Origin of the sequence: Serratia bockelmannii, assembly GCF_051803255.1 — a bacterium.
GTDB classification, from domain to species: domain Bacteria; phylum Pseudomonadota; class Gammaproteobacteria; order Enterobacterales; family Enterobacteriaceae; genus Serratia; species Serratia bockelmannii.
In genome coordinates this window covers 2,951,295-3,008,965 of sequence record NZ_CP196512.1, presented here as the reverse complement: position 1 = coordinate 3,008,965, position 57,671 = coordinate 2,951,295, and the positions used below count along the sequence as shown (strand labels likewise).

Genomic DNA, 57,671 nt, shown 5'->3' with positions numbered 1-57,671 from the left:
GCCAACGTGGCGGGCATATCCATCTTGGTAATAAATAAAGCAATTTATCGTCGTTCTTCTGTTAATTCTTACCCTCTACACTCGTCAAACAGCGCAACCGCGTGATTGTGGAGAGTGTATCGATGAAACGGTTAATCCCAACCTTGTTGTATGGCGCGCTGGCGGCCGCTTTCGGTGCGCAGGCCGCCACCCCGCAGGATACCTTGGTGGTGGTCAGTTCGCTGGAGGGCATTATCAGCCTCGATCCGGCGGAGAGCTTTGAAACCGTCAGCTCGGCCAATCTGGTCAACCTCTATCAGCGCCTGGTGGCGCCGGATCGCGCCGCGCCGCAAAAGCTGGCGCCGGACGCCGCAGGCAGTTGGCAGGCGGGCGCCGATGGCCACAGCCTGACCTTTACCCTGAAACCGCAGCAACGTTTTGCTTCCGGCAATCCGCTGCGGCCTGAAGACGTGATTTTCTCGCTGGTGCGTGCGGTAAAGCTGAACAAGGCGCCGTCGTTTATTCTCGGTGAGTTTGGCTGGACGCCGGATAACGTTGAGCAGCAGCTGAAGAAGGTGGGGGATAACCAGGTGCAACTCACTTGGCCCGCCAACATCGGCAGCGAGCTGGCGCTGCGGCTGCTGACGGCGAACGTGGCTTCGATCGTGGATGAGAAGCTGCTGAACGAGCACGCGCAGCAGGGGGACTACGGTAACGCCTGGCTGCGCAGCCATTCCGCCGGCGGCGGCCCGTATCGGGTAAATAACTATGTGCCGCATGAGGCGCTGCTGTTTGGCCGCAACGATTACGCGCCGTCGCCGGCAAGGTTGAAAACGGTGCTATTCAAGAACGTCAGCGACGCCGGCACCCGCCGTTTGCTGTTGCTGAAGGAGGATGCCGACGTGGCCTACGATCTGGGCGCCGACCAGTTCGACTCGCTGCGCAACGCGCCGGGCGTGCGCATCGAACAGGCCGATGCGCCCCGGATCTATTACCTCGGTTTCAACACCGGCAGCAAAGACAATCCGGCGCTGGGCAATCCGGCGTTGTGGCAGGCCGCGCGCTGGCTGGTGGATTATCAGAGCATCGCCGAGCAGCTGCTGAAAGGGCAATATCGCGTGCATCAGGCCTTCTTGCCGCAGGGATTGGACGGCGCGCTCGACGATCGGCCATTTAAGCTCGACGTAGACAAAGCCAAACAGATCCTGCGCGATGCCGGCATCGCTGAAGGTACGCGCATCGATCTTATCGTCATCAACCAACCGCCGTATACCGACATCGCGCAGGCGCTGCAGGCCAGTTTTGCGCAGGCCGGACTGCGGTTGGATATCCATCCGGTGGTGGAAAGCGATCTGTGGGGCAAGATGCGCGGCCGCGATTTTCAGGCGATCTTCACCTACTGGGGCGCCGACTACCTGGATCCGAACACCAACGCCAGTGCCTTTGCTTACAACGTGTCAGGCGGGCCGAAAACCTTGGCCTGGCGCACCCAGTGGGGCATTCCCGCCATCAGCGCGGAAACGCGTGCCGCGGCTGCGGAAGGGAATAGCGCGGCGCGCAGCGCACGCTACGTCACGTTGCAACGGGAATTACAGGCCAGTTCGCCCTATGTGGTGGCGCTGCAGGGGCAAACGCTGGTGGCATTGCGGGACAATGTCGAAGGTGCCCGGCTGGATATCGCCAACAGCATGTTGTATCTGGATCGGGTCAGTAAGTGACGGCAACGCCGTGCGCCTGGCCGAGCTTTCTGTCGCGCCATAGGCCGACAGCGCGTGAAATCGCTTGCTGTTGCCACCACGAATCGTGAAATGTTGTGTCAGGGTGAAATAAAATGAAATTTCATAACGTGCTCATATGACGGTGATAGATTGGCTTCGAAAGGCGGCGTTGTTTACGCCTTTCACCGCGGTCGTCCGCAATGATGCGGACACATCACGTCAGGAGAGATTATGGACAATAACGAAAAGGCTTCAACAGCGCGCGCAGCAACCTTGCTTGCCACCGGTGAGGTGGTTACGCCGGAACAGTTTTATCAGGACAGCGACGGAAGCAACTGGGGGCCGGCGATCAACAAAGCGGCGGCGGCGGCGCTGCAAGCCGGCGGTACGTTGTCCCTGGGGAAGCGGGTGTATACGGTCGCCGGACACGTACTCATTCAGACGACAACGGACATCTACGGCGGCATCGGTTTACGGGTGGTCGGATTGGGGCGGGCGACCAAAATTGTCAAGACGGCAGACAGCAGTTACACCAACGAACAGGGCGAAACGAAGAAAGCGGTGATCGTGGTGAAAGGCTTCGCCAATCTGACGCTGCACGGCTTGACGTTGCGGGATGATACCGGCGTAGACGACACCCACGGCGTGTGGTTCAGCGACCGCAATATGACGAAGTTTGATATTCGCGACATTTACACCAAGGTCGGCGGTTATTCGCTGTTTGTCTCGGGCGACATGTTCATCAACTGGCTGGTGAACGTGCAGATGGAGGCAAACGCCAATCGCCCGGGCGATGGGGTGCTGTGGATGGACAAGTCTGGCACCACCAATTTTATAGACGGCCTCTACGCCGCTCGCGCGAAGGGTACGGCGTTCAGAATTTCAGGGTTTTACTCTACTATCGGCTCGTTGGCTGCGGATGACTGCATCGGCGATATCTACTCTTTCAAAGATTTTAACGGCACGATCAATTCGTTGGGTTGCGAGAACCGCAACACGCAGCGCGCCGCCAATGTCAGCGTGCTGTCCACCAACTTTGCCCAAGGCACGATAGGCAATATCAATATCCAGGACGCGCAGAATGTGGAGAGCGGGGGCGTGTTGTGCCGATTCATCAACGAATCTCGTTGGGATATCGGTCAGTTGACTCTTTACAGCGGTTCTAAGACGCCTTTCCCGGTGGCGATCGCCGCCTGCAGCAACAATACCGAGGTAACCTTCAGTAACGTATACAACGGCGGCGTCCCGGTGGCCGGCAAAAGCACCGTCGATGTGACGTCGTTTTTAAGCGGGGTTGAAGCGATGTACAGTCTGGGCGAGCGGGGTATTGCCCCTTCCGCCTCCAGCAACCATTTGCCGCGCAATATATCGAAACAGCCATCGTGGACTTTTTTAGGCACCCTGACTGCGCCGGATCGGCAACCTACAACGCGCATTACTCTTCAACAGGGCGTAAGCACCAAGGTGCTGGCGTGCGATTTATATATCACGTTCGATCTGACCTCGCAGGCGACCGCCTTTGTCGTCAATAAAGGCAGCTATAGCGCGAAAGGCGCCTTTATGTTGCGTCGCACTGGGCCGTTGAGCTGCGAAATATATTACCGTGTCGAGAAAGATTTCGGCTTTGGCAGTTATCAGGTGCAGACTACACGCGGCAGCTACTGGCGGCCGGACGGCGTTTCGTTGAGCACGCCGCCCTCCGATGCGTTGGAAATCCGCAGCGATGAGGTGTTATCCACGACCAGACTCGCGGTGATCCAACCACTGGCCAATCCGACAACGGCCAGCACGGCGGAAGTGGCCGGATTGCTCAATCGGCTGATCGAGACACTGAAGAATTAACCGAATAACGCCGGCGCGTTCTGGCCGGCGTCCAGCAAGAGCAGCAACCAGCCGGCGGCCGCCAAGGCGATGCCGAAAGGCTGCGGCGTTCGCCAGGCGCGACGGTTGCGTCTGCCGCGCGCCAATGCCATGCCTAATCCGAACATTGCCGCCAGGCAGACCAGCAGCGGCAATATTGTCCAACCGAGCCAGGCGCCCAGCGCGGCCAACAGTTTGAAATCGCCCTGTCCGATGCCGTTACGCCGCCGCACCTGCCGATAAAGCGCGTTGAGCAGCCACAATGCCCCGTAACCGGCCACGGCGCCGAGAACCGCGTCGTCAAGCGTTGCCCAGCGAGCGTCAAGATTGCACAGCAGCCCGCCCCACAGCAGCGGCTGGGTTAGCCGGTCCGGCAGCCACCGGTGACGCCCGTCTAGCCAGGCCAGGGCGATCAGCAGTGCCGCGGCCGGCGGTAACCACAGCCGGTGTGCTGCCGGCAGGTCGAAGGGCAACGCCGTCAACGCCAAACCCAGGGCCGTTAGCAGCAGGCTGCGGCGGCGCAATCTCGGCGGGCTGGCGCGCACGGCCGCCGTTCGCTCCAAGCGGGTGATGAGCGCGAAGGCGACCAGACCCGCCGACAGCAGCGCGGTGAAAAACAGCGCGTGCCACAGTGAGGAAATAAACATCAAGGCTCCGCCAGTCGTGAAACAGATGTTTAAAATAACGGCAAAATGCATATTTCATCGGGGTGAAATGCGGTGGATTGTGAGGAATGCGCAGTCGTACGCATCGCCACTTTACGTATTGCAGAGTGATACAATGCCTTGCGCGGTGGCGCTCAGCAGTGGTGTGCTGTGCTTTTTATCGGCAAAATCGACGCTAAAATACGGTGAATTCATTTGGCGGCGGGAATGGATCGGTAAATGGTGCAAGTGACGCTGTCACTGAAGCGCGATTGGGGTTTATCCTATTGTTTCTGCTCGTCAAGCCGTTAGGCTTTAAGAGAGAGGCGTCCCCGCCAGGCCGGGACGTAAGGTTTTTCAGATCTGCCGTGGGAAAGGCGGCAGCAAAGCAGTGAGTTGGCATGCTCCAGGAGGGAGGGAGGCCAACGGTGTCATGAAAGACGTGATTCAGGCAATACTTATCAAGACCAAAAAACGATTCTGGCGCCGACGCCAGACGGCGTGGCTGGCCGGGCCACTGGTGTGGCTGGCCGGCGCAGCGGCCGCGTGCGCCGAATCCCCGCCGGCGCCGGACAGCGTCATCTCTTCTGAACAGGCCGCCGCGGACCCGGCCGCGAATTTGCCGGAGTTGGGCGGTGCGCCCGACGATGCCGCGCGCGAGAAGCAGTGGGCCGAGATGGCCAAGCAACTCGGCGAAAAAGAGTTGAACAACGTTTCACGTCAACAGATGCGCAGCCGCGCCGAAGATTATTTGCTGGGCCAGGCGACCGGTGCGCTGCAGCAACAGGCGCAGGAGCTGTTGTCGCCGTTGGGTACCGCCAGGCTATCGCTGAAGATGAGCGGCGAGGGGGACTTTACCGGCAGCAACGGGCAGTTATTCAGCCCGCTGTACGACGTCGATGGATTGTTGACCTACAGCCAGATCGGCTGGCTGCAGCAAAGCGCCGGGGCGCTTGGCAATTTCGCGCTGGGGCAACGCTGGATCGCCGGCGACTGGCTGCTGGGGTACAACACGGCGCTCGACAGCGATTTTGCTCGGCAGCGCAATAGAGGCAGCGTCGGTGCGGAAGCCTGGGGGGATTATCTGCGTTTCTCCACCAACTATTACTACCCGCTGTCGACGTTGTCGCAACAGCCCGGCGATGGGGTATTTTTCAGCCGTCCGGCGCGCGGTTACGACATCACGACGCAAGGTTATCTGCCGTTTTATCGCCAGATCGGCGGTTCGCTCAGTTATGAGCAGTATCTGGGCGATAATGTCGATCTGTTCGGCAGCGGCAAAAAACAAAACGATCCGCGCGCGATGCAGCTGGGGCTCAATTACACTCCGGTGCCGCTGGTGACGATGAAGGCACTGCATAAGATTGGCGCGGGCGGGCAGAGCCAGGATCAGGTCGAACTGGCGCTGAGCTATCGGCTCGGGGTACCGCTGGTGAAGCAGATTTCGCCGGAGTATGTGGCGCAGGCCAAGTCGCTGCGCGGCAGCCGCTACGATCCTATCGAACGCAAGAACGTGCCGGTGCTGGAGTTCCGTCAGCGCAAGTCGCTGCAGGTGTTCCTGGCTACGCCGCCGTGGAGCCTGCAGGCGGGGGAAACCGTGCCGCTGGTGCTGGAAATCAAGGCGCTGAACGGCATCACTCACGTCAGTTGGCAGGGGGATACGCAGGCGCTGAGCCTGACGCCGCCGCACAACGCCAACGATCCGCAGGGCTGGACAGCGATCGTGCCGCCGTGGGACGACGCGCCGGGCGCCGCCAACAGCTACCGGCTATCGGTCACGCTGGAGGATGATAAACAGCAGCGCGTGACGTCCAACTGGATAGAGCTGAAAGTGGCGCCGCCGCTGACGGCAACCGCCGGCGATGACGCGGGCCTGCCGCCGATCAAAACCCTGACGCCACCGCCGATCCCGGCGCAAACCGGGCCGCTGTACGGCGGCGATTAACCGTTTTTGCCCTGCAGCACCCATACGGCGGCCTCGACGCGGGATTTTAGCTTCATCTTTTTCAGCAGGTGTTTGACGTGTACCTTGACGGTGCTTTCAGTGATGGTCAGGCGACGGGCGATCAGCTTGTTTGGCAGCCCTTGGGCGATCAGCTTCAGGATATCTCGTTCCCGCGGCGTCAGTTGCTGAATATCACGATCGGCGCTGGGGCGGTTTTCCCGCAGGCTGGCGGCGAGGATCGGCGTCAGCGCTTCGCTCAGTACCATCTGCCCGGCTGCCGCCTGATGCAGCGCCTTCAGCAGATCCTCCGGCTCCATGTCTTTCAACAGATAGCCGTCGGCGCCGCGTTTGAGCGCGCTGACGACGTCATCTTCATGGTTGGACACGCTGAACACCACGATGCGCCCTGACAGGTCGGTTTGGCGCAGACGATCCAGCGTTTCCAGCCCGTTGATGCCGGGCATGTTCAGGTCGAGCAGGATCAGATCCGGATCGTGCTGCTCCGCCAGCGTGACCCCTTGTTCACCGTTGCTGGCTTCGGCAATGACCTGCAGACGAGCGTCCATGCCAATCAGCTGTTTTACGCCGTTGCGCAGCATCGGGTGGTCGTCGATCAGTAAGATGGTGGCGGCGGTTTCTGTCGTCATGGTGTCTCCGTTAGTCGATGGCGTGGTTATCTGGCGTGAAGCTGACCCGCACCTCAGTGCCGCCGCCGCTGCGCGGTAAAATGTCGCAGCGGCCGTGCAGGCTCTTGGCGCGATCGCGCATGATGATCAAGCCGTAATGGTCGGGGCGAGACGTCTCGGCCGGCAGGCCGCGTCCGTTGTCGCAGACGCTTAGGGTCACTTCGCCCCGTTTATTGATGACCTGAATGCTCACCTCACTGGCGGCGGCATGCTTAAGGATGTTGCTGAGCGCCTCGCGGGCGATCTGCAGCAGGTGAATGGCCTGATAGGCCGGAACCGTGCGTGGCCCCAGCTGGTAATCGAGGCTGATGGTCAGGCCCAGCTTGGGATTGAACTCCGCCACCGTCGATTGCAGCGCCGCCAGCAGGCCCGGTTCGGTCAGCTGCAGGCGGAAGGTGGTCAACAACTCGCGCAGCTGGCGATAGGCGCCGTTCAGCTCTTCACGCATCTGTTGCACCAGCGCCTGGCTGGCCGAAGAGAGCGTTTCGCCCTGCATCTGCAGACAGGCGATCTGCATTTTCAGGCAGGAGAGCGATTGGGCGATGGAGTCGTGCAGCTCGCGGGCGATCGCCGCCCGCTCCTCCATCAGCATCAGCTGCTGTTGGTGGTCGACCTGACGCTCGATGGCCAGCACGCTGGTCAGCTGTTCCACCAGGGTATTGATCAGTTGGCGATGTTCATCGTTCAGCGGTTGCTGCGGCGCATGCTGTGCCACGATCACGCCGTAGTCGCCGAGCTTGTCGCTCAGGCTCCAGCTCAGCGACGGATTGTCGGGATGCTGGCGGTGGCTGTCGTTCAGGCAGGCGCTGCACACCGGGTTATGGCAATGCTCCGGCCTTAGCGGTTGGTTGCCGCTCAGCTGCAGCAGCGGTTCCCGGCTGTCGTTTTCATACAGCCGCACCTGAATGGCGCGCAACGGCGTCAGGGTTTGCAGTTGGTTGAGCAGCGGCGTCAGGCGGCTGCACAACGGCTCGCTGGCGTGCAGCTGGCGGCTGGCGCGGTAGAGGAAGCTCAGCACCTGATTTTTCTGCTGCAGGTCGGCGGTCTTCTCGGCCACGCGCTGCTCCAGCCCACTGTAGGTCGCCGACAGCTCGTCGGACATGGTGTTCAATGCGCCGCCAAGCGACGCCATTTCATCCTGGTGGCCGCGTTGTGCATAGCGGCGGCTAAAATCGCCGCGGCCTACCGCCAAGGCCATCTCCACCAGTTGCCGCCACGGATGCAGCAACCGGCGCCGCAGGTAGCAGGTGGTGCCGATCAACAGCAGCAGGGTCAGCGCGATGAAGCCGGCCTGCACCAGCGTCACCATCAGCAGGCGGCGCTCGGTTTGCCTGTCGATATCCGAGACCAGCTTGTCCAGCAGCTGCACGAAGTGCGCCACCTGCGGGGCGGCATCGGCCGGGCGCTGCGCGCTGCGCAGGCGAGGTTGCAGAGTCTGTTGCCAGTAATCACGCAAGGCGTCGAACGGTTGCGTCAACCCTTCCTGCTCCACCGAACGCTGCAGGTCGGGGCTGTTTTCGTCGCGCTCCAGTTCGCGGATCAACGTTTCATGCCGTTCATCCAGCGGTACCTGCGCCAGCAGTCGGTAGCTTTGCATACGCAGCGAGCCGGCTTTGTTGATGGCATGCGCGTTGCCCTGAATGCTTTGCGACATCCAGGCGGAAATCCCCATGCCGGCCACGCCCAGAATGCCCGACAGCAACATCAGCAGGGCGACCTGATTCACGATCGAAAGCGGGGTCAACAGGCGTTTCATAAGCGCGGGTTCCTGGCATTTGGCACCGCTGAAGCTCAGGGGCGAAGGCGGCGACGAGGTAAACAAGTAACGATTCAGCCGTATTTTTGATTATCCCTGAGCATAACCCCATACCTCGAATGAAGTACCCATTAGTTTCCAGCAGGACGGTGAAGCGGTAAAAATGACGGAGTGATGCTTTCTAATGCATTGATTAAAAGTGATTTAATTTTTATTCGGGGTGTACCCCTAAGGGGATGAAGGCGCTATTTGTGCCGCCAACTACTTGCATTCGGGTTGATATACATCAACTTTGCCGCCGGGGCCGCCCCCTAGGGTGTGCGGAATGATCCCCCGTGTCTGAGGTTTTTATGTCGCAACTTGCAACGCCTTCATCAAAGAAAACCGGTGCGCTGATTCAGGACTGGCGTCCTGAAGACAGCGCCTTTTGGCAGCAGCGTGGCCATCGCATCGCCACCCGCAACCTGTGGATTTCCATTCCCTGCCTGCTGCTGGCCTTCTGCGTCTGGATGCTGTTCAGCGCCGTTGCGGTCAACCTGAACAAGGTCGGTTTCAACTTCACCACCGACCAACTGTTCCTGTTGACCGCGCTGCCGTCGGTCTCGGGCGCTATTTTACGCGTGCCGTATTCCTTCGTGATCCCGCTGTTTGGTGGCCGTCGCTGGACCGCCATCAGCACCTGCTTCCTGCTGGTGCCGTGCCTGTGGCTGGGGTTCGCGGTGCAGGACAGCAGCACGCCGTACAGCGTGTTCGTCATTATTTCCCTGCTGTGCGGTTTCGCCGGCGCGAACTTTGCCTCCAGCATGGCCAATATCAGCTTCTTCTTCCCGAAAGCGCGTCAGGGCGGTGCGTTGGGGCTCAACGGCGGTCTGGGAAATCTGGGCGTCAGCGTCATGCAACTGGTCGCGCCGCTGGCGATTTCTTTCAGCCTGTTTGGCCTGTTTGGCGGCACGGCGCAAAATCAGGCAGAGGGGGGGCAGCTGTGGCTGGAAAACGCCGCCTGGATCTGGGTACCGTTCCTGCTGGTTGCCACCCTGGCGGCCTGGTTCGGCATGAACGATCTGGCCGCGGCCAAGGCATCGCTGCGCCAGCAACTGCCGGTGCTCAAGCGTGGGCATTTATGGATGCTGAGTTTGCTGTACCTCGCGACCTTTGGTTCTTTCATCGGTTTCTCCGCCGGTTTCGCCATGCTGTCGAAGACGCAATTTCCGGACGTAGTGATCCTGCATTACGCCTTCTTTGGGCCATTCCTCGGTGCGCTGGCACGGCCAGTCGGCGGCGCGCTGTCTGACCGTTTCGGCGGCGTGCGGGTGACGTTGATCAACTTTGTAGTGATGGCCGTGTTCGCCGCGCTGTTGTTCCTGACCTTGCCGATGGCGGGTGAGGGCGGTTCGTTCATCGCCTTCTACGGTATCTTTATGGTGCTGTTTCTCACGGCGGGGCTGGGCAGCGGGTCGACTTTCCAAATGATCGCCGTCATTTTCCGTAAAATCACTGTCGATCGCGTGAAAGCGGCCGGCGGCAGCGACGAGAGCGCGCAGCGTGAAGCGGTGACGGACTCCGCCGCCGCATTGGGTTTTATCTCGGCGATCGGTGCCGCAGGCGGCTTCTTCATTCCCCAGGCATTCGGCACTTCGCTGGCGCTGACCGGTTCCCCGGCGGGGGCAATGAAAGTATTCCTGGTGTTCTATATCTTGTGTGTGGTCATCACTTGGGCGGTGTATGGCCGCAAGAAAAAGGCCTGAGTATCAAACGATTTTCTCAATCCCTCCCGACAGGGGAGGGATATTTCGCTCATTCCGAGTCATCTCTCCTCGCTCTCTCAGTGAAATTTTCTGCCTTTAGGTAAAATTCTCATCTCCGTTTGCCGTTTTTTTCTTTTTTTATAGTTATATCTCTCAATATGGGAATGTCTTCTCCCAAGCGTATTATATTATTTGCACGGTTTTTTCGTTTTGTTGAGAGTATTCTTACATTAAAAGATTAATGTCTTTCCCGCAGGTTAAATGAAATTTCTGGGAGGGTAAGGCATAATTAGTGCGATTGTTATAAAATCAGCAATAGGGTTTTGTCTTAGATGCTGCACGCGCCGTGTGGAATGTGTGACAGGGTTAAATCAGATAACTCTCATTCTGTTTTTTCCGGCTTTTTGTAGTCTATCTGACAATCCGATTAGGTGGAAAAACACAATGAACTCACGGAGAAGAATGAAATTTCACAATTTCATTCGGTTAACAACTGAACAGGGTTGTTATTTTTTTCTTTTTAAATCAATGAGGTGATCATTTGAACTTTACGGTAGTCATGAAGGAAATCCATGTTGCCAACAGGGAAAAAGAGTCATTTGGATAAACGGAACATCCTTAATAAGGCCTAATGTAAAAAATGAAATCAGAAAATTTTTATAAAGGCCAATATCCGATGAATGCAACCTGTTGAGTTTACATTTAATTTCTTGAACATTTTTTGATATTTCTATACAAAGTGTGCAGGACAGGCACGCTAAGGAAATTAAAAGTGAATCTTGATAGAAGAATAAAGATTAGGAATCTCGATGTTCTGACTCCTGCCGGGGAGAAATTTCGTCTGCGTTGGAAGGAGTATCAAATTCTTTCGCTGCTTGTCGCCAGATCACCAGAACTGGTAACCCGAACGGAAATTATAGAAAATATCTGGAAAGGAACTTACTGCTCAGATTCAACGATAAATCAAACAATTAAATCTATTCGCCAAAAAATCAGCGACTCGGAACATACGCTTATCAGAACCATTCCTCGGCTGGGTTACAAGGTGGAAAATCAAGCGGCTTTTCACTTTATATCCGAGGATGAAGACTACGCTGATGATGATATATTAAATGGCGGTGAGGATATTGGCGTTAATATTCAAGCGGAACTTTCTGAAAGTGAAAGTGAGTCCCCTGAGGCACACGATGAAAAAATAGATAAGCCGCGTAAAACGACGCTTGTTGCAGCGCCTGTTGCAACGGTAGAACCCTCCCAGGAACCCACTCGTGATAAAAAGTCGGCGACGGTGCGCCGATTTTTCAGCATGCCCGCCAGTCGCGTAGTGAAATACCTGACGGCATTTGCTTCTTTACTGGTTATTTCACATTTTTCATATGTGCTCGGCAACCAAACTCGCCCGCCGGTGATCAATGATATTCAGAACAATACGCGCGTCGTGTTGACGCTGACGTTGAATAACCCCCATACCAACAGCCCACAAACCCTGTTCTGCCTGTACCAGGGGGAGAGCATGGAGCAGGCGACCATCGAATGTGTCGACCCTAAGCAGGGGCAGCTTAAATTACCGGTAAAATATGAGACCTCTTCTACGCCGGGTAAAGGTCGGATTAATCTCATATTGCCGAATAAAACCTTGCAATATCAAGTTGCTTACGATGTTAAAAATTAGTGCTAAATGAGGTTTTATCTTTAGCGATAATTTTACATTTGATGAAATATTTTATTTCATTATTTGTTATTTGAAAGCCGGGTTCGATTTGTCCAGTCTGGAACTCATTACCTAACGCATATTAGCGTCCTGTTTCCATCGAGGTGACAGGAATAATGAGAACCTGCTGAGTGACAAATTATGGATAAGCGTAAAGTAGCTATTATCGGGGGTTCCGGTTTTATCGGAACACGCCTGGCGAAACGTCTCAGTGTGCGCGATGATCTGACGTTGGTCATCGTTGATAAACAACCTAGCGCACATTTTCCGGCGCTCTATCAGTATGGCGACGTGACGCAACCCGAGACCCTGCAAGAGCCGCTGGCGGGCTGCGACGCCATCATTAATCTGGCGGCGGAACATCAGGACAACGTCGATCCCATTTCGCTCTATTATCAGGTCAATGTAGAAGGTGCACGGCATGTCTGCATGACCGCCTCCGCGTTGAATATCCACCAAGTCATTTTCACTTCCTCGGTTGCCGTTTATGGGTTCGTCGAGCAGGAAACCGATGAAGGAGGGCGTTTCGATCCTTTCAATCATTACGGCAAATCCAAGCTCGAAGCGGAATACGTTTATGAAGCGTGGCGCAAGGCGGATAGCGCCAACAAATTGACCATCATTCGCCCGACGGTGGTATTCGGTGAAGGCAACCGCGGCAATGTGTATAACCTGTTCCGCCAGATCGCCAGCGGCCGATTCGTGATGATTGGCAGTGGCAATAATATGAAGTCGATGGCTTACGTTGAAAATATTGCCGCGCGGCTGGAGCATGCGTTGGACCAGCAGTCAAGTTATCAGGTCAGCAACTACGTCGATAAACCGGACTTTACGATGAATCAATTGGTCGACGTTATTTCCTCCTCGCTGGGCAGAGAAAATAAGACGATTCGCATTCCTTATGTGGTGGGAATATGCGGGGCGACCGCATTGGATGTCGTGAGTAAAATAAGTCGTAAAAAATTCCCAATCAGTCGCGTCAGAGTGCAGAAATTCTGCGCCAGAACGCAATTTAAAAGTAATGTGCAAAATAATTTCGTGGCGCCGGTTGAACTTGATTCGGCAATCGAAAGAACCATTAAACATGAGTTTTCTGATAGATAACTTAACCGCACGCTGACGTTATTTACTTATTTCCGCCGACAAGCGGATAAATCTGTATTTTTCAGGATTAATTCATGCTGACTTATATCCTGGCAGGATCAATTTTGTTTTTGTTAATAGCGCATTGGGAGCTGTAACTCAAGGGCGGTAGCGTGCTTATTCGCTGGAGGAACGATGTTATATCAACTGAGCGTGATATTTGTGCTGGCGGTAGCGTGGGTCCTTATTGCCCGCCGGGCCGCCTTAACGGTGGGATTAGTGGATAAGCCCAATGCGCGTAAGCAACATCTGGGACACATTCCGCTGGTCGGCGGTATCGCCGTGTACCTGACGCTGATGCTGATGACGCTGTGGCAACCCGCCTGGCTGCCTGACAGCACCGTCTATCTGCTGTGCATTACGGCGCTGGTGGTGTTGGGCGTGCTGGATGACCGCTTTGATCTGCCCGTGGCGCCACGCGTCATGGTGCAGGGAGGGATCGCGCTGGCGATGATGCTGGCGGCAGGGATGCAGCTTTCCTCATTGGGCTATGTTTGGGGGCATCAGGAAGTGATGCTCGGTTATGGCGCGTTGCTGCTCACGCCGCTGGCGGTATGGGGAGCGATCAACGCCTACAACATGGTGGATGGCATCGATGGGCAACTGGGCGCCTTGTCCTGCGTGACCTTCGTCGCGTTGGCTATCGTGTTCGGATTGGGCGGCAGGGAAGATCTGGCGCTGTGGTGCCTGGGCCTGATCGTCGCGCTGGCGGCCTATCTGTTGTTCAACCTGAGCCTGTTCGGCGCGCGCAACAAGATCTTTATGGGGGACGCCGGCAGCATGGTGATCGGCTTCAGCGTGCTGTGGCTGGTGTTGCTGGCGACGCAGGGGCCACAGGCGGTAATGCGTCCGGTCACCGCGCTGTGGCTGATCGCCATTCCTCTGATGGACATGGTGACTGTGATGGTGCGTCGCCTGTTGCGTCGCCAAAGCCCCTTCAAAGCGGGCCGCGATCATTTGCACCATATTCTGATGCGTCGTGGGCTCAATGCGCGTCAGGCGCTGGCGATGAGCACCATGCTGGCGGTGACGTTGGCCTGCATTGGCATTTGCAGTGAAGTGTTGCAGCTGCAGGAAAGCCAAATGTTGGTGGCGTTTCTGTTCTGTTTTTGCGGTTATTTCGTCATGTTGCGCGAACCGCGTCAGGCGACGGTGTTCAGCGATAATCCGACCGTCGGCCGTTAATCCCCTCACGGGCTGCGGCAGCAGCCCGTTTATCACGGTACTTCCATGAATTTTCATTTGCCTCTTTTGATGCCATTGGCCTTCACCTCCGCGCTGTTGAGTGGATGTACGGTGGTTCCCGGTTCACATTTACCGACCAGCGGAAAAGCCATCGTCGTGCAACAGGACGACGATTTCGATTTGAATGACCAGGTACAGGTTTATCGCATGTCGCCGATGCTGCTGCAGAAAATGCGGCGCGTAGAACCGGTCGCCCGGCCGAACCCGGCGCTGGATCAGCGATTGCAGAGCTATCAATACCGCATCGGCGTCGGCGACGTGTTGAACGTCACCGTCTGGGATCACCCCGAGTTGACCACGCCGGCCGGGCAATACCGCAGCGCCAGCGACACCGGCAACTGGGTGCATGCGGATGGCACGATTTTTTATCCCTATATCGGGCGAGTGGCGGTGGTGGGCAAGACCGTCACCGAAGTGCGCAGCCTGATCGCCGGCCGTCTGGCGCAGTATGTGGAAAGCCCTCAGGTAGACGTCAGTATTGCCGCTTTCCGTTCGCAGAAGGCTTACGTGACCGGCGAAGTGAAAACCTCCGGCCAACAGGCGATCACCAACGTGCCGTTGACCATTCTGGATGCGATTAACGCCGCCGGCGGCCTGACGGACAACGCCGATTGGCGCAACGTCGTGCTGACCCATCAGGGCAAAGAGCGGGCTATCTCGCTGCAGGCGCTGATGCAGCGCGGCGACATCAGCCAGAACGCGCTGCTGCAGCCGGGCGACATCCTCTACATCCCGCGCAATGACGAATTGAAAGTGTTCGTGATGGGCGAGGTGGGCAAGCAAGCGACGCTGAAGATGGATCGCAGCGGCATGACCCTGACCGAGGCCCTCGGATCTTCCGAAGGGATCAGCCAGACGGTGGCGGATGCGACCGGGGTGTTCGTGATCCGGCCGAGCGGCGGTAAAACACCGCAGCGACTGGCGACGCTGTATCAGTTCGATCTCTCCGACGCCAGCGCGCTGGCGATGGGCGCTGAATTTCAGCTGCAACCTTACGACGTCGTGTACGTCACTGCGGCGCCGGTCGCGCGCTGGAACCGTTTGATCAGCCAGCTGGTGCCGACCATCAGCAGCTTTAACGATCTCAGCGAGGCGACCTTGCGCGTGCGCAACTGGTAACTCCGCAGGGTGAATAAGGAACAGAAGATGAAAAATAATGCGCTGTCCGTGATGGTGGCCGAACAAGACGAAAAGCTGGAGTGGGAACGCCTGATTGGGCCGCTGTGGGATAACCGCTGGCGGATCGCCGTCGTGACCGGCGTGGCTGGCATGTTGGGCGTCGCCTACGCCCTGTTGGCCACCCCGGTGTACCAGGCTACGGCGGTGGTGCAGGTGGAGAAGCAGCTGTCCGGCGATTCGCTGCTGCGTGAAACGTTGGACAGTTCAATGATGGGGCAAAATTCGGCGACACAGGATGAGGTGACGCTGGCTAAGTCGCGCTACGTGCTGGGAAAAACGGTGGACACCCTCGGGCTGACGGTGCGCGTCAGCCCGGACTATTTCCCGGTGTTCGGCAAAGGCTTTGCCCGCTTGAGCGGTGAAAAGCCGCCGGTGCTGAGCATTGCCACGCTGACGACGCCAGCGGACATGGAGGGCGAAGCGCTGACGCTGACGGTGCGCGATGGGCAGCATTACGAGCTGAGTTATGACGGCAGCAAACTGTTCAGCGGCGTGGTCGGGCAGCCGGTGGCGCAAGGCGGTTGGAACATGACCGTCTCGGCGCTGGACGCTTCGCCGGGCGCCAGCTTTACCGTGGTCAAAGTCGCGCGTCAAGAAGCGGTGGACGATCTGCGTAAATACCTGGACGTGGTGCCGGGTGGCAAGGATAGCGGCATCATGACCTTTACGCTGCCGAGCGAAGATCCGCAGAGCGCCGAGGCAATGCTGAAGAACATCACCGACAACTACCTGCAGCAGAACGTGGACCGCAAAACGGAAGAAGCTCAGCGAATGCTGGCGTTCCTGCAAGAGCAGCTGCCGCAAACGCAAACCTCGTTGAACAACGCCGAAACCCAACTTAATCAGTTCCGCCAGCAAAATGACTCGGTGGATCTGTCGCTTGAAGCCAAATCGGTGCTGGATACTCAAGTGCAGCTCGAGGCCCAGCTCAACGAGCTGACCTTCAAGGAAGCGGAAATCTCCAAACTCTACACCCGCGCGCACCCGGCTTACCGGGCGCTGCTGGAGAAGCGCGCCACGCTGGAGGCGGAAAAGGCACGGCTGGGTAAACAGGTGCAGACGTTGCCGAAAATGCAGCAGGAGATCCTGCGTCTTACCCGCGACGTGCAGGTGGATCAGCAGGTTTACATGCAGCTGATGAACAAGCAGCAGGAACTGAGCATCAGCAAGGCCGGCACGGTGGGCAATGTGCGCATCATCGACGAAGCGGAAACCGCGCTGCGGCCGATTAAGCCGCAAAAGATGCTGATCGTATTGTTGGCGCTGCTGCTTGGCGCCGGGGGCGGCGCCATCGTAGTGCTGCTGCGTGCGGCCTTCCATCGCGGCATCAATGACATCGATACCCTGGAGAAGCGGGGCATCAACGTCTACGCCACCGTGCCGCTGTCGCCGTGGCAGGTGAAGCGCAACCGCGAGCAACGTCAGCTGCTGCCAAGGTCCGGGGGGCGGCGCTTGCCGATCCTGGCGGTGGCCGAACCGACGGACCTGTCGGTGGAAGCGATCCGCAGCCTGCGCACCAGCCTGCATTTCGCCATGATGGAGGCCAAGAACAACATTCTGATGGTCTCCGGCGCCAGCCCGGAAAGCGGCAAGAGCTTTACCAGCACCAACCTGGCGGTGGTGGTGGCGCAGGCCGGGCAGCGGGTGCTGTTGATCGACGCCGATATGCGCAAAGGCTTCCTGCACCGCTGGCTGGCGGATGATGGGCATCAGGGGCTGTCCGACATGCTGGTGGGCAACGTGATGGCGGAACAGGCGGTGCGGAAAACCGCCATCGCCAATCTGGACTTCGTGCCGCGCGGTCAGGTGCCGCCGAACCCGTCCGAACTGCTGATGCACCGCCGCTTCGCCGATTTCCTGCGCTGGGCCGGGCAGAACTACGATCTGGTGCTGATCGACACGCCGCCGATTCTGGCGGTGACGGACGCGGCGATCGTCGGCAATCACGCGGGTACCTCACTGCTGGTGGTGCGCTTTGAGGTGAATACCGTCAAGCAGATCGAAACCAGCATGCGTCGTTTCGAACAGAATGGCGTGGCGATCAAGGGCGTGATCCTCAACGGGATGGTGAAGAAGGCGGCAACCGACATGAGCTATTACAACTTCGCCTACCCAAGCCATCGGGAAGATCACCCGCAGGCAGGGGAATAAACGGGTGAAGGCCATTATCACCAATGCCCTGTGGCTGATGCTTGAACGCGTTTCGCTCAGCCTGTCCGGCATCTTCGTCTCCATTTACGTTGCGCGCTATCTGGGGCCCGCGCAGTTTGGCACCCTCAACTATCTGTTGGCGACGATCGCCATCGTAGTGCCACTGGTGCAGTTGGGCGCCGACAGCATCATTTTCAACCGCGTCGCCCGCCGACAGCCGAGCGGCATTCGCCTGATGCTGGCGTCAATACGCCTGCGTCGTTGGCTGTTCCTGGTGGTGGCGCTGCCGATGCTGATATGGAGCTATTTCAGCCAATCGCCCGCCAGCCAACTGATGACGCTGTTGCTGCTTATCAGCGCCTATTTCTCGATTCAGGACGTGTACAAAATTTATTACGATGCCCGCCTGCAGTCGAAACGCAATACGCTGATCAACAACCTGGCGCTGCTGCTGTCGATCGGGCTGCGGCTGGCGCTGGTGAGCGCGGCGCTGCCGCTGGTGTGGTTCGCGGTACCCTACATCCTCAGCAGCGCCGTACCTTACCTGGCGCGCCTCTGGTTATTCCGTGCGGAAGCGGCGGCCTCGCCGCGGGTTACGCCGCGCCAGGCCAGGCGCTATGGCCGTTATTTGCTAAAGGTGGGCCTGCCGTTGGCCATCTCCAGCCTGTCGATAGTGATCTATACCCGCATCGATCAAATCATGCTGGGCAATCTGGTCGGCGAGCAGGCGGTAGGCTGGTTCAGTGCCGCCACCACCCTCAGCCAAGGCTGGGTTTTCGTGCCGATGGCGCTGATCACTTCGTTGATGCCGGGCATTGCCAGCTGTCGCGATCCGTTGGAGCAGGAGTACCGTATTCGGGTGCTTTATCTGGTGGTCTTGGGCCTGTCGTTGCCGGTGTTGCTGGGCCTATGGTGGTTCGCCCACCCGGCGATTGCGCTGCTGTACGGCGCCGCTTTCCAACCGGCCGCCAATATCCTGGCTATTTGCACGCTGACCTCGCTGTTCTCGGTAATGGGGACGGTTTCGTACCGCAGCATCGTGCTGTTCGCCGGCTATCGTTTTATCGCCATCAAGATGCCGTTGGTGGCGGTGGCGAACGTGGTGATGAATCTGCTGCTGATCCCGCGCTACGGCCTGATCGGTGCGGCGGTATCTACGCTGTTGGCGGAGTTCATTTCGTTCTTCGTGCTGAACAGTTTATTCCGTGGCGGAAAAATTACCCGACTGCAGCTGACCTGTTTTTACTGCCTGCCGCGTCTTGTCAGCAAATTAAGGAGAGAGCATGTTAAACATCCTGGTTAAAAATATTTCCAAGCGCCTGCCCGATGCCTGGCACCATCAGGTTAAATACGCGCTCTATTTCAAGAAGCTGCCGCACCTGTCAAAACCGACCGGCTTCAGCGAAAAGATCATGCGCCGCAAAATTTATCCGCGCAGCATCTACACCACTTTGTCGGACAAGTTCAAGGTGCGTGAATTTATCGCCGGCCTGTGGGGCGAGGAGTATCTGGTGGAGCTGTATACGCATGGCACTGAACTTAGCTACGACATGTTCAGGCAATTGCCTAACGCCTTTGTGCTGAAGGCCAACCACGGCAGCGGCTATAACCGCTTGGTGTTCGACAAGCAGCAGATTAGCTACGCGGAGTTGTACGATCTCAGCAACGCGTGGATGCGCAGCAACTTTTATGAGCAGAGCCGCGAAAAGCATTATCTGGATATCGAACCCTGCATCATGGTGGAGCGCCTGTTGCTGGATGGCGAACAGGTGCCGAACGATATCAAGTTTCATTGTTTCAACGACAATCATGAAATTCGTATGTTCATCCAGGTGGATTACCAGCGTTTCGGCACCCATCGGCGCGATATTTTTGATATCGACTGGAACCGCACCGAAATTCGTATCAACTTGCCGAATGCAGACGAACCGATGCCGCGTCCTACACGGCTGGAGGAAATGATACGTTTGGCTCGCCAGACCGCGCAGCAGTTCTCTTATGTCCGTGTGGATTTCTACCAGGTCGGTGAGAAGGTGTATTTCGGTGAGTTGACGTTTACGCCTGGCGCGGGGTTAAGCAAGCTGATGCCGAAAAACATTGAGCAGGAATGGGGCAGTTATTTTACTGAGTAAACGCTTATGCAAAGAGTCGCCTCCAATTTTCAAATGCATGCTAATGCGGGTTATAATCAGTCGCGAGATTTAGTCAATCAATCAATTGTATTGACCTTCCTGCTGATGTTTTTCGTGAAAACGTTCCTGACCTCGGGATCGTTCAATAGCGAGCTGATTAATAAAGCGGTCATGGGGCTTAATGGCTTGATGTTGCTCTATGTTGGCTATGCATTTTTTATCGCTACGCTGGCGGAAAAGGCGGTTGCGGGTTTTTTGGTTCTGCTGTTTCTTGTTAATATTGCCACCGGTCATGGTGATTATCTGTTTGGTGCGGTATTCAGCACGGCGGTAATCATTTTATTTCGCCGCATAGACATGGGGCGTGGCGCTGAAATGTTTGCCATCACCTTTGTGGTGGCAGGGTTACTGGTGGTTATTCCCTATATCTTTTACACCGATGGGTTTGTTTACCTTGATGAGCGTTACGGCAATCGATTAACGCTGGGGTTCGATAATCCGAATACCCTGGCGTATTATTCTTTTGCCTTGTTCGCCACATTGCTGAGCCTGATCGACCATGCGAAATTAACGCGAGGAGTGAAAAATATCGCTTCGCTGGCGGTATCGGCGTTAATTCTCCCGGTGCTGATGTATTCCTATTCTCGCACCTGTTTTATGTTGGCGCTGTTGATGTTGTTGCTGTTTTGGCTGGCGCCGCTGCTGCGTGTCGCGCCGAACAGAAAAGTCTGCATCGCGCTGACGTTGGCCATTGTAGGCTTTCAATTCGCCAGCGTTATACGCTGGGGGAGTAATCCGGCCTTGGACGTCCTCTTGAACCAGGCGTTGACCGGGCGAATCTGGTTCTCCTGGCAGATGTTTCAGGCGGTGGGGCTACCCAATCCGCTGTTCGGCATGAATATAGAGCCTTATAAGCCCGTCGATTTCTTCTTCATCGCCATGTTTTATTCGGCCGGTGGCATCGCTTCTGTTGTCATGCTTTTTTGTTATTTTCACCTGTTGGGCAATATGCGCAGGCTGAGTCGGTTCATGCGCTGGGTGGTGGTTGTTTTCCTGCTGACAACCTTTACGGAAACCTATTTTTTGGTCCCGGTATTTAACGTGTCGTTATTGTTGCTTTGCCGTGGAAAAGAAATGATAAATTCTAAGTTGGAGGGTTAAGAAATGGATTTCTCGATCGTTATCCCTATTTATAATAGTGCACGCTACCTGCCGAAAACGCTGAAGCGGATTTTCAACGCTTGCCAAGGATTCGACTATCAGGTGATTTTGGTTGATGATTGCTCTGACGAGGATGATATCAAATATATTCGTCAGATAGCGGCGACGAATAGCAATGTGATGCTGCATGAGAAAAAACAGAAGAGCAATGCGGCGGTGTCGCGCAACTTAGGTACCAAGTTAGCGCAATCGGAGATCGTGTTTTTCCTCGACTCTGATGATTACTTCACGACCAACTATATTATTCGTCGCATGAATAAACATGAGGATCGCCATATTGATATTATCTTCGGCAACTATGCGGAGGTGAGCGGCGATTCGGTGCGTGATTTCAACTTCCATTATAAATCCGGTTCCTCCGGCGAGGATTTTCTTTTTCTGGAAATGGGCGATATTCGTTCATCCACCATCAGCATCCGTAAAAAAAGCGATCGCCGCTTTTTATTTCCCGAGTTCCTCAATAAGCATCAGGACTGGGGTTTTTTGGTCAATGCCACCAATTTGGGCGCGCATGTGGCGCACGACGCCGGCGGAGGGGTGTTTCTCGACGTAGGGCGCTATGGGCGCATGACGGCGAAGCTCAATCTGGAGGCCAGCGACCGGTTTATCAATACCTTCCTCAGCCCCAGCGATCGCCATATCAGCGGATTCGCCTGCAAGCATCTGCTGGCCTCGCTGTATTCGGAAAACGCCCAGGCGTTCAATTATTACTCGTCGCGCATCGTGCGGCACAGCCTGAGCGGCAAGTTCAAGGTGATCAAATGGTATGGCGATTGTCTGGCGCGGTTGGGGTTGTTCTCGGTTGGCGGCCGGCTGCTGCGCAATGTGCGCCAGGGATTCAGGAGATGATATGCAAGCACGCAAGGTAATCATCGTTATCGAAAATATCGCGGGCAAGGGCGGTACTGAACGGGTCGCCAGCGGTTTGGCCAACGCGCTGGCGCGTCTGCCGGGTTATGAGGTGGCGGTGTTTTCGCTGTTTGGCGAGTGGAGCTTCTTTCCGCTGGCGAGTGACGTCCGGTTGCGCTGCGGCGGTGGCGATTCGCTGTTCTGGCCATGGCGGCTGGCATTGGCGCTGCGGCGTGAACGCGCGGACGTGATCATTACCGTTTCTATGGGAAAACTGTCGGTGGTGATGACGCCTTTTCTGCGTTTGTTCTGTGCCCGCAGCCGGTTGCTATTAAGTGAGCACGTCAGCTTTCACCAGTATCCGCGCGTATTTAAGTGGCTGAAGTTGCTGGTTTACCGGCTGAGCGATCGCGTGATTTTCCTGACGCGGCAAGATAGCGACGCCATCGCTCGCTGGGTGGGGGCCGGAAAATGTCGGGTGATCGAGAACGTTTCGCCATTCGGCGCACAGGCGCCGACGCCGGCGCTGCAAAAAAAGGTGGCGCTGGCGGTGGGGCGATTGAGCAATCAGAAAGGCTTCGATCGACTGATCGCACTGTGGCGAGGGGTGGTGGCGCAGGCGCCGGATTGGCGTCTGCTGATTATTGGCGACGGTCCGGAGCGCGACGCATTGCGGCGACAGATTGAAGACGCCGGGCTGGAGCGGCAGGTGAGTCTGCTGCCGGCCACCGCTAACGTGGCGGACTATTATCGCCAGGCCAGCCTGTATTTGATGACCTCTCGCTATGAGGGATTGCCGATGGTGCTGATCGAAGCCATGAGTTTCGGTCTGCCGCTGGTGGCCTACGACTGCAAGACCGGCCCGGCCGAGTTGATAGACGATGGCGTCAACGGCTATCTGGTGCCCGATGACGACGCCGCCGCCTTCAGCGAAGGGGTGATCAAACTGATGCTCGATCCGGGTTTGCGCGAGCACTTCTCTATCGCCGCGTTAGAGAAGTCTCGTCGTTTTTCTCCCGAACGTATTTATCCCCAGTGGCAACAGCTCACCGAGTGAGGACAGAATGGAAAAGATATCCGTGATAATGCCGGCCTACAATGCTGCGAACTCTATTAAAGAGTCGATTCTAGGCGTGCTGAATCAGCGATTTACCGATTATCACCTGTATGTGATCGATGATGCGTCTACCGACGATACTGCCGAGGTGGTACGGCCGTTCATCCACGATCGCCTCACCTATATCCGTAATGAGCATAACCAGGGCGTGGCGGAAACGCGCAACATCGGCATTGAGGCGGCGAAAGGCGACTATATCGCCTTCTGCGACAGTGATGACGTATGGCTGCCCAACAAGCTGTCGCGCCAGGCGAGCATTTTGCAAACCCGCCGCTACGACGTGGTGTGCTCCCATTATTACACCTTCGAAGACGACCTGAAATTGATCAAAAACACCCGTGGTGCGGATGAGCTTATTGGCTATCAGGATATGTTGAAAAGCAACTGGATTGGCAATCTCACCGGCATCTACAACCAGAAGCGCATCGGTAAGGTGTATCAGCAAAAAGTGGGCCATGAGGACTATTTGATGTGGCTGGCGGTGCTGCAGAAGGCGCGTAACGGCCTGGCCTACTGCATTCCCGAACCGCTGGCCTGTTACCGATTGTCTACCCATTCGCTGTCGGGCAACAAAATCCGCGCCGCGGACTGGCAATGGCGGATTTACCGTCAGCATTTGGGGCTGTCTTACCAGAAATCCTGCTATCTGTTCGCCACCTATCTGTTCAATGCCGTGGTGAAAAGGAAGTGACCATGAGGGGAATGTATCAGAGGGTGGCTCTGGGCTGTTGCGCCTTGTGGAGCGCTTCGGCTCTGGCGCAGAGCTGCCAACCCAATCTGTTGGCCAATCCCGGCTTTGAGCAGGGGCTCAGCGGCTGGCGCGCGCAGGGCGCACAGGGCGACGGCGATACGCACAGCGGCCGTGGCAGTTTGCGTTATGACAATGCAGATGCAGCGCAGTACCGTACCTTCAACCAGGCGCTGCAGGTTGTACCCGGGCAGACGATCGATTTCGGCGTCTGGCTCAAGACCCGCGGCGTACGCGGGCAAAGCCGCGACGGCGGCGCCGGGGTTTATCTGCAAAGCTTTGATGCGCAGGGGCGCTTTCTGGAAGGCAGCTATCCGGCTGGCGTGACCGGCGACAGCGGTTGGCGGCAGGTGAACGCCAGCTATACCGTGCCGCCGCAGGCGGCGCGAATCACTTTTGGCGTTTACCTGCGTAAGGGGAGCACCGGTACCGTCTGGTTTGACGACGCCTATGCGTGTACTCGAGCGCCTAAGCCGGCATTGTATCAGCTCGGCGCGTCGGCGCAGGGAAAGGTCGACACGCTGATAGTCACTGCGCAGCCGCAGCATTTGCAGGTCGATAGCGAATTGCTTAATGCCGAGGGGCAGGTTGTTCACCGTAGCCGCGACCGTTATCAAGTTGAAGGGCAGCGCCGTATCGAATACCCACTGCCGACCGGCCTGGCCCAGGGAGAGTACCGCCTGCGTCAGCAGGTCACCGGTCAGCAATCCCAGCCGGCACAGGGCAGCGAGCTGTCTTTTCGCGTTGGCCAGCCTGAGGCCAAAGTGGCGATCGACAGCAAAGGCTTTACCCTGCGCGATGGTCAACGGCTTTTCCCGTTGGGCATTTACGCCAACGTGGCTACCGATGAACATTTGGCGCGCATCGCCTCGGCGGGATTCAACACGGTGCTGAACTATGATTATGGGGAAAAGAAAGATCCTTACGACTTTTTCCGCAACGCACGCAAGCGCGGGCTGCTGGTCATTTACTCCGTCAAAGATCAGTACCGCGGCAGCCGTTTCGCGCCGGCCGTGCGCGGTGGCGACTACGCGGCGATGACGGCCTGGTACGTGCAGCGCTTGCGCTCTCAGCCCAACCTGCTCGCCTGGTACATCAACGATGAACTGGGGCCGGAATATCTCGATAAGATCGAGGAAAAAAACCTGCAAATAAAGCGGCTTGACGGCGATCACCCCACCTTCCAGGTGTTGAACAAAACCGGGGAGTTGGACGCCTACTTTAACAGCAGCGACATTTTGGCGACCGACCCTTACCCGGTGGGGAACGATCGCGATCTGACGCGCACTACGCGTTATACCGAACTGACGGTGCAGGCCGCCCGCCAGGCACGCGGGGCCTGGGTGGTGATGCAAATCATGGATCACGCCGCTTATGACGCCCGCCGCAAGCCACATCCGCCGTCAGAGGCGGAAATCCGCAACCAGGCCTGGCAGGCGCTGATCGGCGGCGCTAAGGGGCTGTTGTTTTATTCTTATACCGATCTGTTTTACAAGCGTAAAACCGGCCGCTTCGACCAACGGGAGTTTGACGCCACCTGGCGTGGCGTGGCTGCCGTGTCGCAGCAAATTGCCGCTTTCACCCCTTATCTGCTGACGGGAAAATCGACGCCGCTGGCGGGAAGCGACCCGCAAATGCCGGCGCGGATGTTTATTCTGGGCGATCGCGCCTTGCTGCTGGTAGCCAACCCCTACTATCGAGAGGGAAGCACCCGCTTGCGCCTTCCGGCGGGCTGGCGGCAGCAGGGAGAGGGCACGGAGGTCAAGCTGGCGTTGCCCGCAGTGGGCACCGCGACGCTGTGGCTTCAACGCTGAAAGCGACGAGTTAGCATCACGCGGGAGGTTTCTCCCGCGTCCTACCCCCAAATACCCCACCTTGCCCCCCGCCCGTCAGTCTCTGTCATGAATTCCTGATTTATTCATTCAAATTCAATTAATTAAAGTTAAGTCTCGCACCTATACTTTGGTGGTATTTCATCCCCGACGCGCGCGTCGCCTCCCGCTTTCTCTTGATCGCAATCAATTTGCCGCCGGTTGGCCGTCAGTAGGCTGGCGGCAGATTGAGCATGTCTTCTTATAACGACAAGAGCCTTCAGGAGCATTCCGGATGAGCAAATTTTTAGACCGTTTCCGCTATTTCAAGCAGTTGGCGGAGCCTTTTTCTGGCGATCACGGCCAGACCTTGAACACCAACCGCGACTGGGAAGACGGCTACCGCAGCCGTTGGCAACACGACAAAGTGGTGCGTTCCACCCACGGCGTGAACTGCACCGGTTCCTGCAGTTGGAAGATCTATGTGAAGAATGGTCTGGTGACCTGGGAAACCCAGCAAACCGATTATCCGCGCACCCGTCCCGATCTGCCTAACCATGAACCGCGCGGCTGCCCGCGCGGCGCCAGCTACTCCTGGTACCTGTACAGCGCCAACCGGCTGAAATACCCGCTGATGCGCAAGCGTCTGCTCAAACTGTGGCGCGAAGCGAAAGCGCAGCACAGCGATCCGGTCGCGGCCTGGGGCTCTATCGTCGGCGATGCGGAAAAAGCCAAAAGCTACAAGGTGGCGCGCGGCCGCGGCGGTTTCGTCCGCTCCAGCTGGCAAGAGGTCAATGAACTGATCGCCGCCGCCAACGTCTATACCGCCAAAACCTTCGGCCCGGACCGCATTATCGGCTTCTCGCCGATCCCGGCGATGTCGATGGTGTCCTACGCCGCCGGCGCCCGCTACCTGTCGCTGATCGGCGGCGCCTGCCTGAGCTTCTACGATTGGTACTGCGATCTGCCGCCGGCCTCGCCGATGACCTGGGGCGAGCAGACCGACGTGCCGGAATCCGCCGACTGGTACAACTCCTCCTACATTATCGCCTGGGGCTCCAACGTGCCGCAGACGCGTACCCCGGACGCCCACTTCTTTACCGAAGTGCGTTACAAGGGCACCAAAACCGTGGCGGTGACGCCGGACTATGCCGAAGTCGCCAAGCTGTGCGACCACTGGCTGAATCCGAAGCAGGGCACCGACAGCGCGATGGCGCTGGCGATGGGCCACGTAATGCTGAAAGAGTTCCATCTCGACCGCGAAGTTGGCTACTTCCGCGACTATGTACGCCGCTATACCGACATGCCGATGCTGGTGCTGCTGGAGCCGCGTGAAGGCGGCCACTACGCCGCCGGCCGCCTGCTGCGCGCCGCCGATCTGGTGGACGGATTGGGCCAGGAAAACAACCCCGAGTGGAAAACCGTCGCCATCGACAGCCACAGCGGCGATCTGGTGGCGCCGCAGGGTTCCATCGGTTTCCGCTGGGGCGAGAAGGGCAAGTGGAACCTGGAACAGCGCGAGGGCAAATCGCAACAGGAAGTCGAGCTGCAGCTCAGCCTGTTGGGCATGCATGACGACGTCGCCGAGGTGGGCTTCCCGTACTTCGGCGGAGCCGACAGCGAGCATTTCAACAGCGTGGCACTGGACGAGATCCTGCTGCACAAGCTGCCGGTGAAACGCCTGCGGCTGGCGGACGGCAGCGAAGCGCTGGTGACCAGCGTGTATGACCTGACGCTGGCCAATTACGGCCTGGAACGCGGGCTGGACGACGCCAACTGCGCCGCCGACTATGACGAGGTCAAGGCCTACAGCCCGGCCTGGGCCGAACAGATCACCGGCGTGTCGCGCCACAACATCATCCGCATTGCCCGCGAGTTCGCGGAAAACGCCGAGAAGACCCACGGCCGTTCGATGATCATCGTCGGTGCCGGCGTCAACCACTGGTATCACATGGACATGACCTACCGCGGCCTGATCAACATGCTGATCTTCTGCGGTTGCGTCGGCCAGAGCGGCGGCGGCTGGGCGCACTACGTCGGCCAGGAAAAACTGCGGCCGCAAACCGGCTGGCTGCCGCTGGCGTTTGGCCTCGACTGGCAGCGCCCGCCGCGCCACATGAACAGCACCTCGTTCTTCTACAACCATTCCAGCCAATGGCGCTATGAAACTGTCGGCACCGACGAGTTGCTGTCGCCGCTGGCGGACAAGACGCGCTTCGGCGGCAGCCTGATCGACTTCAACGTGCGCGCCGAGCGCATGGGCTGGCTGCCGTCGGCGCCGCAGTTGGGCACCAACCCGCTGCGCCTGGCGGAGCAGGCCCGCGCCGCCGGCCAGTCACCGGTCGAGTTCACCGTCGACGGCCTGAAAAACGGCACGCTGGGCTTCGCCGCCGAGCAGCCGGACAATCCGCAGAACTTCCCGCGCAACCTGTTCGTCTGGCGCTCCAACCTGCTGGGGTCTTCCGGCAAGGGCCATGAGTACATGCTCAAATACCTGTTGGGCACCGAAAACGGCATCCAGGGGAAAGATCTCGGCCAGCAGGGCGGCGTGAAGCCACAGGAAGTGGAATGGCGCGAGCAGGGCGGCGAAGGCAAGCTGGATCTGGTGGTGACGCTCGATTTCCGCATGTCGAGCACCTGCCTGTACTCCGACGTGGTGCTGCCGACCGCCACCTGGTACGAAAAAGACGATATGAACACCTCCGACATGCACCCGTTCATCCATCCGCTGTCGGCGGCGGTCGATCCGGCCTGGGATTCGAAGAGCGACTGGGAGATTTACAAGGGCATCGCCAAGGCCTTCTCCGAAGTGTGCGTCGGCCATCTGGGCCAGGAAACCGACGTGGTGACCTTGCCTATCCAGCACGACTCCGCCGCCGAACTGGCACAGCCTTACGGCGTGCAGGACTGGAAGAAAGGCGAATGCGATCTGATCCCCGGCAAAACCGCGCCGCACATCATCGCGGTGGAACGCGATTACCCGGCCACCTACGAGCGCTTCACCTCGCTGGGGCCGCTGCTGGACAAACTGGGCAACGGCGGCAAGGGCATCAGCTGGAACACCCAAACCGAGGTCGACTTCCTCAAGCAGCTTAACTACGTCAAGGCCGACGGCCCGGCGGTAGGGCGGCCGAAGATCGAGAGCGCGATTGACGCGGCGGAAGTGATCCTGTCGCTGGCGCCGGAAACCAACGGCCAGGTGGCGGTAAAAGCCTGGGAGGCCCTGAGCAACGTCACCGGCCGCGATCACCGGCATCTGGCGCTGAACAAGGAAGACGAGAAAATTCGCTTCCGCGACATTCAGGCGCAGCCGCGCAAAATTATCTCCAGCCCGACCTGGTCCGGTCTGGAGGATGAACATGTTTCCTATAACGCCTGCTACACCAACGTGCACGAGTTGATCCCGTGGCGCACCCTCAGCGGCCGTCAACAGCTGTATCAGGACCATGAGTGGATGCGCGCCTTCGGTGAAAGCCTGCTGGTATACCGGCCGCCGATCGACACCCGTGCCGCGCAGCCGCTGCTGAACAGCAAGCCGAACGGCAACAAGGAGAAGGCGCTGAACTTCCTGACGCCGCACCAGAAGTGGGGCATTCACTCCACCTACAGCGACAACCTGTTGATGCTGACGCTGTCGCGCGGCGGCCCGATCGTCTGGCTGAGCGAAGACGACGCCAAAGATCTGGGCATCGCGGACAACGACTGGATCGAGGCCTTCAACGCCAACGGCGCGCTGACGGCGCGCGCGGTGGTCAGCCAGCGTATCCCGGCCGGCATGACCATGATGTACCACGCGCAGGAGCGCATCGTGAACCTGCCGGGCTCGGAGATCACCAGCCAACGCGGCGGCATCCACAACTCGGTGACCCGCGCCTGTCCGAAGCCGACCCACATGATCGGCGGCTATGCGCAGTTGGCCTACGGCTTCAACTACTACGGCACCGTCGGCTCCAACCGCGACGAGTTCGTGGTGGTGCGCAAGATGAACCGCATTGATTGGTTGGACGACGAAGGCAACGACTACGCGCAGGGCAGTCAGCAGGAGAACAGCAAATGAAAATTCGTTCGCAAGTCGGCATGGTGCTGAATCTGGACAAGTGCATCGGTTGCCACACCTGTTCGGTCACCTGCAAAAACGTCTGGACCAGCCGTGAAGGTATGGAATACGCCTGGTTCAACAACGTGGAAAGCAAGCCTGGCGTCGGGTATCCGCACGCCTGGGAAGATCAGGAAAAATGGAAGGGCGGCTGGATCCGCAAAATCAACGGCAAGCTGGAGCCGCGCATGGGCAGCCGCGTCGGCGTGTTGGCGAAAATCTTCGCCAACCCGGACGTGCCGGCGCTGGACGACTACTACGAGCCGTTCGATTACGACTACCAGCATCTGCACACCGCCAAACAGGGCAAGCACCAGCCGGTGGCCCGCCCGCGCTCGCTGATTACCGGCCAGCGCATGAACAAGATCGAAAGCGGCCCGAACTGGGAGGAGATCCTCGGCGGGGAATTCGAAAAACGCTCGCAGGACAAGAACTTCGATAACCTGCAGAAGGCGATGTACGGCCAGTTCGAAAACACCTTCATGATGTACCTGCCGCGCCTGTGCGAGCACTGCCTCAACCCGGCCTGCGTCGCCACCTGCCCGAGCGGGGCGATCTACAAACGCGGCGAAGATGGCATCGTGCTGATCGACCAGGACAAGTGCCGCGGCTGGCGCATGTGCCTGACCGGCTGCCCGTACAAGAAAATCTATTTCAACTGGAAAAGCGGCAAGTCCGAGAAGTGCATCTTCTGTTACCCGCGTATCGAAGCCGGGCAGCCGACGGTCTGTTCGGAGACCTGCGTGGGCCGCATCCGCTATCTCGGCGTGCTGCTGTACGACGCCGATCGCATCGAGCAGGCGGCGGCGGTGGAGAACGACAAAGATCTGTATCAGAGCCAGCTCGATATCTTCCTCGATCCGCATGATCCTAAGGTGATTGCTCAGGCGCTGGCGGACGGCGTGCCGCAGGGCGTCATTGAAGCCGCCCAGCAGTCGCCGGTGTATAAAATGGCGATGGACTGGAAGCTGGCGCTGCCGCTGCACCCGGAATACCGCACGCTGCCGATGGTGTGGTACGTGCCGCCGTTGTCGCCGATTCAGTCCGCCGCCGACGCCGGCGAGCTGGCGCACAACGGCGTATTACCGGACGTCGAGAGCCTGCGCATTCCGGTGCAGTATCTGGCGAATCTGCTGACCGCCGGCGATACCGAACCGGTACTGCTGGCGCTGAAGCGCATGCTGGCGATGCGCCACTACAAACGGGCGGAAACCGTCGACGGCGTGGTGGACACCAGCGCGCTGGAGCAGGTTGGCCTGAGCGAAGCGCAGGCGCAGGAGATGTATCGCTACCTGGCGATCGCCAACTATGAAGATCGCTTTGTGGTGCCGTCGAGCCACCGCGAACTGGCGCGCGAAGCCTTCCCGGAAAGCAAGGGGTGCGGCTTCAGCTTCGGCGACGGCTGCCACGGCAGCGATGGCAAGTTCAATCTGTTCAACAGCCGCCGTATCGACGCCATCGACGTGACCGCGAAAACCGCGCGGCCGGAGGATGCCTCATGATCAGCCTGAAAGTGATCGCCCGCCTGCTGGATTATCCGGAGCAGGTGCTGTTTGACCATCAGCAGGCGCTGATCGAAGCGCTGGAGCCGGCCAGCGAGCTGGATCTGCACCACAGCGCGCAGCTGATTCTGTTTATCCGCCGCCTGTGCGCGCGCCCGTTGCTGGATGCTCAGGCTGACTATTGCGAGCTGTTCGATCGCGGCCGCGCCACTTCGCTGTTGCTGTTTGAGCACGTGCACGGTGAGTCGCGCGATCGCGGCCAGGCGATGGTTGACCTGATGGCGCAGTACCGCGCCGCCGGGCTGGAGATCGACAGCCGCGAGCTGCCGGACTTCCTGCCGCTGTACCTGGAGTATTTGGCCAGCCGCAGCGCGGCGCAGGCGCGGGAAGGGCTGCAGGACATCGCGCCGATCCTGGCGCTGCTGGGCGCGCGCCTGCAACAACGCGAAAGCCCCTACGCGGTGCTGTTCGATCTGCTGCTGGCGCTGTCCGGCAGCGAGGTGCAGGCCCAGGCGCTGGAGACCCAGGTGGCGCAAGAGGCGCGCGACGATACGCCGCAGGCGCTGGATGCGGTGTGGGAAGAGGAGCAGGTCAAGTTTCTCGGCGAACAGGGCTGCGCCTCCGCCCAGCAGACGGCGCACCAGCGGCGCTTCGCCGGCGCGGTGGCGCCACAGTATCTGGATCTGACGGATGCGTTAACCGGAACCAAAGGACGCTAATCATGCAATTTTTGAATCAGTTCTTCTTCGATATCTACCCTTATCTGGCCGGCGCGGTATTCCTGATCGGCAGCTGGTTGCGTTACGACTACGGGCAGTACAGCTGGCGCGCCGGCTCCAGCCAGATGCTGGATAAAAAGGGCATGCGGCTGGCGTCCAACCTGTTCCACATCGGGATTATCGGCATCTTCGCGGGCCACTTCCTCGGCATGCTGACGCCGCACTGGATGTATGAGGCCTTCCTGCCGATCGACGTGAAGCAGAAGCTGGCGATGATCGCCGGCGGCGCCTGCGGCCTGATGACGCTGATCGGCGGCGCGCTGTTGCTGAAGCGCCGGTTGACCAACCCACGGGTGCGCGCCACCAGCAGCTTCGCCGACATCATGATCCTGACGTTGCTGGTGGTGCAGGTGTGTCTGGGGCTGCTGACCATTCCGTTCTCCGCCCAGCATATGGACGGCAGCGAAATGATGAAGCTGGTGGCCTGGGCGCAGGCGGTAGTGACCTTCCACGCCGGCGCCTCTGCGCACCTGGAAGGGGTGGCGATTATCTTCAAACTGCACATGGTGCTGGGCATGACGCTGTTCGTGCTGTTCCCGTTCTGCCGCCTGGTGCATATCTGGAGTGCGCCGGTAGAGTACCTGACCCGCCATTATCAGCTGGTGCGCAACCGCCGCTGAGCCTGACCCCGCCGCCGCCGATCGCCAGCGGCGGCGCTATTCCGATAATTCCCCCGCCGTCTGCCCATTCTCGCCGCCTTGTCGTAAACTAATTATCTCAGTCATGTTACGCTTATGCTTCCGCCGACGGACGTCGGCCCGTGGTAGCCGATAACAAGAGATACCGCCTTGATGAAAGGCATTTTGGGACATAAAAACCGGGGATGATCCGCGTGGCCTTCGTGCCGTGCGGGAGAATCGCTTTATGGATAGTCAGGTTAATCAATAACAATAATGACCACACAATGTCGCTCACCCGAGCTGTTGCCTCTGAAAATCATTGCCACCGGGGCCGCGTTGCCGCCCAACCGCGTGGCGTCTTCTACGCTCGACGCTCGCCTGGGGAAACCGGCCGGCTACGTTGAAAAACGCTCGGGTATCGTTTGCCGCTATCACGCCGCCGACGATGCCAGCCAGGCCGAACTCGCTGCCGCTGCGCTGCAAGATGCGCTGGCTCGCCACGCCATCCCGGCAGCTTCCATTGACCTGCTGATCTCCGCCTCGGCGATATCGGTGCAGGCGCTGCCATGCACCGCCGCGCATATTCTCAAGGTGGCGGGGCTGGCGGCGGGCACGCCGGGCTTCGACATCAACAGCAGCTGCGTCAGCTTTATCTCTGCGCTACAGGTGGCGGCGGGGCTGTTGAACGCCGGGACGTATCGGCGTATCGCCATCGTTTCGGCGGATCTCGCTTCACGCGGCATCGACTGGCAGCACGAAGAATCGTCGCTGATTTTCGGCGATGGTGCCGCCTGTGCCATTGTGGAGCGCGGCGACGGCGCCAGCGGTATCCTCGCCAGCCTGGTGGAAACCTATCCCGCCGGGAGCGAACTGTGCGAGATCCGCGCCGGCGGTACGCGTCGTAACCCGCGCGCCGGCATGTGTGAGCAAGACTTCCTGTTTCATATGCAGGGCAAGCCGCTGTTCCGTCAGGCGTCGGCGCTGATTGAGGGCTACCTCGACCGGCTGCTGAACGCCAGCGGCCTGACCCTGGCCCAGATCGCCACCGTGGTGCCGCATCAGGCCAGCCATCTGTCGCTCGAACATATGCGCAAGCGGCTGCACGTCTCCAGCGAGGCGCTGGTCGACATCTACCGCCATCATGGCAATCAGGTGGCGGCGTCCATCCCGACGGCGCTGCATGCCGCTGCGACCACCGGGCGCTTCAATCCCGGTCAGCCGGTGATGCTGATCGGCACCGCCGCCGGGCTGGCGCTGGCCGGCATGGTGTTGCTGCCATGAGGGTGCTGGTCACCGGGGCGACCAGCGGGCTGGGACGCAACGCGGCGCAGTGGTTGCTGGAGGCCGGACATCAGGTGCGCGCCACCGGCCGCGATGAACGGGCCGGCGCAACGCTGCGTCAGCTGGGCGCCGAGTTTTGTGCGCTCGATCTGGCGCAGGCCACGCCGCAGCAATGTCGGGAGCTGGTGACCGACTGCGAGTGGGTGTGGCACTGTGCGGCCAAGTCTTCGCCCTGGGGCAGCAAGGCGGAATTTCACCTCATCAACGCCGCGGCGACGGAGAAGCTGGCGGAGGCGGCGGGGCGCTGTGGCGTGCGGCGCTTCGTGCATATCTCCACGCCGGCAATCTACTTCGATTTTCAGCCGCATTACGATCTTGACGAGGGTTACCGCGCCCGGCGCTTCGCCAATCACTATGCCGCCAGCAAGTATGCGGCCGAACAGCGCCTGTTGGCGCAGGCGAAGATCTATCCGCAAACCACCTACATTATGCTGCGGCCGCGCGGCCTGTTTGGCCCGCACGATCGGGTGATCGTGCCGCGGCTGTTGCAGCAGCTCGAACGCGATCGCGGCGTATTGCGATTGCCCGGCGGCGGACAGGCATTGCTGGATCTGACCTTTGCCCCCAATGTGGTGCACGCCATGGAGCTGGCCAGCCGGCAGCGCGGATTGCCGTCCGGCGCCGTGTACAACATCACCAATCACCAACCGCAGCGGCTGGCGGACATGCTGGATGCGCTGCTGCGTCAGGCGCTGGGGCTGAGTTACCGGCTGCAGGCCGTGCCCTATCCGCTGCTGCATTCGCTGGCCGGCGGCATGGAGCTGTGGGCAAGCCTGAGCGGCAAGGAACCGATGCTGACGCGCTACAGCGTGGCGGCGGTGCACTTCGACATGACCCTGAGCCAGACCCGCGCGATCGAAGAACTGGGCTATCGGCCGCGTTACTCGATGGAAGAGGGGATCCGCCTGACCGGCGAGTGGCTGCGGCAGCAAGGAGGCGGACAACATGGCTAAAGTCACCGTTTTTGAAGTGGGCTATTGCACGCATATCGGCTGCATGGCGCTGCGCGGTGCCGGGTTCCGGGTGTGCAAATTCCCGGCGCGCGCCTATCTGCTGGAGGTAGGGGAGCGCCGCTGGCTGTGGGATACCGGCTACGCGCATTATTTTCAGCAGCACACGCAGTCGGGGCTGTTCAGCCTTTACCGCCGCATGACGCCGGTCTATTTCGATCCCGCCGAGTCGTTGGCGCACCAGCTGCGCGAAGCCGGTTACACCGAAGGTGACATCCAGGCGCTGATCGTCTCGCATTTTCACGCGGATCACATCGCCGGGCTGCAGGATTTCAGCCAACTCGACTTTATTTGCTCTGGCGAAGGCTGGCAGCAAACCCGTGGGCTGCGCGGTTTTGCGGCGCTGAAGCGCGCCTTTATTCCCGGCCTGATCCCGGCGGACTTCGAGAGCCGCCTGCAGTTTATGGAGGCTTTTCCCTCGGTGGCGTTGCCCGCGCTGCTGGCGCCGTTCGATCGCGGTTACGTGCTGCCGGGCAGCGAAGGGCAGATCGTGCTGGTGCCGCTGCCGGGGCATGCGGCCGGCCATATCGGCGCCTTTATCCTCACCGATGCCGGTTGGACACTGCTGGCCAGCGACGCCGCCTGGTCGCCGCAGAGCTACCAGACGCTGCGCGGGCCTTCGCGCCTGGCCAATCTGGTGATGGACGACGCGGCGGCGTACACCCGCACGCTGGAGCGGCTCAACCAGCTGTGGGCGGGCGGCCAGGTCAACATTTTGCTGTGTCATGAGGGGGACCTGTGATCCCCTTCATGACCCTTTGGCACTATTTTCGCGCCCGACGCCTGCGCTTTGGCGATCGTGCGGCGCTGGAGGCGTATCAGGCCCGGCAGCTCACGGGCTTTGCCCGCCGGGTGCTGAGCAAGAGCCCCTATTTTCAGCGGTTCAGCCGCCGGCCGTTCGCCGAATGGCCGCAGATGGACAAGGCGCTGATGATGGCGCAGTTCGACCGGATGAATACCGCCGGGCTGCAGCGCGATGCGGTGCTGGCCTGCGCGCAGCGCAGCGAGGCGGATCGCGATTTCACGCCGAAGATCGGGCGCTACAGCGTCGGATTGTCGTCCGGCACCTCCGGGCAGCGCGGCGTGTTTGTCGTCAGCCCGCGCGAACAGCAGGTGTGGGCCGGCGGCATGCTGGCGAAGATGCTGCCGGACGGGCTGTTGGCCGGCGAGCGCGTTGCGCTGTTTCTGCGGGCGGACAATAACCTCTATCACAGCGTGAACAACCGTTGGCTGAGCCTGGCGTTTTACGATCTGCTCGCGCCGTTCAATGCGCATCTGCCCGCCTTGGAACGGCAGGCGCCCAGCATCATCGTGGCGCCGGCACAGGTGCTGCGCGCCCTGGCGCTGGCGGTGCTGGCCGGGCAGGTGACGCTGCCGGTCAAAAAAGCGATCTCGGTCGCCGAGGTGTTGGAAGAGCAGGATCGCCACCTGCTGCTGCAGGTGTTTCCGGCGGTTGGCGAAGTGTATCAGGCCACCGAGGGGTTCCTGGCCGCCACCTGCGCGCACGGCACGCTACATCTGAACGAAGAGTTTTTGCATATCGAACCGCAGTGGATCGACGAACTGCGCTTCACGCCGCTGATCACCGACTTTACCCGCAGTACGCAGCCGATCGTGCGCTATCGGCTGGATGATGTATTGGTGCTGCGCCAGGAACCCTGCCCATGCGGGCAACCGACGCGGTCGATTGCGCGTATCGAAGGGCGGCGCGACGATCAGCTGATGTTACCCGATGCGCAGCGGCAACCGCAGGCGGTGTTCGCCGATGCCTGCAGCCGGACGATCGCCAATGCGTTGCCGCTGACCAGCGATTACCGCCTGATCCAGCGCGGCGAGCAGCGGCTGGAGCTGATTGCCGATTGCAGCCAAGCGGAATTGGCGCACTGCCAGGCGCAGCTGATCGCACTGTTCGCCCGTCAGGGCATCGCCACCGAGCGGCTCGAATGGCGGCTGACGACGCAGGCGGTGCTGCCGCAGTTCGATCGCAAGCGGCGGCGCATCGTGCGCCAGGCGGAGGAAGCATGAAAAATACGCTGTTCAGGCTAGGGCACATGTTGCTCGGCTGGGGGACGGTCGGGGTCGTGTATAGCCTGACCGATCGCCTGCAGGGGGCGGGAACCCTGTTGCCGCCGTCGGCGCTTGATCGGGCGATCCCGTTCAACCCGGCGGCCATTTGGCTCTATCTGTCGTTCTTCCTCATCGTCCCGGCTGGCTATTTGCTGGCGCCGCTGCGGCGAATCAAATGGCTGACGCTGGCGATGCAGCTGACGGCGCTGGGCGCCGGAGCGGTTTACCTGCTGTGGCCGACCACCATGGCCTATCCGCAGAACGATGGCGTTGGGATCAGCGCGCAGCTGCTGGCGGCGTTAACGCAGGTGGATTCGGCGCAGAACTGCCTGCCTTCGTTGCACATGGCGCTGACGGTGCTGGCGGTGTGGGCGCTGAGCGACGGCGAGCGCAAAATGCGGACGGCGCTGTGGATGCTGTGGGGCGTGGCGATCGCGTTCTCCATTCTGCAGCTGCGCCGTCACTTGTTTGTCGATTTGGCAGGTGGCGCCTTGCTGGCGCTATGCGCCGGTGGGCTGGCGCTGCGTATAAAGGCCCTGCGCAGGCGCGTGGTTAAAGGAGAAATGGGATGAGCGATCTGGCGTTGCCGATAGTGTTCATGCTGTTCATCGTGGTGGCCGAGGCGGTGGCGCTGCAGTGGGGGCGCCGTGAGCCGGTCAACTGGCACGATCTGGTGTTCAACCTGAACTCCGGCCATATCATGCTGTGGCTGTTCCGCGGGCTGGAGATCACCTGCTACGGCTACGTGGCCGCGCATTTCAGCCTGGGGCTGCTGGACGCCTGGCCGCCGCTGCTGATGTGGCTGTTCGCCCTGCTGGCGTGGGACTTCGGTTTCTACTGGCTGCATCGCCTGCACCACCGCTTCCGCGTGCTGTGGGCGGTACACGTGGTGCACCACCAGGGGGAGCACTTCAACCTGTCGCTGGGGGTGCGCAACTCCTGGTATTCGTCGCTGACGTCGATTCCGTTCTTTTTGCTGTTGGCGCTGGCGGGCGTGCCGCTGTCGGTGTTTGTCACGGTGTCGATTTTTCACTACAGCATTCAGCTGTTTAACCACAATGCGCTGACGCCGAAACTCGGCCTGCTGGAAAAAATTCTGGTCACGCCGGCGCATCACCGGGTGCACCACGTCAAGGACATGGCGTATTCCAATAAGAACTTCGGCGGCAGCTTTATCTTTTGGGACAAGCTGTTCGGCACCTTCTGCCCGGCGTTGCCGACCACGCCGTTCAGCTATGGCGTCAGCGGTGACAGGCCGTCTGCCAACCCGTTCTGGGCGAGTAATCTGCCGTTCCTGCGCTATTTGCGTCTGACATGGCGCCCGGCGCCGGGCCGACCACGCGACCGCCGTTCGGCACTCAGCGTATTCAGCGGCGCCATGCTGTTGTTCACGCTGGTGGTCGGCTACGTCTACCAATACGGCTATGGTTACGGCGACATCAGCTGGCCGCAAATGGCGCTGCTGGTGCTGCTGGCGTTGGGATCGGTAGCGCTGGGCGGCATGACGGAAGGGCGACCGTGGGCGAGCGCCGTCTGGCTGCTGATCGCGCTGGGCATGCCGCTGCTGTTTATCGGCTATCTTGGCTGGCCACAGCGCTATTGGCATATCGCCATGGCCGCCGTGGCGCTGCATGCCCTGTGCATCGCGCTGGGCTGGGGGCGAGTGGCCGCATCGGCCGCCGTGGAGGAACCGCATGGCTGAGTCATTGCCGCCGCTGCGTTTTCCCGCCGATGGCGAGCAGGCGTTTCATCGCGATCTTAAGCGCGCGGCGCACGCCTGCCTGGCGGGCGATCATCGCTATGCCGATGCCGCGCGGCTGGTCAAGGCCGTGCTGTTGTTGGTGTTGTGCGCCGGGTTTTACGCGCTCAGCCTGATGCAGCATCAGCCATGGGCGTTTTTCCTCTGCTATTTCCTGTTCGTGACCATGGGTATGCTGCTCAACGTCAACGTCAACCACGATGCTTCGCATAACGCCTTCCTGCGTGCGCCCTGGGCCAATCGCCTGGTGGGGCGGGTGGTGACGCTGCCGCTGGGCGTCGATCCGGACTATTGGCGTACGCGGCACGTGGATTACCACCACGTTTACGCCAACGTGGAGCATTACGATCTGGACACCGAAGAGAACGGCTTTTTCCGCCAGACGCCGTTCCAGCGCTGGCGGCCCCATATGCGCTATCAGCATCTGTACTGGCCGCTGATCGCCGCGCTCTCCTTGCCCTATATCGCCTGGATTTTCGATTGGTCCGATCGGCTCGATAAAACGCCGCTGCGGGAAAAACGCGTGCTGGCGGGGCGCGGCGGTTGGACGCTGTTCGTGCTGTGCAAGCTCGCGCATCTGGCGCTGGTGCTGGTGGTGCCGCTGATCGTGGGCCACCTGCACGGCATCGGCTGGGGCTGGGTGCTGTTGGCTTACGCGCTCAGCCAGATGTGCGCCTCGCTGCTGGTGGTGTTCTTGCTGCTGGGCACCCATTGGGCGCAGGCCGAGTTTTACCCGGCGCCGACGGGCGACAGCATGCCGCAAGGCTGGTATCGGCACAATTTCGCCACCGCCTGCGACTGGCAGCCCGAACCGCGCTGGCTGGAGCATCTGACCGGCGGGCTGAACTATCACCTGACCCATCACCTGTTTCCCGGTTGGAATCACCGCCACTATCCGGCGCTGGCCGCCGCGGTGGCGGAAGTGGCACAGCGGCACGGCATGGCGTACCGCTGCATCGGCTATCGCGAACTGCTGGCGCAGCAACAGCGCTTCTTGCGGCGGATGGGGCAGCCATGAAACCGCTGCGTCCGTTAGCCTATCGGCGCGACGACAACGGGTTGCACCGCGCGCTGATGCAGGCCGCCCAGCATTATCTGGCGGCCAACGGCGATCACCGTTTCGCCGACGGCGGCATGCTGGCGAAGGTGACGCTGCTGCTGGCGCTGTGCGGCCTGTGTTACGGGTTGAGCCTGCAGCAGCAAAACGGCTGGGCGTTTTTCGCCTGCTATTTCGGCTTTATCTTTATCGGCATGTTCCTGACGGTGAACGTGGTGCACGACGCCTCGCACAACGCGTTTTTCCGCCGCCCTTGGGCCAACCGCTGGTTGAACGCACTGGTGAGCGTGCCGCTGGGGCTGGATCCCGACTGTTGGCGCGTGCGGCACGTGCTGTTCCACCATGCCCATAACAATATCGAACATTACGATCCCGACATCGACGCCAACGGCGTGCTGCGGCAAACGCCGTTCCAGCGCTGGCGCCCCTTTATGCGCGCGCAGCGTTACTATTGGCCGCTGGTGGCGGCGCTGACGTTCCCGTACTACATCTGGCTGTTCGATTGGCTGGACAGGGCGGGCCGCACCCGCGTGGCGGCGCGCATGGCGCAGCAGGGCGTGCGTGGCTGGTGCGGGTTTCTGGCGGGTAAGGCGGCACACCTGCTGCTGGCGCTGGCGATCCCATGCTGGTTGCTGCCGCCGGCTATCGGCATCGGGCAAATTCTGCTGGTCTATTTGCTGAGCCAGATGCTTTCTTCCTTGCTGTTCGTGATGTTGATCATCGGCACCCACTGGGCCAAGGCCAACTTTTATCAGGCGCCGGCGCAGGGCACGATGCCGCACGGCTGGTATCACCACGTGTTCGCCACCACCTTCGACTGGCTGACCCGGCCGCGTTGGCTGGGGTACTGGCTCGGCGGGGCGAACCTGCATTTGACGCATCATCTGTTCCCGCACTGGAGCCACCGCCATTACCCGGCGCTGAGCCGCATCATCGGCGAGGTGGCGCCGCGTTTCGGCATCGACTACCGCCTGCTGGAACTGGAGGAGCTGTTGCGTCTGCAGCAACGCTTCCTCAGCGCGATGGGCCGCAAGCCGTACTAGCGTTGCATGCGGATTGTGCGAGGCGTTACGTAGTTCACTAATTGAACGATATTTGCCCTTCCAGTAGACTTTCCCTCTGTGAATCAACGGCCACAGGAGGTGGACTATGCGCAGCTTGCCGATTCGGTTATCGAACAAAATTGATGATGATCTGAACGATATCGCCCGGCGTCACGGGATGGAAAAAACCGAGGTAATCAAAATGGCGTTTGCACTGATTACCCTTGCCGATAAGTACTGGATGAAACAGGATGGTACTTCTCTTGGCATTGTACGGGAGAAGGGTGAACAGCTTGAAGCGGTGGGGCGGGTCGTGGAGATCTTCCCATGAGCATCGAAAGCCGTAATCTGCGCGATGAGGCCAGCCAGGTTTATCTGGAGCAGGTCTTGGTCTTCGACGGAATGGAGCGGCTGCGCCTGGCACGCCAGGTGCTGTGCGGGATATTCGCGGTCAGCGTGGGCGTATTCGCCGCCCACGCGTATTGGGAGAAAAACGAAGCGCTGAATCAGGTGTTTGAGCTGGTGAAGATCGGCGCCTTGCCGCTGGTCACGCTGGTGGTCTCTTTTTACTTTCCCAACAGCGCGTCCAGATAAGGCGCCGCGTCAATGCGACTTCATGCCCGCCGCGGTCATCAGCAGGCGGAACAGTGAGGCAACCACGAATAACCCCAGCACGCTGGCGCTCCAGATGATCACCAGCCAACCGATGCGTTTCCACCAGGGCGCCGGAGCGGCGGTTGCCGTTTTATCTTGCATAGCGTCCTCCCTTCTCAATGATAGCCGTGTTCATGGCTGATCTTGCCGCGGAACACGTAGTAGCTCCAGAAGGTGTAGACCAGAATGATTGGGATGATGAACAGCGCGCCCACCAGCATAAAGCCGAGGCTCTGCGGTGGTGCTGCGGCGTCCCACAGGCTGATGGCCGGCGGGATCAGGTGCGGCCAGATGCTGATGCCAAGTCCGCTCAGGCCGAGGAACACCAGCAGCAGCGTCAGCATAAACGGCGAGTAGTGCGCGCCGCGTTTCACTCCGCGTTGAATTCCCCAGGCGCTGAGCAGCACCAGCAGCGGTACCGGCAGCAGCCAGAACAGGTTAGGCAGCGTAAACCAGCGGGCGGCGATTTCCGGATGGGCGATCGGCGTCCAGACACTGACCGCAGCCAGCACCAGCAACAGGATGGCCAGCAGCGGCGTCGCCAGGTGATACATGCGTGCCTGCAGTTCACCGGCGGTTTTCATCACCAGCCAGGTACAGCCGAGCAGGGCATAGGTCACCACCAGCCCCAGCCCGCAGAACAGCGCGAACGGCGTTAGCCAGTCCAGCGCGCCGCCGGCGTAGGTGCGGCCTTCTACCGGGAAGCCGTTGATCACGGCGCCCACCACCACACCCTGGCTGAAGGTGGCGAACAGTGAGCCCCAAATAAACGCCTTGTCCCAGATATGGCGCTTCTCCGGCGTCGCCTTGAAGCGAAACTCGAAGGCCACGCCGCGGAAAATCAGCCCGATCAGCATCAGCGTCAGCGGGATCGCCAGCGCGTCGAGGATGACCGAATAGGCCAGCGGGAAGGCGCCGAACAGTGCGGCGCCGCCCAGCACCAGCCAGGTCTCATTGCCGTCCCACACCGGGGCGACGGTGTTCATCATCAGATCGCGGTCGCCGCTCTCTTTCACCCACGGAAACAGGATGCCGATGCCCAGGTCGAAACCGTCCATCACCACGTACATCATGGTGCTGAACACGATGATGACAAACCAAATCAGCGGAAGATCGATACCCATGTTCAGCTCCTGTCGTCCAGAGTGTCGTTGACCGCGGACAGCGGACGCGCCGGCCGGCCCTCGGTATTGTCTTCTTGGTGTTCATGCGGCTGCGGCCCTTTGCGGATCAGGCGCATCATGTAGGAGTAGCCCACGCCGAATACCGAGCAATAGACGATGATAAACGCCAGCAGGCTGATGCTCATGTGCAGGTCGCCGTGCGCGGAGACCGCATCCTTGGTGCGCAGCAGGCCGTACACCACCCACGGTTGGCGGCCGATCTCGGTGGTGAACCAGCCCGCCAGCAGCGCCAGCAGCCCGGAAGGGCCCATCCACAGAATGAAGTACAGGAACGGACGCGACTGATACAGCCCGCCGCGCCAGCGCAGCCACAGGCTCCACACCCCGGCTAGAATCATCAGCATGCCCAGCCCGACCATGATGCGGAACGACCAGAACACCACGGTGGAGTTGGGGCGATCTTCCGGCGGGAAGGATTTGAGCGCCGGCACCTGTTCGGTCAGGCTGTGCGTTAGGATCAGGCTGCCGAGGTACGGCACCTCCAGCTTGAAGCGGGTTTCTTCGCGCTGCATGTCCGGCCAACCGACCAGGATCAGCGGCGTGGCTTCGCCCGGCGGGTTCTCCCAGTGGCCTTCGATGGCGGCGATCTTCGCCGGTTGGTGTTTCAGCGTATTCAGACCGTGCGCATCGCCGATCATCGCCTGCACCGGCGCGACGATCAGTGCCATCCACATCGCCATCGACAGCATTTTGCGCATCGCCGGGGTATCACGGCCGCGCAGCAGATGCCAGGCGGCGGAGGCGCCGACGAAGAACGCCGAGGAGAGGAAGGCGGCGGTGGACATGTGCAGCAGGCGGTACGGGAAGGACGGGTTGAAGATCACCTTCAGCCAGTCGACCGGGACCACCTGGCCGTTGATGATTTCATGCCCCTGCGGGGTCTGCATCCAGCTGTTGGAGGCCAGGATCCAGAAGGTGGAGATCAGTGTGCCGAGCGCGACCATGCAGGTGGCGAAGAAGTGCAGCCCTGGGCCGACGCGGTTCCAGCCGAACAGCATCACGCCGAGGAAACCGGCTTCGAGGAAGAAGGCGGTCAGCACTTCATAAGTCAGCAGCGGCCCGGTAATGCTGCCGGCGAACTCGGAGAAGAAGCTCCAGTTGGTGCCGAACTGATAGGCCATCACCAGCCCGGACACCACGCCCATGCCGAAGTTAACGGCGAAAATCTTTGACCAGAAATGGTAAAGCTCACGGTAGGCTTCATTGTGCGTTTTCAACCATAACCCTTCCAGCACCGCCAGATAACTGGCTAAACCGATGGTGATGGCGGGGAAGATGATATGGAAAGACACGGTGAAGGCGAACTGTATTCTGGCGAGTTCCAGTGCATCAAGACCCAGCATGGCGCCTCCTAGGGTTGAACATAAATTAACCTCTTGAGTATAGCTGTCATTTTTATGTGAAAAGCTTGGCGTTAAGTTAATCACGAAGTACAGTGACTATAATAGTGACAGTTATTTTACTTTTTCATATAACAGTTAATGGTTATGACCCGATACGAGCAGCTTGCGCAGCAGATTAGAGAACAGATCCAGAACCGGGTGTGGCGGGCGGGCGACAAGCTGCCTTCGCTGCGCGAGAGCGGCAAACGCGCCGGATTAAGCCTGATGACGGTGGTGCAGTCTTACCAACTGCTGGAGAGCCAGGGGTGGATCGTCGCCCGCCCGCAGTCGGGCTACTATGTGGCGGCGCGTCCGCAGCCGCTGCCTCAGCCTTCGCGCGGCGAGAAACTGTTGCTGAGCGAGCAGGTGGACATCAACGCCTTTATTTTTGACGTGCTGCAGGCCTGCAAGGATCCGGACATCGTGCCTTTCGGTTCGGCCTTTCCCGACGCCACGCTGTTCGCCCAGCCGAAGCTGGCGCGGGCGCTGAGCAGCGTAGCGCGCAAGTTCACGCCGCACAGTTCGCTGGCCAACCTGCCGCCGGGCAACGACGCGCTGCGGCGGCACATTGCCCAACGCTATGCGCTGAGCGGCATGCAGGTTGCCCCGGACGAAATCGTCATCACCGCCGGGGCGATGGAGTCGCTCAGCCTCAGCCTGCAGGCGGTGACCCAGCCGGGCGACTATGTGGCGATCGAATCGCCGGCGTTTTACGGCGCGCTGCAGGCGCTGGAACGGCTGCGGTTAAAGGCGGTGGCGATCGCCACGCATCCGCAGGACGGTATCGATCTGGACGCGTTGCAGCAGGCGGTGGAACAGTATCCGATCAAGGCCTGCTGGCTAATGACCCACTTCCAAAATCCGCAGGGCGCCACCCTGCCGGAGGCCAACAAGCAGCGCCTGGTGGAGCTGCTGCGCGAACGGCAGATTTCGCTGATCGAAGACGATGTCTACGGTGAGCTGTACTTCAGCGCCGAACGGCCGCTGCCAGCCAAGGCGCTCGACAGCGGCGGCCAGATCTTGCACTGCTCGTCGTTTTCCAAATGCCTGGCGCCGGGCTTTCGCGTCGGCTGGGTGGCGGCGGGGCGTTATGCGCAGCAGATCCAGCGTTTGCAGCTGATGAGCACCGTTTCCACCAGCGTGCCGACCCAGATGGCGCTGGCGGATTATCTGCTGCACGGCGGCTACGATACCCATCTGCGGCGGCTGCGGCGCCTGCTGGCTCAACGCCAAAGCGCGATGCGTCAGGCGATCGCCCACCATTTCCCGCCGACGGTGAAGGTCAGCCAGCCCGACGGCGGTTACTTCCTGTGGCTGGAGCTCGATCCGGCGCTGTCGTCGATGGAGCTGTACCGGCGGGCCCTTTCCCGGGGCATCAGCATCGCGCCGGGGCGCATGTTCACCACCGGCGACCATTTCAACCACTGCTTCCGCCTCAACGCCTCTTTTGAATGGAATGACCGCTTTGAAGAGGCGATCAAAACCTTAGCCAAACTTATCCGGGGGCTGGCTGCGACCGGTTGAACCGCGATTTGCAGCGGGCTTTGCCCCAGAAAAATTCATAATGCTTTTTTCGGCAATGGAATGCCGGTTTCGTTGTTAGACAGCCCTCCAGCCGCCCATTACTCTGCGATAAATTTTGTCACATTTTTATCAACGGGAAGACGAGGGGCTGTGGGTGAGAAGAATAAAAAATAAGCTAAACAAACTGTTGCGATATCGCCTGACACCGCTGGCGTTGGTCTGCGCGCTGGGGCTGAGCGGCGTCGTTCAGGCGGAAACGCTGGCCGAAGGTATCACGCCGGCCAGCGACACCGCTCGGGTGCCGGCCGCCGCCAAACTGCGTAAAGACACCGTGGTGGCGGGCATCTCTGAGCCGCAGGGGATTTTCAACCCGTATCTGTTCACCAACGGCTGGGACGAGAACGTAACCGACGTGATCTTCAGCCGCCTGATCGGCCTGGACAGCCAGGGCAAGCCAGAAGGGCGATTGGCGGAGTCCTGGCAGGTCAGCCCCGATAATCTGACCTACATCATTAAGCTGCGGCCGAATTTGGTCTACAGCGACGGCTCGCCGCTGAAAGCCGACGATATCGCCTTTACCCTGACGCTGCTGCACGATCCGGCCTATGACGGCGACAGCGATATCACGCCGGCGCACATCCAGGGCGGCGCCGAGTATAAAAACGGTACCGCCGCCGGCATCAGCGGGCTGAAGGTGATCGACGATCGCACCATTCAGATCGTCACCACCCAGCCGGGCGCGACCACGTTGCAACTGATTGGCGGGCCGGTATTGTCGCGGGCTTACTACGGCAAAGACTATCAGCGCGGCAAGCTCGACAGCGTGCGCGCCTTGAACGGCAAGCCGCTCGGCAACGGCCCCTATATTTACGACAAGTACGTGCCGGGGCAGGAGATCCGCTTCCACGCCAACCCGAACTTTTACCTCGGCCCGCCGCCGATGGCGCGCTTTATCTACCGCGTCACCAACCCGGCCACCAACTTCCAGCTGTTCCAGACCGGTGAGACCGACTACGACGCCTTTACCGCCAAACCGGACGATATCGAACAGCTCAAGCTGCTCGGCTTCGCCAATATCAACCTTTACAGCTCAAGCGATTACAGCCGCGTTGATTTTAACCTCAGACGCCCGGCGCTGCAGGATAAACGGGTGCGCCAGGCGCTGATCTACGGCCTCGATCGGCAAAAGCTGATCGCCGTGGTGTACCAGGGGTACGGCAAGGTCGCCAACCAGCCGATTTCGCCGATCTCCTGGGCCTATGACGCGAACGGCATCAATCCCTACGCTTACGATCTCGATAAGGCTGGGAAGCTGTTGGACGAGGCCGGTTGGCGAGTGGGCGCGGACGGCATTCGGCAAAAAGACGGTAAAAAGCTGGAGCTGACGCTGCTGGTAACCAAAAAGCTGATCAACGACGCGCTGGTGCCGATCGCCAAGGATAACTACCGCCGGCTCGGCGTGGTGCTGAAACCGCAGGTATTGGACTTCAACGCGCTGTTGGCGCAGCGCAAGGCGGGCAATTACGACCTGGCGTCCCTCAGCACCAGTACGCTGAACGATCCGCACGACGGCGTACGCGATTTCATCAGCAGCGAGAGCGAGACCGGTTATCACAACCCGCAGGTAGACGCGCTGATCGCCAGGGCCAATGCCACGCTGGATATCGCCCAGCGCAAGCCTCTGTATCACCAGCTGTATCAAGCGTTGGCGGACGATCCGCCGGTGATCCTGCTCGGCAACCGCGAGATTTTGAGCGCCAGCAGCGCGCGCGTCACCGGCTTTAAACCGGATATCTACAACGGATTGGTCGGCAGCCTGCCGAACGTCAAACCGGCGCCGTAACGCCCTGACGCCGCCGCGCCATTCCGGGCGGCGGCGATGGAACCCGCGATGAGAAACTTTATCCTGCGCCGTCTGTTGCAGACTATCCCGATGCTGTTGTTGGCTTCCTTGCTGATTTTTTGCATTTTCGCCCTGGCGCCCGGCGATTTTATCGACGGCAACATCAATTTGACCGCGCAACGCGCCGCCGAGCTGCGGGCGCTGTATGGGTTGGATCAGCCGTTGTTCAGCCGCTACCTGCACTGGCTCGGCCGCTTGCTGCAGGGCGATCTCGGTTTTTCGCTGCAGTATCAGATCCCGGTCAGCACGTTGCTGAATCAATACATCTGGAACTCGTTCCTGCTGGCGGCGGTGGCGATGGTGCTGTATTGGGGCATCGCGTTGGCGGTGGGGGTGATCTCGGCGATGAAACCCTATTCGCTGTTCGATCATCTGATCACCGTGGCGGTGTTCGCCGCTATGTCGTTTCCGACGTTCTTCCTGTGCCTGTTGCTGATCAAATGGTTCGCCGTCGACCTGCACTGGCTACCGGCGGGCGGCATGTTGCGTACCGGCAGCGAAGCGAGCGGACTGGCCTGGGCGCTGGAGGTGGCGGCGCACCTGCTGTTGCCGGTGCTGGCGCTGGTGATGCTGCAGGCCGGCAGCCTGACGCGCTATTTTCGCGCCAGCATGCTGGAGGTGATCCGCATGGACTATATCCGCACCGCGCGCGCCAAGGGGCTCAGGGAGAAAACGGTGATCCTCAAACACGCGCTGCGCAATGCGCTGTTGCCGATCATCACCCTGCTGGGGTTCGAGCTGCCGGGATTGTTCTCCGGCGCGCTGATCACCGAAAAAATCTTCAACTGGCCGGGCGCCGGACATATCCATATCGATTCGTTGGCGGCGCGTGATTACCCGGTATTGATGGGGTTCACGCTGTTTCTGGCCGCCTTGACCATTCTCGGCAATCTGCTGGCGGATATTCTGTACGCCTACGCCGACCCGCGCATTCGCTTGAGGTAACACGATGTTGGTTACGCTGTTTTTCGGCCGCCGTCGCCGTCGCCGTTGGCGACAGGCACAGCTGCCTGCGCTGGCGCAACTGTCGCCACCGCCCGCCGCTCAGGCCTGGCGACGTTTGCGCCGCCACCGACCGGCGATGATTTCGCTGGCGTTGCTGGTGCTGTTGGCGCTGCTGTGCCTGATTGGGCCGTCGCTGTCGCCGTGGCGCGACGATGCCGGCGACGTGCTGAATATCAACCAGGCGCCGAGCGGCGCGCACTGGCTGGGCACCGACTTTCTCGGCCGCGATATCTGCACCCGGCTGCTGCTGGCGGGGCGGATATCGCTGACCATCGGCCTGGTGTCGATGCTGCTGTCGGTAACGCTGGGCTATGTGCTGGGGGCGCTCGCCGGTTATCTGGGGGGCGTGGCGGACAGGCTGATCATGCGCTTCGCCGATCTGCTGATGACCATTCCCGGCCTGCCGCTGCTGATCATCATGGGGGCGATGCTGACCGAACTCGACGTGTCGCCGGACTACCGCATCTACATGGTGATGATCATGCTGAGCCTGCTGGGCTGGCCGTCGCTGGCGCGGCTGGTGCGCGGCCAGATCCTGTCGCTGCGCGAGCGGGATTTCATGTTGGCTACCGAGGTGCTGGGGCTCTCTACCCGGCGGCGTCTCTTCGGCCATCTGCTGCCCAACACCGTGCCGATTTTGGTGGTGGTCGCCACCATGGCGGTGGCCAACGCCATCCTCAGCGAGTCGGCGTTGAGCTACCTTGGGCTGGGCGTGGTGCCGCCGACGCCGTCGTGGGGCAACATGATGGACGCCGCCAATAGCCTGATCGACTTTCAGCGCCGCCCCTGGCTGTGGATGCCGCCCGGGCTGGCGATCTTCGTCACCGTGGTGGCGATCAATATTTTGGGCGACGGCCTGCGGGACGCGCTCGATCCGAAAATGAACGGGGTAACACGATGAGCCAACCGCTGGTGGCGTTCGAGCGACTGTCGGTGTCGTTTCAGGGGGAACAAGGGCCGGTGCGGGCGGTGCAGCAGGTCAGCCTTGAGCTGCAGGCCGGGCAAACGCTGGGGATCGTCGGTGAGTCGGGCTGCGGCAAAAGCGTGACCGCCATGGCGCTGATGGGGCTGTTGCCGCAGCCGCTGGCGCAGGTAGACGGCGGTAAAATTCGCTTTGAAGGGCAAAACCTGCTGTCGCTGCGGGCCTCCAAGATGGCCGATCTGCGCGGCAACCGACTGGCGATGATCTTTCAGGAACCGATGAGCGCGCTCAATCCGGTGTTGACCCTCGGCGAACAGCTGGTGGAGCCGCTGATTCGCCACCTGACCCTGTCGCCGAAAGCGGCCTGGCGTCAGGCGATTCAACTCTTGACTGAAGTGGGGTTGGCGCGCGCCGAGGCACTGATGCGCTGCTATCCGCATCAGCTTTCCGGCGGCATGCTGCAGCGCGTGATGATCGCTATGGCCATCGGGTGCCGTCCGGCGCTGCTGATTGCCGACGAACCGACCACGGCGCTCGACGTTACGGTGCAAGCGCAGATCCTGGCGTTGCTGCGTGAGCAGAGCCGGCGACACAACATGGCGATGATCTTGATCACCCACGATCTTGGGGTGATCGCCCAGATGGCGGATCGGCTGGCGGTGATGTACGCCGGGCGCGTCGTCGAGCAGGGCACGACGCGGGAAGTGCTGGCCGAACCGCGGCACCCTTATACTCAGGGGCTGATCGCCTCGCGGCCGGTGCCGGGCCAGCGGCTCCGCCGTTTGTACTCCATTCCCGGCCAGGTGCCGGATCTGGCGCGCTTGCCTGATCACTGTGCGTTTGCCGAGCGCTGTGCGCAGGCCACCGCGCGCTGCCGCGATGGCATTCCGCCGCTGTACGGCACGCCGCAGCGCCAGTCCGCCTGTTTCCTCAACGCCGGAGGGCGCCCGCATGTCGACTGAACCTTTGGTGGAAGTGAAAGGATTAAAGAAATATTTTCCGCTGCGCGACGGACTGTTCGGGCGCACCACCGGTCAACTGAAGGCGGTGGACGACGTCAGCTTCAGCATTCGCAAGGGGCGCATTTTCGGGCTGGTGGGTGAGTCAGGCAGCGGAAAAACCACCGTCGGCCGCACGCTGCTCGGCCTGCACGACAAAACCGCCGGTGAGGTAATGTTCAAAGGGCTGGCACTGGATAGCCTGAGTAAAGATGCGCTGCGCGCCCTGCGGCCGAAAATGCAGTTAGTGTTTCAAGATCCGTACAGTTCGCTGAACCCGCGCCTGCGCGTGGGCGACGCCATTGGGGAAGCGCTGTTGCAACACGGCCTGGCGAGCAAGGCGGAACTGCGCGAACGGGTGCTCGATACCCTGGCGATCTGCGGGCTGTCGCCGCAGCATTATGGGCGGTTTCCGCATGAGTTTTCCGGCGGCCAGCGCCAGCGCATCGGCATCGCGCGCGCGCTGATCCTGCAGCCGGAGTTTATCGTCGCAGACGAACCGATATCGGCGCTCGACGTGTCGATTCAGGCGCAGATCATCAATCTGTTCTCCGATTTGCAGGAACGGCAGGGGGTGACGCTGCTGTTTATCTCGCACGATCTCGGCGTGGTGGAGCATCTGTGCCAGGATGTGGCAGTGATGTATCTGGGGCAGATCGTTGAGAGCGCCGATCGCGACGCGCTGTTTCGCCAACCGCTGCATCCCTACACGCAGGCCTTGTTGGCAGCGGTGCCGACGCTGGATGCGCAACGCGCGCCGGCGTGGGTGGCCGGCGGCGAGCCACCGAACCCCGCCAACCCGCCGCGCGGCTGCCGTTTCCATCCCCGCTGCCCGCTGGCCACGGCGCAGTGCCGCGAACAGGCGCCGCAGCTGCGCAGCGTGGCGCCCGGCCATCAGGTGGCTTGCCACCTGGTCGGCTAGCGTCAGGACAGGTAGTGCTTCAACGCGCGCCCGGCCTGGTGGATCGCCGAATGCACCGCCGGGACGTGGGCGAGCGGATTCAACAGGCCGTAGTCGTGGATCAGCCCGTTGTAGCGGGTGGCGGTGACCTCGACGCCGGCGGCATCGAGCAGACGCGCGTAAGCTTCGCCTTCATCGCGCAGCACATCCAGCTCGGCGGTCTGCACCAGCGCCGGCGGCAAGCCCCGCAGCTGTTCCGGCGTGGCGTTGAGCGGCGAAGCGTAGATATCTTTGCGCTGCGCCTTATCGGGCGCGTAGCTGTCCCAAAACCACTTCATCATGTTGCGGGTCAGGAAATGGCCTTCGGCGAACTGATGATAGGAGTCGGTATCAAACTGGGCACGGGTGACGGGCCACAGCAGGATCTGGCAACGCAGTGCCGGTATGCCTTTCTCTTTGGCCATCAGGCTGACCACCGCCGCCATATTGCCGCCGGCGCTGTTGCCGACCACCGCCAGCCGTGAACCGTCGACGTTGATCTTCTCGCCGTACTCGGCCACCCATTCGGTGGCGGCGTAAGCCAGGTTGATCGCCTCGGGGTAGCGCACCTCCGGTGAGCGGGGATAGTTGACGAACACCGCCGCCGCGCCGGAGCTGTAAACCAGATCGCGCACCAGGCGCTCGTGGGTGGGGAAATCGCCCAGCACCCAGCCGCCGCCGTGAAAGAACATGAATACCGGCGGCGCCTCGTTGACCCTGGCCGGCCGCACCAGCTGCAGCAGAATATCCTGACCTTCTACGTGAATCGTTTTTTCGCTGATCTCGACCTCGCGCAGCGGCACCTCGACGCTGCGTTGCGCGTCCTCCAAGACCCTGCGTGCCTCTTTAGGCTTCATCTGTTCCATGGGTTTACCGCCGGCGGCATTCAGCGCGTCGAGAAATGCGCGGATGTCGTGCTGGGCGTGTGGCTGGCTGAGATCGACGGTTTTCTTGGGCATGGTGACTCCTTGGGCGCAGAAGAGAAGGGGCGGTCAGGATCACAGTGTAGCCGCTGGCAAACAAAGCGGGAGTGGAGGCTGACGGCGGTCAGCGCGGCCCGTGTTTTGGGGATGTTGCAGGTGGGATCTCCGCGTCACTGCCGTCTTGCACAATCCTGACGCACCGCTGCACCCAATTGGGGCAAAAAGTGTGAGGGCGAGCAAATTGGGTGAAATTATTTTTGCGAGCCCGATCAGAAATTCTAAAGTTTTTCGTAATTGAATAGGATTTCGCGCGCAATGATGATTTTAGGCCTTATTTTTTAATTTATGCATTACCAATGCATAGAAAATGAATAAATATTCAATATAAGCCGTTGTTTTAACGTAAAAAATAGCAAAATCCGGCAAAAATCCCGTTTTGGCACGATAGCTGCTCTACACTCTTTATCAAACGACATGTATTTTAACTGCTCGTTAACATTTACTCCCCGCTCAGGGACCGGATATACGCCATAAATAGTGAAAAATCGATTTTATGTAACAGATTTGTTTCTAAATCAGCGGTAAGGGACAGTATTTTCTCCGCCGCGAAAGTCGGTTTTGAACAACGGTTTTTTTGCATTGTGGCGGCCTAACCGGGCTTGAGCGACCCTTACAGTCAAAATTCAGCCTTTGCTGAGATTATGAGGTCACTATGGAACAGCCAATCGCAGTTACCCGCCAGTCTTTCGATGACTGGATGGTCCCGGTTTATGCCCCTGCCGATTTTATTCTGGTGCGGGGCGAAGGATCGCAGGTGTGGGATCAGCAGGGTAAGTCTTATATCGATTTCGCCGGTGGCATCGCGGTTAACGCGTTGGGGCATGCGCACCCGGCGGTCAAGGCGGCGCTGGTGGAGCAGGCAGGCAAGCTGTGGCATCTGGGCAATGGCTATACCAACGAACCGGTGCTGCGCCTGGCCAAAAAACTGATCGACGCCACCTTCGCCGACAAGGTGTTCTTCTGTAACTCGGGCGCCGAAGCTAACGAAGCGGCGCTGAAACTGGCACGCAAACATGCGCACGATCAGCACGGCGCCGGTAAAGATCAGATTGTGGCGTTCAACAACGCGTTCCACGGCCGCACGCTGTTTACCGTGTCCGCCGGCGGCCAGCCAAAATATTCGCAGGACTTTGCGCCGCTGCCGGGCGGCATCACTCATACGCCGTATAACGATCTGGCCGCAGCGGCCGAGCTTATCAACGATCGCACCTGCGCGGTGATCGTCGAGCCGATCCAGGGCGAAGGCGGCGTGCTGCCGGCGGAAGCCAGTTTCCTGCAGGGGCTGCGTGAACTGTGCGATCGTCATAACGCGCTGCTGATCTTCGACGAAGTACAGACCGGCGTCGGCCGCACCGGCCACCTGTATGCCTATATGCAGTACGGCGTGGTGCCGGACGTGTTGACCACCGCGAAAGCGCTGGGCGGCGGCTTCCCGATCGGCGCCATGCTGACCACCGATGCGCTGGCGAAAACGCTGGGTGTCGGCACCCACGGCACCACCTACGGCGGCAACCCGCTGGCGACGGCGGTGGCGGGGGAAGTGTTCTCCATCATCAACACGCCGGAAGTGCTGGAAGGCGTCAAACAGCGTCACCAGTGGTTCATCGACGGGTTGAACGACATCAATCGCCAGTACCCGATCTTCGCCGACATTCGCGGCGGCGGTTTGCTGATCGGCTGCCAATTGACGAAGGACTATGCCGGCAAAGCGAAGCAGATCACCCAACTGGCCAACGAAGAAGGCGTCATCGCGCTGATCGCCGGTCCGGACGTGGTGCGTTTCACGCCGTCGCTGATCATCCCTGAGCAGGATGTGAAAGAGGGGCTGGCGCGATTCGCGCGTGCCGTGGCGCGCATTTGCAGCTAATCAGCGGGCTGCGCCTTCACCGGCGCAGCCTGATTCAGAAGAGGTTCGCATTATGATGATTATTCGCCCTATAGAGCGTCGCGATCTGGCGGATTTGTTGACGCTTGCCGGTAAATCTGGCATCGGTCTCACTTCACTGCCGCAAAATGAAGATACCCTGTCGGCACGCATTGAGCGGGCGTTAAAAACCTGGCAAGGCGAACTTCCGCAAAGTGACCAGTGTTATCTGTTCGTGTTGGAGGATAGCGAGCGCCGGCAGGCGGTGGGGGTCTGCGCGATCGAAGTGGCTGTCGGCCTGGCAGAACCCTGGTACAGCTTCCGCGTCGGCACGCAGGTACATGCCTCCAAACAGCTGAACGTCTATAAATCGGTACCGACCCTGTTCCTCAGCAACGATCATACCGGCCATTCGGAGCTGTGCACGCTGTTCCTCGATCCGGACTATCGCCACGGTGAGAACGGCAAACTGCTGTCGAAGGTGCGTTTCCTGTTTATTGCCGCATTCCGCGAGCGTTTCTCCCGCCGTCTGATCGCCGAGATGCGCGGCTTCTCAGATGAAAACGGCCGTTCGCCGTTCTGGGAGAGCGTCGGCCACCGTTTCTTCTCCATCGAGTTCGCCAAGGCGGACTACCTGAGCGGCACCGGACAAAAGGCGTTTATCGCTGAACTGATGCCGAAACATCCGCTGTATGTCGATTTCCTGGCCGAAGACGCGCAGAAAGTGATCGGCGAAGTGCATCCGCAAACCCTGCCGGCACGCCGGTTGCTGGAGGCGGAAGGCCTGAGCTATCAGGGCTACGTCGATATCTTCGACGGCGGCCCGACGCTGGAAGCCGAGATCGACCATATCCGCGCGGTGAAGCAGAGCCGCCTGGTGAAAGTGGTGCTGGATGACACGCCGATGCGCGCTGATGCGCCGGTGCATCTGGTGGCCAACGACAACTATCAGAACTACCGCGCACTGTTGGTCAATGCCGAACTGTATGACGACCGCCTGCATATCAACGCCGCCACCGCTGCGGCGCTGGGCGTCGAGCAGGGCAGCCCGGTGCGGGTGCTCCCCCTTATTGCACAGGAGAAAGCATGATGTCCCATCCTGCTCTGTTGATTAACGGCGTCTGGCGGCAGGGCCGCGGCGCCGAGTTCGGCAAAGCCGATCCGGTCGGCAACCAGCCGCTGTGGCGCGCTAACGCCGCCGATACTGACGACGTCGCCGCCGCCTGCGAGGCCGCGCGTGCCGCGTTTCCCGCCTGGGCGCGTACGCCGTTTGAACAGCGCGAACAGCTGGTGAAACGCTTCGCCGCCTTGCTGGAAGAGCACAAACAGTCGCTGGCGGAAACCATCAGCCGTGAGACCGGTAAACCGCGTTGGGAAACGTTGACCGAAATTCAGGCGATGATCGGTAAAGTGGGCATTTCGCTGCAGGCCTACCAATCGCGCACCGGTTTTAGCCAGACGGCGATGGCCGACGGCGCTTCGGTGCTGCGTCATCGCCCGCACGGCGTGCTGGCGGTGTTCGGGCCTTACAACTTCCCCGGCCATCTGCCGAACGGCCATATCGTGCCGGCGCTGCTGGCCGGAAACTGCGTGGTGTTCAAACCGAGCGAGCTGACGCCGCTGACCGCCGAGGAAACCCTGAAGCTGTGGCAGCAGGCCGGCCTGCCGGACGGGGTGATCAATCTGGTGCAAGGCGGCCGGGAAACCGGCGAAGCGCTGGCGGCCAGTGCGAATATCGACGGCCTGCTGTTCACCGGCAGCGCCGGCACCGGCTATCACCTGCATCGCCAATTGGCGGGGCAGCCGGAGAAGATCCTGGCGCTGGAGATGGGCGGTAACAACGCGCTGATCGTCGATGGCTTCGAGGATCGCGACGCGGCGGTCAACCTGGCTATCCAATCGGCGTTTATCTCCGCCGGCCAACGCTGCACCTGTTCACGCCGCATTTTGGTGAAGCAGGGGGCGGAAGGCGACGCCTTTATCGCGCGTTTGGTTCAGGTCGCGGGCGAACTGCGCGTTGGCCGTTGGGATGCCGAACCGCAGCCGTTCATGGGGGGCGTCGTGTCGGCAGCCGCGGCGGAGAACATGCTGAAAGCGCAGCAAAACTTGCTGGCGCTGGGCGGCAAATCGCTGCTGACCATGCGCCTGCTGGAGCCGGGCAGTTCGCTGCTCAGCCCGGGCATCATCGAGCTGACCGGCGTGGCCGGCGTACCGGACGAAGAGTACTTCGGGCCGTTGACCACGATTGTGCGTTACCGCGATTTCGACGAGGCGCTGCAGCTGGCCAACCGGACGCGCTACGGCCTGTCGGTGGGGCTGGTATCGCCGCAGCGTGAGCTGTTCGAGCGGTTGCTATTGGAAGCGCGTGCCGGCATCGTCAACTGGAACAAGCCGCTGACCGGAGCGTCCAGCGCGGCGCCGTTCGGTGGCGTGGGAGCCTCCGGCAACCATCGCCCAAGCGCCTTCTATGCGGCGGACTATTGCGCCTGGCCGATGGCGTCGCTGGAAAGCGAAAGCCTGTCGCTGCCGGCGACGCTCTCGCCGGGCTTGTCGTTCCGTTAATCGTCTGCGGCGGCGCGATGGCGCTGCCGCAGGCCATCCCCAGGGGATAGCCATGTCAGGATATGAAGTCAATTTCGACGGTTTGGTGGGGCCGACGCACCACTATGCCGGGCTGTCGTTCGGTAACGAGGCCTCTACGCAGCATCAAAACAGCGTATCGAACCCGAAGCTGGCGGCGAAGCAAGGTCTGCTGAAAATGAAGGCGCTGGCCGATCTCGGTTTCCAGCAAGGGGTATTGCCGCCGCAGGAGCGGCCGCATTTGCCGATGCTGCGTCGCCTGGGCTTCAGCGGCAGCGATGAGACGGTGCTGGCGCAGGTGATGCGTCAATCACCGCGTTTGCTGTCGGCGCTCAGCTCGGCGTCTTGCATGTGGACCGCCAATGCGGCCACCGTGTCGCCCTCGGCGGACAGCGCCGACGGCAAGGTGCACTTCACTGCCGCCAACCTGAACAATAAATTCCACCGCGCCATCGAGGCGGAAACCACCACCGCCGTATTGCGGGCGATGTTCAGCGACGATCGGCATTTTGCCCACCACGAGGCGCTGCCGCAGGTGGCGTTATTCGGCGACGAAGGGGCGGCCAACCATAACCGTCTGGGCGGCGACTACGCCAAGCGCAGCGTGCAGATGTTCGTCTACGGTCGTCAGGAATTCGGTGGCGAAACGGCGCCGACGCGTTATCCGGCGCGCCAAACGCGCGAAGCCAGCGAGGCAATCGCTCGCCTGCACCAACTGGACGAGCAGCATACGGTCTTCGTACAGCAAAACCCGGCGGTGATCGATCAGGGCGTATTCCATAACGACGTGATAGCGGTCAGTAACCAGAACGTGCTGT

47 protein-coding genes (1 of these 47 only partly in view) are annotated in these 57,671 nt (G+C 60.2%); 40 read left to right on the top strand and 7 right to left on the bottom strand.

Features of this window, described 5'->3' with window-relative positions; genetic code table 11:
• Positions 1–122 precede the first annotated feature (122 nt).
• Together ACSJLU_RS14375 and ACSJLU_RS14370 are read left to right on the top strand one after the other, a co-directional pair.
• Positions 123–1,697 carry an ABC transporter substrate-binding protein gene (locus ACSJLU_RS14375; protein ID WP_342096350.1) on the top strand — a complete coding sequence of 525 codons (1,575 nt, stop codon included), beginning with the start codon at positions 123–125 and terminating at the stop codon, positions 1,695–1,697.
• Positions 1,698–1,928: 231 nt separating this feature from the next.
• Positions 1,929–3,539 carry a hypothetical protein gene (locus tag ACSJLU_RS14370; RefSeq protein ID WP_342096349.1) on the top strand — a complete coding sequence of 537 codons (1,611 nt, stop codon included), beginning with the start codon at positions 1,929–1,931 and terminating at the stop codon, positions 3,537–3,539.
• Here ACSJLU_RS14370 and ACSJLU_RS14365 read toward each other — a convergent pair.
• Positions 3,536–4,204: a prepilin peptidase gene (locus ACSJLU_RS14365; protein WP_025303218.1), complete on the bottom strand. Its 669-nt coding sequence runs from the start codon at positions 4,202–4,204 to the stop codon at positions 3,536–3,538. The genes ACSJLU_RS14370 and ACSJLU_RS14365 overlap by 4 nt on opposite strands.
• Before the next feature lie 430 nt (positions 4,205–4,634).
• Here ACSJLU_RS14365 and ACSJLU_RS14360 point away from each other — a divergent pair, with 430 nt between their 5' ends.
• On the top strand, positions 4,635–6,146 hold the full coding sequence (locus ACSJLU_RS14360; protein ID WP_342096348.1) for a YchO/YchP family invasin: 1,512 nt from the start codon (positions 4,635–4,637) through the stop codon (positions 6,144–6,146).
• Here ACSJLU_RS14360 and narL read toward each other — a convergent pair.
• Together narL and narX are read right to left on the bottom strand one after the other, a co-directional pair.
• Positions 6,143–6,793, bottom strand: coding sequence for a two-component system response regulator NarL (gene narL, locus ACSJLU_RS14355; protein ID WP_025303216.1), 651 nt, complete (start codon positions 6,791–6,793; stop codon positions 6,143–6,145). The genes ACSJLU_RS14360 and narL overlap by 4 nt on opposite strands.
• Positions 6,794–6,803: 10 nt before the next feature.
• Positions 6,804–8,588: a nitrate/nitrite two-component system sensor histidine kinase NarX gene (gene narX, locus ACSJLU_RS14350; RefSeq protein ID WP_260514708.1), complete on the bottom strand. Its 1,785-nt coding sequence runs from the start codon at positions 8,586–8,588 to the stop codon at positions 6,804–6,806.
• A gap of 350 nt (positions 8,589–8,938) precedes the next feature.
• Here narX and ACSJLU_RS14345 point away from each other — a divergent pair, with 350 nt between their 5' ends.
• From ACSJLU_RS14345 to ACSJLU_RS14215, 27 genes are all read left to right on the top strand, one after another.
• Complete coding sequence (locus ACSJLU_RS14345) at positions 8,939–10,333, top strand: NarK family nitrate/nitrite MFS transporter (protein WP_025303214.1); 1,395 nt, start codon at positions 8,939–8,941, stop codon at positions 10,331–10,333.
• A 772-nt stretch (positions 10,334–11,105) separates the two neighbouring features.
• Positions 11,106–12,005: a winged helix-turn-helix domain-containing protein gene (locus ACSJLU_RS14340; RefSeq protein ID WP_043138557.1), complete on the top strand. Its 900-nt coding sequence runs from the start codon at positions 11,106–11,108 to the stop codon at positions 12,003–12,005.
• A gap of 180 nt (positions 12,006–12,185) precedes the next feature.
• Positions 12,186–13,148 carry an NAD-dependent epimerase/dehydratase family protein gene (locus ACSJLU_RS14335; protein ID WP_025303213.1) on the top strand — a complete coding sequence of 321 codons (963 nt, stop codon included), beginning with the start codon at positions 12,186–12,188 and terminating at the stop codon, positions 13,146–13,148.
• A 174-nt stretch (positions 13,149–13,322) separates the two neighbouring features.
• Entirely contained in the window at positions 13,323–14,372 is a 1,050-nt protein-coding gene (wecA, locus tag ACSJLU_RS14330) for a UDP-N-acetylglucosamine--undecaprenyl-phosphate N-acetylglucosaminephosphotransferase (RefSeq protein ID WP_025303212.1), read from the top strand.
• A gap of 45 nt (positions 14,373–14,417) precedes the next feature.
• Entirely contained in the window at positions 14,418–15,551 is a 1,134-nt protein-coding gene (locus ACSJLU_RS14325; protein ID WP_025303211.1) for a polysaccharide export protein, read from the top strand.
• A gap of 27 nt (positions 15,552–15,578) precedes the next feature.
• Positions 15,579–17,762: a polysaccharide biosynthesis tyrosine autokinase gene (locus ACSJLU_RS14320; RefSeq protein ID WP_060433316.1), complete on the top strand. Its 2,184-nt coding sequence runs from the start codon at positions 15,579–15,581 to the stop codon at positions 17,760–17,762.
• A gap of 4 nt (positions 17,763–17,766) precedes the next feature.
• On the top strand, positions 17,767–19,065 hold the full coding sequence (locus tag ACSJLU_RS14315) for a flippase (RefSeq protein WP_049204106.1): 1,299 nt from the start codon (positions 17,767–17,769) through the stop codon (positions 19,063–19,065).
• Positions 19,046–19,894, top strand: coding sequence for an ATP-grasp fold amidoligase family protein (locus tag ACSJLU_RS14310; protein WP_089195975.1), 849 nt, complete (start codon positions 19,046–19,048; stop codon positions 19,892–19,894). Before ACSJLU_RS14315 ends, ACSJLU_RS14310 begins: the two co-directional genes overlap by 20 nt.
• A gap of 6 nt (positions 19,895–19,900) precedes the next feature.
• Positions 19,901–21,055: a hypothetical protein gene (locus ACSJLU_RS14305; protein ID WP_049209034.1), complete on the top strand. Its 1,155-nt coding sequence runs from the start codon at positions 19,901–19,903 to the stop codon at positions 21,053–21,055.
• A 3-nt stretch (positions 21,056–21,058) separates the two neighbouring features.
• Positions 21,059–21,964, top strand: coding sequence for a glycosyltransferase family 2 protein (locus tag ACSJLU_RS14300; RefSeq protein ID WP_025303206.1), 906 nt, complete (start codon positions 21,059–21,061; stop codon positions 21,962–21,964).
• Between the two features lies 1 nt (position 21,965).
• Positions 21,966–23,021 (top strand): glycosyltransferase family 4 protein, encoded by a 1,056-nt coding sequence (locus ACSJLU_RS14295; protein WP_342096346.1) that lies wholly within the window; start codon positions 21,966–21,968, stop codon positions 23,019–23,021.
• A gap of 7 nt (positions 23,022–23,028) precedes the next feature.
• Positions 23,029–23,772, top strand: coding sequence for a glycosyltransferase family 2 protein (locus ACSJLU_RS14290; protein WP_038876984.1), 744 nt, complete (start codon positions 23,029–23,031; stop codon positions 23,770–23,772).
• A gap of 11 nt (positions 23,773–23,783) precedes the next feature.
• On the top strand, positions 23,784–25,643 hold the full coding sequence (locus ACSJLU_RS14285; protein ID WP_380825262.1) for a carbohydrate-binding protein CenC: 1,860 nt from the start codon (positions 23,784–23,786) through the stop codon (positions 25,641–25,643).
• 292 nt (positions 25,644–25,935) lie between these two features.
• Positions 25,936–29,697: a nitrate reductase subunit alpha gene (locus tag ACSJLU_RS14280; RefSeq protein ID WP_350430036.1), complete on the top strand. Its 3,762-nt coding sequence runs from the start codon at positions 25,936–25,938 to the stop codon at positions 29,695–29,697.
• Entirely contained in the window at positions 29,694–31,238 is a 1,545-nt protein-coding gene (gene narH, locus ACSJLU_RS14275; RefSeq protein ID WP_025303201.1) for a nitrate reductase subunit beta, read from the top strand. Before ACSJLU_RS14280 ends, narH begins: the two co-directional genes overlap by 4 nt.
• Entirely contained in the window at positions 31,235–31,957 is a 723-nt protein-coding gene (narJ, locus tag ACSJLU_RS14270) for a nitrate reductase molybdenum cofactor assembly chaperone (protein ID WP_049202066.1), read from the top strand. Before narH ends, narJ begins: the two co-directional genes overlap by 4 nt.
• 2 nt (positions 31,958–31,959) lie before the next feature.
• Entirely contained in the window at positions 31,960–32,637 is a 678-nt protein-coding gene (gene narI, locus ACSJLU_RS14265; RefSeq protein ID WP_043138522.1) for a respiratory nitrate reductase subunit gamma, read from the top strand.
• A 273-nt stretch (positions 32,638–32,910) separates the two neighbouring features.
• Positions 32,911–33,918: a 3-oxoacyl-[acyl-carrier-protein] synthase III C-terminal domain-containing protein gene (locus tag ACSJLU_RS14260; protein ID WP_025303198.1), complete on the top strand. Its 1,008-nt coding sequence runs from the start codon at positions 32,911–32,913 to the stop codon at positions 33,916–33,918.
• Positions 33,915–34,931 carry an NAD-dependent epimerase/dehydratase family protein gene (locus ACSJLU_RS14255; protein ID WP_346419349.1) on the top strand — a complete coding sequence of 339 codons (1,017 nt, stop codon included), beginning with the start codon at positions 33,915–33,917 and terminating at the stop codon, positions 34,929–34,931. Before ACSJLU_RS14260 ends, ACSJLU_RS14255 begins: the two co-directional genes overlap by 4 nt.
• Entirely contained in the window at positions 34,924–35,730 is an 807-nt protein-coding gene (locus tag ACSJLU_RS14250; RefSeq protein ID WP_043138513.1) for an MBL fold metallo-hydrolase, read from the top strand. Before ACSJLU_RS14255 ends, ACSJLU_RS14250 begins: the two co-directional genes overlap by 8 nt.
• Positions 35,727–37,013 carry a F390 synthetase-related protein gene (locus ACSJLU_RS14245; protein WP_380824983.1) on the top strand — a complete coding sequence of 429 codons (1,287 nt, stop codon included), beginning with the start codon at positions 35,727–35,729 and terminating at the stop codon, positions 37,011–37,013. The genes ACSJLU_RS14250 and ACSJLU_RS14245 overlap by 4 nt, the downstream gene beginning before the upstream one ends.
• Positions 37,010–37,627 carry a phosphatase PAP2 family protein gene (locus ACSJLU_RS14240; protein ID WP_025303194.1) on the top strand — a complete coding sequence of 206 codons (618 nt, stop codon included), beginning with the start codon at positions 37,010–37,012 and terminating at the stop codon, positions 37,625–37,627. Before ACSJLU_RS14245 ends, ACSJLU_RS14240 begins: the two co-directional genes overlap by 4 nt.
• Positions 37,624–38,757 carry a sterol desaturase family protein gene (locus tag ACSJLU_RS14235; RefSeq protein ID WP_192973946.1) on the top strand — a complete coding sequence of 378 codons (1,134 nt, stop codon included), beginning with the start codon at positions 37,624–37,626 and terminating at the stop codon, positions 38,755–38,757. Before ACSJLU_RS14240 ends, ACSJLU_RS14235 begins: the two co-directional genes overlap by 4 nt.
• Positions 38,750–39,832, top strand: a complete 1,083-nt coding sequence (locus ACSJLU_RS14230; RefSeq protein WP_192973945.1) for a fatty acid desaturase family protein — start codon at positions 38,750–38,752, stop codon at positions 39,830–39,832. Before ACSJLU_RS14235 ends, ACSJLU_RS14230 begins: the two co-directional genes overlap by 8 nt.
• Positions 39,829–40,914: an acyl-CoA desaturase gene (locus tag ACSJLU_RS14225; protein WP_192973944.1), complete on the top strand. Its 1,086-nt coding sequence runs from the start codon at positions 39,829–39,831 to the stop codon at positions 40,912–40,914. Before ACSJLU_RS14230 ends, ACSJLU_RS14225 begins: the two co-directional genes overlap by 4 nt.
• A 106-nt stretch (positions 40,915–41,020) precedes the next feature.
• On the top strand, positions 41,021–41,245 hold the full coding sequence (locus tag ACSJLU_RS14220) for a hypothetical protein (protein ID WP_025303190.1): 225 nt from the start codon (positions 41,021–41,023) through the stop codon (positions 41,243–41,245).
• Complete coding sequence (locus ACSJLU_RS14215; RefSeq protein WP_025303189.1) at positions 41,242–41,508, top strand: hypothetical protein; 267 nt, start codon at positions 41,242–41,244, stop codon at positions 41,506–41,508. The genes ACSJLU_RS14220 and ACSJLU_RS14215 overlap by 4 nt, the downstream gene beginning before the upstream one ends.
• Positions 41,509–41,517: 9 nt before the next feature.
• Here ACSJLU_RS14215 and ACSJLU_RS14210 read toward each other — a convergent pair whose 3' ends face one another.
• Genes ACSJLU_RS14210 through ACSJLU_RS14200 form a run of 3 tightly spaced genes read right to left on the bottom strand, consistent with a single transcriptional unit; the run spans position 41,518 to position 44,095 of the window.
• Positions 41,518–41,670 (bottom strand): DUF2474 domain-containing protein, encoded by a 153-nt coding sequence (locus tag ACSJLU_RS14210; RefSeq protein WP_071605360.1) that lies wholly within the window; start codon positions 41,668–41,670, stop codon positions 41,518–41,520.
• Positions 41,671–41,684: 14 nt separating this feature from the next.
• Positions 41,685–42,692 carry a cytochrome d ubiquinol oxidase subunit II gene (cydB, locus tag ACSJLU_RS14205; RefSeq protein WP_025303188.1) on the bottom strand — a complete coding sequence of 336 codons (1,008 nt, stop codon included), beginning with the start codon at positions 42,690–42,692 and terminating at the stop codon, positions 41,685–41,687.
• Positions 42,693–42,694: 2 nt separating this feature from the next.
• On the bottom strand, positions 42,695–44,095 hold the full coding sequence (locus ACSJLU_RS14200; protein ID WP_016927376.1) for a cytochrome ubiquinol oxidase subunit I: 1,401 nt from the start codon (positions 44,093–44,095) through the stop codon (positions 42,695–42,697).
• A 144-nt stretch (positions 44,096–44,239) separates the two neighbouring features.
• Here ACSJLU_RS14200 and ACSJLU_RS14195 point away from each other — a divergent pair, with 144 nt between their 5' ends.
• The 6 genes from ACSJLU_RS14195 to ACSJLU_RS14170 all read left to right on the top strand — a co-directional run bounded on the left by ACSJLU_RS14195 (position 44,240) and on the right by ACSJLU_RS14170 (position 51,408).
• Positions 44,240–45,658, top strand: a complete 1,419-nt coding sequence (locus ACSJLU_RS14195) for a PLP-dependent aminotransferase family protein (RefSeq protein WP_025303187.1) — start codon at positions 44,240–44,242, stop codon at positions 45,656–45,658.
• Between the two features lie 187 nt (positions 45,659–45,845).
• Positions 45,846–47,501: an ABC transporter substrate-binding protein gene (locus ACSJLU_RS14190; RefSeq protein ID WP_380824990.1), complete on the top strand. Its 1,656-nt coding sequence runs from the start codon at positions 45,846–45,848 to the stop codon at positions 47,499–47,501.
• 48 nt (positions 47,502–47,549) lie between these two features.
• Positions 47,550–48,506 carry an ABC transporter permease gene (locus tag ACSJLU_RS14185; RefSeq protein ID WP_004934604.1) on the top strand — a complete coding sequence of 319 codons (957 nt, stop codon included), beginning with the start codon at positions 47,550–47,552 and terminating at the stop codon, positions 48,504–48,506.
• Between the two features lie 4 nt (positions 48,507–48,510).
• Complete coding sequence (gene opp4C, locus ACSJLU_RS14180; protein WP_342096343.1) at positions 48,511–49,467, top strand: oligopeptide ABC transporter permease; 957 nt, start codon at positions 48,511–48,513, stop codon at positions 49,465–49,467.
• Positions 49,464–50,450, top strand: a complete 987-nt coding sequence (locus ACSJLU_RS14175; RefSeq protein ID WP_025303183.1) for an ABC transporter ATP-binding protein — start codon at positions 49,464–49,466, stop codon at positions 50,448–50,450. The genes opp4C and ACSJLU_RS14175 overlap by 4 nt, the downstream gene beginning before the upstream one ends.
• Positions 50,440–51,408, top strand: a complete 969-nt coding sequence (locus ACSJLU_RS14170; RefSeq protein ID WP_025303182.1) for an ABC transporter ATP-binding protein — start codon at positions 50,440–50,442, stop codon at positions 51,406–51,408. The genes ACSJLU_RS14175 and ACSJLU_RS14170 overlap by 11 nt, the downstream gene beginning before the upstream one ends.
• Before the next feature lie 2 nt (positions 51,409–51,410).
• On the opposite strand, the gene ACSJLU_RS14165 is transcribed toward ACSJLU_RS14170, so the two are convergent.
• Entirely contained in the window at positions 51,411–52,385 is a 975-nt protein-coding gene (locus ACSJLU_RS14165; protein WP_043143872.1) for an alpha/beta hydrolase, read from the bottom strand.
• 676 nt (positions 52,386–53,061) lie between these two features.
• Between ACSJLU_RS14165 and ACSJLU_RS14160 the strand changes: the two genes are divergently transcribed.
• The 4 genes in view from ACSJLU_RS14160 to astB are tightly spaced (at most 52 nt apart) and all read left to right on the top strand, a layout consistent with a single transcriptional unit that may run on beyond the window.
• Positions 53,062–54,276, top strand: a complete 1,215-nt coding sequence (locus tag ACSJLU_RS14160; protein WP_025303180.1) for an aspartate aminotransferase family protein — start codon at positions 53,062–53,064, stop codon at positions 54,274–54,276.
• Between the two features lie 52 nt (positions 54,277–54,328).
• Entirely contained in the window at positions 54,329–55,363 is a 1,035-nt protein-coding gene (astA, locus tag ACSJLU_RS14155) for an arginine N-succinyltransferase (RefSeq protein ID WP_049204091.1), read from the top strand.
• On the top strand, positions 55,363–56,835 hold the full coding sequence (gene astD, locus ACSJLU_RS14150; protein WP_089181682.1) for a succinylglutamate-semialdehyde dehydrogenase: 1,473 nt from the start codon (positions 55,363–55,365) through the stop codon (positions 56,833–56,835). The genes astA and astD overlap by 1 nt, the downstream gene beginning before the upstream one ends.
• 52 nt (positions 56,836–56,887) lie before the next feature.
• On the top strand, positions 56,888–57,671 hold the 5' portion of the coding sequence (gene astB / locus ACSJLU_RS14145; RefSeq protein WP_025303177.1) for an N-succinylarginine dihydrolase. Its footprint extends 557 nt past the window's final position; the window shows 784 of its 1,341 coding nt (coding positions 1–784); the start codon lies at positions 56,888–56,890; the stop codon falls past the right edge of the window.

What these genes read in the sequence shown, in the direction of transcription:
- narX (WP_260514708.1), bottom strand. Translation starts at nt 8,588, where the DNA reads ATGAAACGCCTGTTGACCCCGCTTTCGATCGTGAATCAGGTCGCCCTG.
- ACSJLU_RS14370 (WP_342096349.1), top strand. Translation starts at nt 1,929, where the DNA reads ATGGACAATAACGAAAAGGCTTCAACAGCGCGCGCAGCAACCTTGCTT.
- ACSJLU_RS14345 (WP_025303214.1), top strand. Translation starts at nt 8,939, where the DNA reads ATGTCGCAACTTGCAACGCCTTCATCAAAGAAAACCGGTGCGCTGATT.
- ACSJLU_RS14210 (WP_071605360.1), bottom strand. Translation starts at nt 41,670, where the DNA reads ATGCAAGATAAAACGGCAACCGCCGCTCCGGCGCCCTGGTGGAAACGC.
- ACSJLU_RS14250 (WP_043138513.1), top strand. Translation starts at nt 34,924, where the DNA reads ATGGCTAAAGTCACCGTTTTTGAAGTGGGCTATTGCACGCATATCGGC.
- ACSJLU_RS14160 (WP_025303180.1), top strand. Translation starts at nt 53,062, where the DNA reads ATGGAACAGCCAATCGCAGTTACCCGCCAGTCTTTCGATGACTGGATG.
- narH (WP_025303201.1), top strand. Translation starts at nt 29,694, where the DNA reads ATGAAAATTCGTTCGCAAGTCGGCATGGTGCTGAATCTGGACAAGTGC.
- ACSJLU_RS14280 (WP_350430036.1), top strand. Translation starts at nt 25,936, where the DNA reads ATGAGCAAATTTTTAGACCGTTTCCGCTATTTCAAGCAGTTGGCGGAG.
- ACSJLU_RS14375 (WP_342096350.1), top strand. Translation starts at nt 123, where the DNA reads ATGAAACGGTTAATCCCAACCTTGTTGTATGGCGCGCTGGCGGCCGCT.
- narL (WP_025303216.1), bottom strand. Translation starts at nt 6,793, where the DNA reads ATGACGACAGAAACCGCCGCCACCATCTTACTGATCGACGACCACCCG.
- ACSJLU_RS14320 (WP_060433316.1), top strand. Translation starts at nt 15,579, where the DNA reads ATGAAAAATAATGCGCTGTCCGTGATGGTGGCCGAACAAGACGAAAAG.
- ACSJLU_RS14290 (WP_038876984.1), top strand. Translation starts at nt 23,029, where the DNA reads ATGGAAAAGATATCCGTGATAATGCCGGCCTACAATGCTGCGAACTCT.
- ACSJLU_RS14185 (WP_004934604.1), top strand. Translation starts at nt 47,550, where the DNA reads ATGAGAAACTTTATCCTGCGCCGTCTGTTGCAGACTATCCCGATGCTG.
- ACSJLU_RS14220 (WP_025303190.1), top strand. Translation starts at nt 41,021, where the DNA reads ATGCGCAGCTTGCCGATTCGGTTATCGAACAAAATTGATGATGATCTG.
- ACSJLU_RS14240 (WP_025303194.1), top strand. Translation starts at nt 37,010, where the DNA reads ATGAAAAATACGCTGTTCAGGCTAGGGCACATGTTGCTCGGCTGGGGG.
- ACSJLU_RS14255 (WP_346419349.1), top strand. Translation starts at nt 33,915, where the DNA reads ATGAGGGTGCTGGTCACCGGGGCGACCAGCGGGCTGGGACGCAACGCG.
- ACSJLU_RS14295 (WP_342096346.1), top strand. Translation starts at nt 21,966, where the DNA reads ATGCAAGCACGCAAGGTAATCATCGTTATCGAAAATATCGCGGGCAAG.
- astD (WP_089181682.1), top strand. Translation starts at nt 55,363, where the DNA reads ATGTCCCATCCTGCTCTGTTGATTAACGGCGTCTGGCGGCAGGGCCGC.
- ACSJLU_RS14310 (WP_089195975.1), top strand. Translation starts at nt 19,046, where the DNA reads ATGTTAAACATCCTGGTTAAAAATATTTCCAAGCGCCTGCCCGATGCC.
- ACSJLU_RS14200 (WP_016927376.1), bottom strand. Translation starts at nt 44,095, where the DNA reads ATGCTGGGTCTTGATGCACTGGAACTCGCCAGAATACAGTTCGCCTTC.
- ACSJLU_RS14195 (WP_025303187.1), top strand. Translation starts at nt 44,240, where the DNA reads ATGACCCGATACGAGCAGCTTGCGCAGCAGATTAGAGAACAGATCCAG.
- ACSJLU_RS14365 (WP_025303218.1), bottom strand. Translation starts at nt 4,204, where the DNA reads ATGTTTATTTCCTCACTGTGGCACGCGCTGTTTTTCACCGCGCTGCTG.
- ACSJLU_RS14215 (WP_025303189.1), top strand. Translation starts at nt 41,242, where the DNA reads ATGAGCATCGAAAGCCGTAATCTGCGCGATGAGGCCAGCCAGGTTTAT.
- ACSJLU_RS14305 (WP_049209034.1), top strand. Translation starts at nt 19,901, where the DNA reads ATGCAAAGAGTCGCCTCCAATTTTCAAATGCATGCTAATGCGGGTTAT.
- ACSJLU_RS14300 (WP_025303206.1), top strand. Translation starts at nt 21,059, where the DNA reads ATGGATTTCTCGATCGTTATCCCTATTTATAATAGTGCACGCTACCTG.
- ACSJLU_RS14325 (WP_025303211.1), top strand. Translation starts at nt 14,418, where the DNA reads ATGAATTTTCATTTGCCTCTTTTGATGCCATTGGCCTTCACCTCCGCG.
- ACSJLU_RS14260 (WP_025303198.1), top strand. Translation starts at nt 32,911, where the DNA reads ATGACCACACAATGTCGCTCACCCGAGCTGTTGCCTCTGAAAATCATT.
- ACSJLU_RS14335 (WP_025303213.1), top strand. Translation starts at nt 12,186, where the DNA reads ATGGATAAGCGTAAAGTAGCTATTATCGGGGGTTCCGGTTTTATCGGA.
- ACSJLU_RS14175 (WP_025303183.1), top strand. Translation starts at nt 49,464, where the DNA reads ATGAGCCAACCGCTGGTGGCGTTCGAGCGACTGTCGGTGTCGTTTCAG.
- opp4C (WP_342096343.1), top strand. Translation starts at nt 48,511, where the DNA reads ATGTTGGTTACGCTGTTTTTCGGCCGCCGTCGCCGTCGCCGTTGGCGA.
- ACSJLU_RS14225 (WP_192973944.1), top strand. Translation starts at nt 39,829, where the DNA reads ATGAAACCGCTGCGTCCGTTAGCCTATCGGCGCGACGACAACGGGTTG.
- narI (WP_043138522.1), top strand. Translation starts at nt 31,960, where the DNA reads ATGCAATTTTTGAATCAGTTCTTCTTCGATATCTACCCTTATCTGGCC.
- narJ (WP_049202066.1), top strand. Translation starts at nt 31,235, where the DNA reads ATGATCAGCCTGAAAGTGATCGCCCGCCTGCTGGATTATCCGGAGCAG.
- cydB (WP_025303188.1), bottom strand. Translation starts at nt 42,692, where the DNA reads ATGGGTATCGATCTTCCGCTGATTTGGTTTGTCATCATCGTGTTCAGC.
- wecA (WP_025303212.1), top strand. Translation starts at nt 13,323, where the DNA reads ATGTTATATCAACTGAGCGTGATATTTGTGCTGGCGGTAGCGTGGGTC.
- ACSJLU_RS14360 (WP_342096348.1), top strand. Translation starts at nt 4,635, where the DNA reads ATGAAAGACGTGATTCAGGCAATACTTATCAAGACCAAAAAACGATTC.
- ACSJLU_RS14170 (WP_025303182.1), top strand. Translation starts at nt 50,440, where the DNA reads ATGTCGACTGAACCTTTGGTGGAAGTGAAAGGATTAAAGAAATATTTT.
- ACSJLU_RS14230 (WP_192973945.1), top strand. Translation starts at nt 38,750, where the DNA reads ATGGCTGAGTCATTGCCGCCGCTGCGTTTTCCCGCCGATGGCGAGCAG.
- astA (WP_049204091.1), top strand. Translation starts at nt 54,329, where the DNA reads ATGATGATTATTCGCCCTATAGAGCGTCGCGATCTGGCGGATTTGTTG.
- ACSJLU_RS14285 (WP_380825262.1), top strand. Translation starts at nt 23,784, where the DNA reads ATGTATCAGAGGGTGGCTCTGGGCTGTTGCGCCTTGTGGAGCGCTTCG.
- ACSJLU_RS14165 (WP_043143872.1), bottom strand. Translation starts at nt 52,385, where the DNA reads ATGCCCAAGAAAACCGTCGATCTCAGCCAGCCACACGCCCAGCACGAC.
- ACSJLU_RS14235 (WP_192973946.1), top strand. Translation starts at nt 37,624, where the DNA reads ATGAGCGATCTGGCGTTGCCGATAGTGTTCATGCTGTTCATCGTGGTG.